The organism is Ruegeria sp. HKCCA0370, from assembly GCF_013033705.1.
Lineage (GTDB): Bacteria > Pseudomonadota > Alphaproteobacteria > Rhodobacterales > Rhodobacteraceae > Ruegeria.
This window is the reverse complement of the sequence record NZ_WQEP01000014.1, coordinates 1-56,669: the sequence shown is the minus strand read 5'-3', so window position 1 is coordinate 56,669 and position 56,669 is coordinate 1. Positions and strand designations below refer to the sequence as shown.

Below are 56,669 nucleotides of genomic sequence, written 5' to 3'. Positions count from 1 at the left end.
GCTTCTCCGCTTTCGACGTAAACGCGTTTTTCGATACAGGCCGTCGTGCCCACTGTCTGCGAAATCTGCGCATCTGTGGACGTAATCGATGTGGCGGACCCATCAGGCAAGCGGACCGATGCCACGACGCCGTTTTTCAGATCTCCGTTCACCGGAGTTGCAGACAGAACCGGGACGGTCAGAAATGCCTCATGCTCGTGTTCGCCTTCATCCCCCAGCAGAAACAATGTCGTGACGATGGCAATCATGACAACGCCGCCGGCCAGACCAAGCCCCCACGTTTTCAGAAAGGCATAAATCGTGACGGCGCGATGCGGGCCAAATACCGCAGATAGAACGTTCAGCATGGCAAGTCCGTGAAAAAAGCTCCAGCCGTCATGGCCGAGGCTGTTTGCGCGTTACGGGCGAAGATCGTCTTCGTCTTCGTCATCCGCCCCACCCTTGGGCAGGTTGAAAAAGCTGTCTGCGTCGATGATCGGCTCGTCTTCTTTCTCTTCCGACGGCTCATCGGACAGCGAGAAGGTTTCCAGACCTTCAATTGCGGTCGGGATTTTCGGCGCTGCGTCCATTTCCAGCGACTGCTCGGTCGAGACCAGCTTGCGACGTTCGTCATCGCTCATCACGCCGCCTTCAGCTGCTTTCTTGGCCGCCGCTTTCTGCACGGCGGTGTCCAGTTCGGACTGTTTGCACAGACCCAGAGCAACAGGATCAATCGGCTGCATGTTGGCGATGTTCCAGTGCGTGCGTTCGCGGATCGACTGGATGGTGGGTTTGGTGGTGCCGACCAGCTTGGCAATCTGGCCGTCGCTGAGTTCCGGGTGGAACTTGACCAGCCACAGGATCGAGTTCGGACGGTCCTGACGTTTCGAAAGCGGCGTGTAACGCGGGCCACGGCGCTTTTCCTCGCCGGCGGCCGATGGGTTGAACTTGAGCTTCAGCTTGTGAAGCGGGTTGTTCTGTGCCGCGTCGATTTCTTCCTGGGTCAACTGGTTGTTGGCGATCGGGTCAAAGCCCTTGACGCCGGCGGCGACGTCACCATCAGCGATACCCTGCACTTCCAACTCGTGCATTCCTACGAAATCCGCGATCTGCTTGAAGCTGATCGTGGTGTTGTCCACCAGCCATACGGCGGTTGCCTTGGCCATAAGCGGTTTTGCCATCAGCCCGTCTCCTATACATACATCTGTCCCGTCGCCGGAATTCGGCGGCCCCTTGGTTTTGGGGCAGGTTTCCGTTGTCGGGGAACTTGGCCCGTATATAGTCGCGCAAAGGCAAGAAGGGAAGAGGCGAATGCGCCAAGGGATTACGGGGCTGGTTTTGTGGATCTTGAGCGCGGTCGCTGCGCTGGCCGAGGGCGAAAAGGCGGGCGAGTTCGATTACTACGTGCTGTCGCTCAGTTGGTCGCCCAACTGGTGCGCCCGCGAAGGTGACGCGCGCGGCTCGGATCAATGTGACGATCGGCATGATCACGGCTGGATACTGCACGGGTTATGGCCACAGTTCCATCAAGGCTGGCCGTCCTACTGCCGTACCCCCGAAAGCCCACCTTCGCGACGCATGACGCGGGAAATGGAGGATATTCAGGGCAGCTCCGGCCTTGCGTGGCATCAATGGAAGAAACACGGCACATGCTCGGGATTGTCGGCATCCGACTACTTTGCCTTGTCCCGGCGGGCTTATGAAGCGGTCAAGCGCCCTGAGGTGCTCCGCAAGCTGGATTCATCCGTCAGACTGCCGGCTTCGGTGGTCGAGGAGGCATTCCTGAAGGCCAACCCGGAGTTGGAGCGCGACATGATCACGATCACCTGCAAACAGGGCTATATCGAAGAAGTCCGCCTGTGCCTGTCCCGCGATCTTGATCCCGTACCCTGTGGCCGCGACGTGATCCGCGACTGCACCGCTAAGGACGCGCTGTTCGATCCGATTCGTTAAAGCTCTTTGTTCTGGCAGTCCCGCGCATAGTCCAGCGCCTTGGCGGTGCCTTTCAGATCGATGGCCATCACCACTTCACCTGCCGGATTGTAGACGGTCATCGTTTTGTTCTGAGCGATGGCGTTCACAAAGCTCCGGTCGGTGAAAAACACGGTTGCGCCCGGCACGTCGCGTTCGTTGAACCCGATGGCCGTGGCATCATAGCTTTTGCCGTCCAGATCAAAGCGGATCGGATAACTCTCACCCTGTTTAATGTCGCCCCATGCCTTGTTGTACACGGCGAAATACCCACGATTGCCCAGCGCATCATAGCCCAGCCGCACCACCGAGAGATCCTGATACACCGTCTGGATCAGGCACCCGTTGCCAAGCGCTGGGTCCATCATGATGTTCCAACCTTCGACAAAGCCCTTGTCGATGAGGTCTTGGGCTAGGGCGGAGGTGGCTGTCAAAGCGGCGAAAGTGAGGGCGAGAAGGCGGGTCATAGCACATCCACAAATCAGACAATCTATTCATGTCATTGTAAAGTGTTGTAGAACTTAGACAATCCATTAATTTCCCGCGGGCCGTGTCAGGTCTCCTCGCCGTTGGAACAAATCTCAAGTCTCAGGTTAACAATTGCCTGGTTTGGAACGTCTTCTGAATTCAGCGATCCTCCGACAGCTAACCATTCGGAGTATTCAGGGTTAATGCAATCAACGTATAGAACGCCGAAAAAATCGCCATACTTACCGTCACCGCGAACATAGACGTGCCTGTGTGTTTGTTCATCATACCTTTTGTCTTCTGGAATTGCGCTCCACCATTGTTTGTATGGCGGCGGTAAATCGTGCGTGTCTTCGTATAAGTAGAGAGTTTCAGCGGCCAAGGGCGAGGCGAAAGCACCAACAATTGCAAAAAACGCTAAGTGTTTCATCGTGTTTGATAATCCGTGGAATTAACAGAAAGAAACTCATCCAATAACAGTACAGCTGTCAAGCTAGTTACCGCGATATTTGAGCGTGCATCGTGCGCTGCGCTGGCGCCGCCTAGCGCAAAGGCCTCGCGAAAATGAACCGGGAATTAGAGCTACAGTTCCTTCCGCGCCCGCAGCGCGGCCGTGATCGTCCCGTCGTCCAGATAATCCAGTTCTCCGCCAATAGGCACACCCTGCGCCAGCGAAGTCAGGCGGACCTGCCCCTCAAGCTGATCGGCGATGTAGTGGGCGGTGGTCTGGCCATCGACGGTGGCGTTCAGCGCCAGGATGACTTCGGAAATCCCTTCGGCCACAATCCGGTCCTTGAGGCGGGGAATGCGCAACTCGTCGGGGCCGATCCCGTCCAGCGCCGACAGCGTGCCGCCCAGAACGTGATAACGCCCTTTGAACACTCCGGCACGCTCCATCGCCCAGAGGTCGGCGACGTCTTCGACCACGCAGAGCTCTCCGGTTGCGCGGGCCTCATCGTTGCAGATGTCACAGATATCGGTGGTGCCCACGTTGCCGCAATTCAGGCATTCCCGGGCCGTGATCGCGACCTGCTGCATGGCATCAGACAGGGGCGTCAGCAGCAAGGCACGTTTGCGGATCAGGTGCAGCACAGCGCGGCGGGCCGAGCGCGGGCCCAGGCCCGGCAGTTTGGCCATCAGGTCGATCAGGTTGTCGATGTCGCTGTTCGAACTCATGGCCAATCCTGCTTTGCGCCGGAGGGATCCTCCGGCGGGAGTATTTCAGAAAAGATGAAGCTCAGAACGGCAGCTTGATGTCTGCGGGCAAGCCCATGCTTTCGGTCAGCTTGGCCATTTCTTCCTGCGAACGTTCAGCGGCTTTGGTCTGCGCATCCTTGATGGCGGCTAGGATCAGGTCTTCGACCACTTCCTTGTCATCACCGTTGAAGATGGAGGGGTCGATATCCAGACCTTTGAGTTCACCCTTGGCTGTCGCCGTTGCCTTGACCAGCCCTGCACCGGATTCGCCGACAACCATCATGTTGTTCAGCTCTTCCTGCATTTCGGTCATCTTGGTTTGCAGGTCCTGCGCGGATTTCATCATCTTGGCCATGTCGCCCAGACCGCCAAGCCCGCCGAGTCCTTTCAGCATAGTATTCTCCTGTGTCTCCGTTTGCGCTCTAGATACGGGCAGCAGCGACATGGCACAAGGGTTCTCCCGCCGGTCGGAGGCTCTACCGTTCCGGCCGGCATGTTGATCGGCGCAGGCGTCAGCAGGATCGTGCCGCCCGTCTGCGACGCCATATTCGCCTGCAGGTCCGAAAAGCGCAGATCGTCCTTGGCGCGCATATGGCCTGCTGCCGAGACTGATCACACAGGGCAAAGAAAATCTGGGCGTGGTTCGAATGGCTACGCGGCATCCGGATCAGAATTGTCACGGGCCGCCTACCGCTGGCCGGTGTCGCAACAAACGATCTGAGACATGCGGGCGGATGTATTCGATCGAAACCTCGATCTGTTTCGTTTGAAACAGGGGGTGACGGGCGGTGAGGTCAGTCTTCCTCGAACGGGTCCCACTCGTCTTCAACCTCGGGAAGCGCTTCGGTCTCGACCTTGGCGGCGCGTTGCTCCGGCGTTTCGATCCTGGTGATTTTCGCCTTTGGGAATTGCGCCAGTACCGCCTGCACCAACGGGTGTTTTTCGGCCTCGGATTTCAGAGCCAGCTCGGCCTCGTCCCGTATTTCTGCAATTGTGGGGGCTTCACCGTCCGAGACGATCGAGACAGCCCACCGATTTCCTGTCCAGCGTTGCAGGGCAGAGCCCAGCCGTGGCGCCAGATCGGCCGGTGCCTGGGCGGCGGGCGTAAATTCGATTCGCCCGGGTTGATAGGAGACGAGGCGCACGCCGTTTTCCACCTCGACCAGCAACTTCACGTCGCGATTTGTCCGGATCAATTCCACCACGTGATCGAAGGTCGGGTACCGGGCAAGAGCCGTCTGGGAATCCTGCGCCAGGGCTGCAACCGGTGCGCCACCGGCACCGCGAGGGGACGGCGCATAGGTAGGTGGATGGGCCGCGCCAGCCGGCGCCGGACCGGCGCCCTGTCGGGGTATCGAAACGCCGCCATTGGGCCCGCCCGGCGGCGGTGGCGGGGCATCTTGCAACCGTTTGATCAGCTCTTCGGGGCTGGGCAAATCCGCCACATGGGTCAGGCGAATAACGGCCATTTCAGCGGCCATCATGGCGTTGGGGGCAGCCGAGACTTCCTCGAGCGCCTTCAGCAGCATTTGCCACATCCGGGTCAGAACCCGCATCGGCAGAGCCTCGGCCATCTGTTGGCCCCGGGTCCGTTCGTCCGGAGAAACCGTCGGGTCCTGGGCCGCGTCAGGTGTGATCTTTACGACGGACACCCAGTGCGTGATCTCGGCCAGATCGCGCAGCACCGCCAGCGGGTCCGCGCCTTCGGCGTATTGGCCGCTCAACTCGGTAAGTGCGCCCGCGGCGTCGCCGCGCAGGATCATATCCATAAGGTCCAGAACGCGGCCACGGTCCGCCAGTCCAAGCATTGCTCGGACCTGATCGGCGGTCGTCTCGCCAGCCCCGTGCGATATCGCCTGATCCAGCAACGAGGTCGCATCCCGGGCCGATCCTTCCGCTGCTCGGGTGATCAATGCCAGCGCGTCTTCTGCAATCTGGGCGCTTTCCGCTTCGGCGATCTTGCGCAGCAGGCCAATCATGTCTTCGGGTTCGATCCGGCGCAGGTCGAAACGCTGGCAGCGGGACAGCACGGTGACAGGGACTTTGCGGATTTCAGTGGTTGCGAAGATGAACTTCACATGCGCGGGCGGTTCTTCCAACGTCTTGAGCAGCGCGTTGAACGCGCTGGTCGAGAGCATATGAACCTCGTCGATGATATAAATCTTGTAACGCGCGCTGGCGGCGCGATAGCGGACACTGTCAATGATCTCGCGGATGTCGTTGACGCCCGTACGGCTGGCGGCGTCCATCTCCATCACGTCGACATGGCGGCCTTCCATGATGGCGACACAATGTTCGCACTGACCGCAGGGTTCGGTCGTGGGGCCACCGGTTCCGTCGGGTCCGATGCAGTTCATCCCCTTGGCGATGATCCTTGCGGTCGTGGTTTTGCCGGTGCCGCGAATACCGGTCATGATGAAGGCCTGCGCGATCCGGTCGGCCGCGAACGCGTTTTTCAGGGTGCGCACCATGGCATCCTGACCCACCAGATCGGCAAAGGTTTCCGGGCGATATTTGCGGGCGAGAACCTGATAGGCGGGGTTGGAGCTGTCTGTCATGTCTTCTCGTTGGGATTCGGTGCTTGGGCACAGCGTAGTGGCCACCGTTGCCCGCGTCCACAGCGGGGCGCGATGATTTTTGATTTAGAAACGAGTCGCTTTCGCACTAAACTGCATCAGCGGATTTAATGGCTCATTTTGTAAAGAGTTCTTTGGGGAGGACAGGATTCATGTCGCAGTTGGTGATCTACGCCCTGCAAGTCGGTGGCGGAACGCTGGCGCTGACCTCGATGCCCGGACGCGGCGGAGATTACTCCAGCGATCTGGATATGATCGCAGCCTGGCAGCCGGGGCTTGTTGTTTCGATGACGACGGATGTCGAAATGCTTCAGGACGGGGCGCAGGAATTTGGCAGCGATATTCAAAGCCGCGCCAGCCGATGGGTTCACCTGCCGATCGAAGATTTCGGAGCGCCGACAAAAGCGATTGATGACGCGTGGCCGTCCGTCAGCGCCGCGGCCCGGCACGCGCTTTCCGGCGGAGGTCGCGTATTGGTACACTGCCGCGGGGGATGTGGCAGGTCAGGTATGGTTGTCCTTCGGCTTATGGTCGAATGCGGCGAACGCGCGGACACGGCGCTGCAACGATTGCGGGCGGTGCGCCCTTGCGCCGTCGAAACGGATGCGCAACTGGCCTGGGCCTCTCGGCGCGCCCAGGCACAGGTCAGTCTGGATTCAGATTGAAATCTGCATGGGCGCGCAAGCAGGTTTTCGAGGCCGGATCGTGGAAACTTCGATCATCGCGCAGGGTGGGGTCTTCACGACGCCGGATGGCATCGCACTGAACGTGTTTCCGAAGATCAGGTCGGCATAGCCGTTCAGCGGCTCAATTGCGGTTTCGGGCTGCGTTCCGCAAAAGACACGAATGCTGTCTGATCGCGCGCGGAAAATTGCATGACATCCTTCGGCGCAATGTGACAGCTCGCTGCTGCCCTCAATCTCGAAATCGTCACTTGTGGCCGAGGTCGCCTGGGCCATGGCTTCGGATATCGAGCGCGCCAGCCGCGCCAAAGCGGGACAGGTTTTGCCCGTCCGCTGACATACTGTTGCACTGAATTCATGTGTTTTTGTCTTCCAGATCATCCTGCGCCCTCCGCGCTTGGTGGACAGGATATTGGGGACAGGTGGAACAGCGTGATGCCGTCAGGACCTGCCCGGACACCCCGCCCGAGTTTCGGTTTCGTTTCCGATGGCAGGTCTCCTGACTTGCGGGTCATCGCTTTGCCGACCTTCCCAGCCTTCGGGGCCAGTGGTGTTTCGGCATCGCTTACCGCTTACAGTTGCGGGGGCAGTCGCGGATTTGGTTGTTGCCTGCATGACCAGACATTACCGCACCGTGTTCCCTTTTCATCCCGACCCCTTGTGGAGGCCGGAAACCATCACACAACCGCTAGCGTTTGAGCACGCATCGAGTCAAGCCGATCTTTTGGCCGGACGCTTGGTCATGCTGGATACGATGTTGGTTCATGCATAGTGTCGAGGGCGTTGAGGTTCGGAAACCGGATTTACCAAGCGCAAAGCCAGAGATCATGTTGGACACAGAGCAAACGGTATTGACCGAAGAGTTTCGCTTTCCGTCCGGGCAGAAAACACTGTCTGCTCGGTTGTACAGCCCGCTGACCTCGCCCGAAATCGTCGTCGTGCTGAACAGTGCAACGGGTGTGCCGCGCGATTATTACCGTCATTTCGCACGATGGCTTGCTGCCGAGCAGGGTATGGCCTGCCTGACCTATGACTATCGCGATTACGGGCATTCCTTGACTGGCCGCCTGAAAGACTCGCGTGCGACCATGGCGGATTGGGCCTTGATCGACATGCCCGCGGCACGGGCGGAAATGCGCAGACGGTTTCCCGATTCGCAGCATTGGACCATCGGCCATTCGATCGGCGCAATGTTGGGGCCTGTGCAGCCGGATATCGATCTGATTGACCGGATGATCTGTGTGTGTTCGGGGCTGGTAACTGTAAGCGACCACCCGTGGCCCTATCGTGGTTTGGCAGGATTGTTCTGGTATGGTCATGCCCCGCTTTTGGCCCGAGCCCTTGGCTACCTTCCCGGAAAGGCGATCGGGTTCGGCTCGGATCTGCCGGCATCGGTCTATTGGCAGTGGCGCAAATGGTGTACGGCGCCTTTGAACTATGTGCCTGAAATCGGGCATGAGTTACCTGCGGCGCAGTGGAAGGATTCTGGAACGCCCGTGGATTTGTTCACCTTCGAGGACGACCAGATGGTGCCGCCGGACGCGGTTTGGCGGCTTGCGGATCTTTACGGCCCCGATGCCAACCGCCACCTGCTGAGCCCTGCCGATTTCGGGTTGTCCGAGGTTGGTCATATCGGAGCATTTGCCCGGCGCAATGCAGCGGTTTGGCCGCGACTGATCGCTTGATCAGACGCGGCGCAGAACGGGCCAGGCCCCGACCCGCCATCACCGGTTGCGAAGTTTCTTTTCCTTCATGACGCCACGGACCATCTTGCCGAACGCTTTGTCCCGCGCCCGGGACTGCGCGACGGTTTCAGAATTGCGCTGATCTTCGCGCCGAAGCTTGCGCCATCGGTCCAATCGAGCCGGATCAAGCGTGCCGTGGCTTATTGCCTTTTGCACGGCACATCCGGGCTCGGAGCTGTGCTGGCAATCCGAAAAACGGCAGTCCCGGCTCAACTCGACAAGGTCCGAGAAAACGTCGTCGATCCCGTCCTGAGCGTCCAGCAGGCGCAACGCGCGCATTCCGGGTGTATCGATCAACCAGCCGCCGTTGCGCATCCGGTGCAATGCGCGTGCGGTTGTCGTGTGTCGGCCCCGCGCGTCATCCTCGCGAATGTCCGAGGTGGCAAGATTCTGATCGGTCATGGTATTGGCAAGTGTCGTCTTGCCAACGCCCGACGAACCAACCAGCGCTCCGGTCTGGCTTTTTGGGCACCAGGACAGAACCTTTTCAACCTCTGCCGGGTCCAGCGCGTTGATCGCCAGAACCGTCAGGAACGGGTCCAGTGATTGCACCTGCCCCGCGAAACTGTCAGGGTCTGCCGATTTGTCGGCCTTTGTCAGAACAACGACCGGGTAACACCCCGCCTGATGCGCAAGCGCCAGATATCGTTCCAGCCGGGGCAGGTTGAAATCGGCATTGCACGAGCTGACGATGAACAGCACATCGACATTGGCTGCGATCAGTTGCGTCGCGGCACCTGTACCGGCGGCGCGTCGGTGCAGCAGGCTGCGCCGGTCGAGAAAATGGCGCACGCGTTTGTCGTCGTCGGTGAGAACCCAGTCGCCAACGGCATAGGTGCCGGTTGATTGATCGAGGGTCAGCAACGGGACTTCACCATCCGGGTTCAGCCCGATCAGGCGGTCCCGATGAACGGAAGTGATGCGAAAAGGTGTGCAGGAAGGATAAGCCGCGTGTTGCGCAGCAAAGTGAGAGGACCATCCCAGGTCCGAAAGTGTAAGAAACATTGGTCTGCCTGTCGTCAGAAACAGCACTCCCGACGGATGGCAAGCGCTCATCCCCGGGTCATGTGTTCAGGCAGTCAGTTGATACCGTGAGGTCAGAACCGTGCTGCCCGAAGGATCTTTGCTACAATCATAAAGCCCTCCTGCGGCCAAGGTTCATTAAGGTTCATAAAGTGAGAGGTTGGACATCGACCCAAGCGGGGCTCGTTGTGGCTGCTTCCTTCCGGACCTGACCAGGTTGGCGAGGCGCTCGCCCGCGCCAACCTCTCGATTCTGGATATAGGGAAGGCTTCGGCAAAAGACAACCCGTCAGAGCGTCAGGCGAATGCGCGCAAAACCCTGTTCGTCAGGTTCCAGAATCTTGGGGGCGAACCTGTTCAATTCGTCGACATATTTCAAAGCACCGGGCCCTGTCCGAAGAATGGTCTTCATCCCCGATTTCGGCATCAGCGAGAACGGATAAGGTTGCCGGGCCAATGGGTCGGGTGGCAGGCGGTGCGTCATGTAATCCCGCAAAATGTCCCGGATATCCAGCGGGGGCAGATCTATGGCAGGGGTCGATGACACATGCGGGAAATGTCCGCCTCCGCTTGCGCGATAATTATCGAGCGCAACGACAAATGTCTGATCCGGCCGCACGGCTTGGCCCGCGCAAGTCAGATGATGCACTCGCCTGTGGCCGGGATGGATCATTTGCCCCCCGACATCGTAACGCGCCGGTTGCGACGGGTCGATCTGATAGGACAGGCCAAAGATGACATCGAAATTGTATCCTGCCCGATCCCGGTCGAACAGTTCTGCCTCGGCATCGGGGAATTGTTGGTTGAATGCACTGGCTGACATCTCCAACCACTCCAGCAGCTGCGCGCCCGTGATCTGAACCGCGCGCAACTCGTTGGGAAAGACATGCAGGTCCGCCACGTGACGCAGACAGATTTCACCGGGCGGCACGTCCGTATAGTGCCTGGGGCCAGAGCGTCCGCCGCATTTGGCCGGTGACGCGGCTGACAACAGTGGCAGCTCTGCAAGCGTGGTGCCGTGTAAAAAAGGGCGCAACGCGGCTGCTTGTGCGGCGGCAACAAGCGTCAATCCACGATCCGGCGCACAGAAGCTGAAATAGCTGTGCAATGTCTCCGAGACGTGCGCAACGGGCGCGGCCATGTCCTGACGGGTCTGCTGATGTGCGTGTTCAACCAGATTCGCGATTGCCAAATCTTCGCCAATCGCGGTGCCGCCCATCGAAATCGGGCGCAATTCGGCGTGGCTGTCAACAACACGCAGCCCCGACTGGGGCTGTAGGGTAACGGCCAGATCGATTACTCCAAGATATGCGCCTGCCGAGCCGGGCATGACAACCGGCGTTCCATGCACCAGCCCTTTCACGTAATCCACATTCGGGGTTTGCGCGCCGGTGCGTGCGGGAAGGGTCAGGTGAGTGTGCCCGGCGACCACAGCGTCGATGCCCTCGATCGCGGCCAGGGGAATAACGGCATTTTCAGTGTCGGTCGCTGTGTCCGGGTGTCCAAGCCCGGAATGGGCGAGCGCCACGATCAGATCGCACCCCTTTACGCGCAAAAGACGCGTCAGGGACCGGGCCGCGACAACGATGTCGTCCGCCGCTACGGTTTCGTTCAGATTGTGTTCTTCCCAACGTGTTGTTTGCGGTGGCAGAACCGAAAACACGCCGACGCGAATGGGTACATCCTTGTTTCCCACCGACACGATACGGTCGAGGATCGCAAAACGCTGCCATGATTGTCGTTCTCCGGACCGATGAAGATTGCCGCACAGAACCGGGCACGGGGCTTGCGCAAGGGTCTTGTCCAATGTCGGCAGCCCGAACCCGAAATCATGATTGCCCAGACCAATCGCATCATAGTCCAGCGCCTTGAATGCCTGCATCATCGGGTGGGGCGTGTCGTTCCGAACGGCCCATTCGCCCATCGGCGTTCCCTGGAGCGAATCCCCGTTGTCGAACATCAGTACCAGCGCGTCTGTGGCCTCGTGTCGGGCCTTGCGGATCAGGCTGGCGGTGCGTGTCAGCCCAAGCGTCGGGTCCGGTGTGTCCGCGTAATAGTCAAAACCGGTCAGATGCATGTGCAGGTCGGAGGTGGCAAGAATACGAATACGCCCACGGTCTTTTGTGGGTTGAACCTGCGTCGATGGGTTTTGCTTCACTTTTTTTGTTCTGCTTTTGAATGTGGTAATGGGCTAAAATCATCAAAGCGCAGTCTAGATGATTTTTCCGAGGCCGCCATGCGGCTTTTCGGCGGCGCGTCTCTGCGTTTTGCGTCTTGAATTGCCATTGCAACAGGGCCTGAGACATGGCAGCCCTGTGCGCAAGACCAGAAGGAATTCCAATGAAAAACGCAGAGCAGGTGACTTTCGGTGGCTCGGGCCTGAATCGGGCAGCGCATCTTCGTGGGGATTCAGAGAAGCTGTCCGAGATGGCGCGCGACCCTGCTGCGCGATGCATATTGCTGTGGCGAGGCAAGCTTTTGGTCGTGGGCGCGGCGCTGGATCAGCTTGCCCTGACGCAGATGACCCACCCGCTGGTATGCGATGGCCCCGGCGGCGTGATCGAAGCACCGGTTTTTCTGGGCCTGAGCGCAGAGGGCGCACCCCTGTTTGCCGCGGATATCTCGGCCTGGGGGGCAGAGGGATTGGATCTGACCGGCCTGGGAGAGTTCGTGGACAGATCCGAACAGCAGCACCCGGATTTGCCTGAAGGGCATGTTTTCGCCGAGCTTCGCCGGATCATGGCGCGATTGTCGCCTCGTGATGCCGAACTGGCCGCATCCGCCAAGGCGGTTGTCGGTTGGCACGAAACACATCGCTTCTGCGCTCGCTGCGGCGCAGCCAGCAATATGTCGCAAGCGGGATGGCAGCGCAGTTGCCCGTCATGCGGCGGGCAACATTTTCCGCGCACGGATCCGGTTGTGATCATGCTGATTACGCATGGGGACAATGTGCTTATGGGGCGGTCTCCGGGTTGGCCCGAGGGAATGTTTTCCTTGCTGGCGGGATTTGTCGAACCCGGCGAAACGCTCGAAGCGGCGGTGCGCCGCGAGGTGATGGAAGAGGCAGGCGTACCTGTTGGCGCGGTGTCTTACCTGTCCAGCCAGCCCTGGCCGTTCCCGGCATCCCTGATGTTCGGATGCGCCGGCGAGGCCCTGTCGCGCGACATCGTTATCGATCCGGTCGAGATCGAAGAGGCGATGTGGGTCAGCAAATCCGAAATGATGCAGGCATTTGCCGGCGAACATCCCCGGTTGCTGCCGGCTCGCAAGGGAGCTATCGCTCATTTTCTGCTTCAGAACTGGCTTGCGGATACGCTGGACTGAGGAAAAACTGGTGAAGCCATAAACAGCAAAGGTCATTATGCAGTTTTCAGCGCGCGAAGATATCGAAGCCCCGATCAATTCGGTGTTCGACATGGTGTCGGATTTCGAAAGGTTCGAACGTATGGCGATGCGTCGTGGTATCGACGTGCGGCGTCTGGAGGCTGATGCAATGGTGGTTGCCGGCACTGAATGGAAAACCGAATTCAAGTTGCGTGGAAAGCCGCGCCAGATGTCGGTGGTGATGACGGATTACGACAAGCCGTCGCAAATGCGGTTCGAGGCGGCCAGCAAAGGGATGACCGGCCTGACGACAGTTGATTTTCTGGCCCTGTCTCCGCGCCGGACACGCCTGAGCATCGAAATGTCCTTGGCCGCAAAGTCCTTGCCCGCGCGGTTGCTGTTGCAGTCCATGAAGCTTGGACAGTCAAAGTTCCGCAAGCAATTCCAGGTGCGGTTCAGCGAGTTTGCGCGTGAACTGGAGCAGCGTCACCTGCACGGGGCGTGAACGGCGTCTGCTGTACTGATCGGGGCAAGGATTGGAAAAGAAACCGCAGATGTCGCACATCATTTTTCTGCATGGCGCATCAAGCAGTGGTAAATCGACGATCGCGCAGGCTTTGCAACAGAAGATAGCGAAGCCGTTCTGGCATATCTCGATCGACCACTTGCGAGATTGTGGTGTTCTGCCGCTGGATCGCTATCGCCGTGGCGAGTTCGATTGGTCCGACGACCGATCGGCAGTCTTTGATGGGTTTCATCAGTCGCTGGCTGCCTACGCGGCCTCGGGCAACAATCTGATTTTGGAACATATTCTGGATACGCCGGGGTGGGACAAAGATTTGCGCGACCTTTTCCGCCCGTTTGATGTTCTGTTCGTGGCTGTCCATTGCCCGGTTCCCGAGTTGAACGCGCGCGAACGATTACGCGGCGACCGTCCGGTGGGAAGCGCCCAACGGGACCAAACCATGATCCACGCAGGTAGAGTTTACGATATCGAGATTGATTCCATGGACGGCATTGAAGCCAACGTGCAGACAATTCTTCAGGCATGGCGCAGTGACCTGCGCCAATCGGAATTCAGCCAGTCTTTCACGTGACCTGTCAGCCGCGAGGATGGGCCGCAGGGTAGACGCCAAGAACCTCGACATTGGTCGTGAAGTGTTCCAGTTCGTCCATTGCCAGCTGCACATTGCGGTCTTCGGGATGTCCAACGATATCCGCATAAAACTGCGTTGCAGTGAAGGACCCGTCGACCATATAGCTTTCCAGCTTGGTCATGTTGATCCCGTTGGTGGCAAAGCCACCCATGGCCTTGTACAGCGCGGCCGGGATGTTGCGGACCTGAAACACGAAGCTGGTGATCATTTCATACTCACCCCGACGTGACAGATCCGCCTCTCGTGACATGACAAGAAAACGGGTCGTGTTGTCGTCATTGTCCTCGATATGGCGGGCCAGCACGTTCAGGTCGTAGATTTCAGCCGCAAGCTCGCTGGCCAGAGCGGCGGAATGCAAATCCCCGATTTCGGCCACTTCGCGCGCGGCGCGGGCATTGTCGGGACTGACACGGCCGCGAATACCGTGTTCCTTCAGAAATCCTGAACATTGCGGCAGCAGCACCAGATGCGAATGCGCTTCGGTGATGTCTTCCAGTTTTGCGCCGGGTACACCAAGTAGGTTGATGTGAACACGCACGAACGCTTCATCGATGATGTGAAGCCCGCTATGGGGCAACAGCCGGTGAATATCGGCAACCCGACCATAGGTCGTATTTTCGACCGGCAGCATCGCCAGATCGGCCGCGCCCGAGCGAACTGATTCGATCACATCCTCGAATGTGCGGCAGGGCAGGGCCTCCATTTCGGGTCGTGCGTTGCGGCAGGCCTCGTGACTGTAGGCGCCGGGTTCGCCCTGAAAAGCAATGCGATTGGTCATTTGGTCGATTCCATGCAACAAGTTCGCGATTTGGTCGTTTCGTCGCGGTGTCTATACCTTGCCTCTCGCAAGTGGAAGCCTTAGACACCTGCGCAGACAGCTGAAATGGACACGCGATCAATGTTCGACACGATGACAGTTACGAAGGCCGCCGCAGGCCTGTTCGGCACTTTCCTGGTGCTGCTTCTGGCCAAATGGGGGGCTGACATCCTCTATTCTTCCGGTGGCCATGGCTCGGCTGAGGCCGCCTACATTATCGAAACCGAAAGCTCGGGCGAAAGCGCCGACGGCGAAGAAGTGGTCTTTGAAGATCTGCTGGCCGCCGCTGACGTTGAGAAGGGCGCGAAAGTATTCCGCAAGTGCACCGCGTGCCACAAGCTGGAAGACGGGGCGAATGGAACCGGCCCTTACCTGTATGGCGTAGTTGATCGCCCGGTTGCCTCGGCAAAAGGTTTCACCGGTTACTCAGCCAGCATGCAGGCCCATGGCGGCAACTGGACGCCCGAAGCGCTGGATGCCTTCCTGGAACGCCCAAGCGCCTATATCTCGGGAACATCGATGAGTTTTGCTGGCTTGAAAAAACCTCAGGACCGCGCGGACTTGATTGCTTATCTGCAGACAATTGGCAACTGATTGCCTGAGAGACCATTGAAGTTCAGAGCCGCTGCCCCGCGCAGCGGCTTTTTTTGTCTGAAGGGAACTTCACAAAGCGCTCACGCATTCTAAACTTGAAACTGTCAGCGTTGGCACTTTAGCTAGCGTATGCGACATAAAAGATTACAATAACCCAGAGGATGAGCCCCATGATATCCCTAATGCCTGCTGCACGTGATCTTAAGGTCAGGCCATTGGCTGGCATATTCGGGCTTTGTGCTGTTCTGCTCTCACCGCAAGCCGCTTTGGCATTGGATGAGGGGGTTACCCGCAGTCATGGATACTCGTATTTCGGCAATCTGGATTACCCTGCTGACTATCCGCATCTGAATTACGTGAACCCTGATGCGCCCAAAGGTGGTGAGTTGTCCGTGGCGGCCTCGGGGACGTTCGATTCCCTGAATCCCTATTCCCGCAAGGGGCGCGCAGGCGCCTTGACGACGCTGCAATATGACCGCCTGTTCGAAAGCTCTGATGACGGTGTCGGGCAGTATTACGGCGTGCTGGCGGAAAGTCTGGAATATGATGAAGGGCGCAACTACGTCATTTTCCATTTGCGACCCGAAGCAACCTTTTGGGATGGCACGCCGGTGACGGCCGAGGATGTTGTTTACAGCCACCGCCTGTTCATCGAACAGGGCCTGCCTTCGTACGCCCAAGCCGTGGGCCGCATGGTGACGGGGGCTGAAGCGCTGGATGATCACACGGTCAAGTTCTCATTCAATCCGGAAGTCACCCGCCGAAGTTTGATCGAGACCGTTGGGTCGACCCCCGTCTTTTCGAAAGCATGGTTCGAGGCGGATGAATCCAGACGTCTGGATGAGCCGCGTCTGGAAGTTGCGGTCGGCTCGGGCCCCTACAAACTCGACAGCTATGACATCAATCGCCGTATCGTTTACAAGCGACGCGACGACTATTGGGGTAAAGATCTGCCATTCAATGTTGGTCGCAACAATTTCGATACCATTCGCGTCGAGTATTTCGCCGATCAGACAGCGGCGTTCGAGGGGTTCAAGGCCGGTGAATACACGCTGCGAATTGAAAGCGATCCCAAGCTTTGGGCGACAGCGTATGATTTTCCGAAGCTGAACGAAGGTGTGATCGTACGGGACGAGATACCGGATGGCAGCCCGCCAACACCGTCAGGCTTCGTCTTCAACCTCGGAAAACCGCAGTTTTCCGACAAGAACGTACGCAAGGCCCTTGCACTGGCCTTCAATTTCGAATGGGCAAATGAATCCCTACTGTTTGGTCTGAATTCACCGCGCAATTCCTTTACACAAGGCACCCCGCTGGAAGCGCAAGGCCTGCCCGAGGGCGATGAACTGGCGTTTCTTCAAGCGCTGGGTGAGGTTATGCCCGAGGACCTTCTTTCAGAACCTGCCGTGACGGTTCACGAGTCAAACCCCGCGCGCCTGAACGATCGCAGAAATCTGCGAAAAGCCGCGAAGCTGCTGGACGAGGCCGGGTGGCCTGTCGGCGATGGCAACGTGCGGCGCAACGCGGAAGGACAGACGCTCAAGGTGGATATCCCCTATCCTTCAAACCTGCCGACCTCGACGGCCACGATGATTGAAACCTATGTCCAGAACCTGCAAGCCATTGGCGTGGATGCGTCGGCGGAAAAGGTTGACCCGGCGCAATACACGCTGCGCAGCCGCGAGCGGGACTATGACATGGTCTATTCCACACGTTACGGGTCTTTTTTGTCGACCGGTGGCGGGTTGAGCCAGATGTACGGGTCGGAAGAGGCCGCATTCAGTCTTTTCAACCCGGCCGGATTGGCCAGCCCATTGGTTGACGCAATCATCGAAGCATCCTTTGATACCGACAATCAGGCGGATCAGGACACGGCGTTGAAGGCGTTGGATCGCGCTTTGCGGTACGAGTTCTTCGTGATCCCCGTAGGATACATCGCTGACCACTGGGTGGCATATTACGATATGTATGAATACCCGGAAAACCTGCCGCCTTATTCGCTGGGCTATCTGGATCTGTGGTGGATCAATCCGGAAAAAGAGGCCGCACTGAAAGCGAAAGGCGCGCTGCGATAACATGGGCGCCTATATTCTAAGACGTTTGTTGCTGATCATTCCGACCCTTCTGGGCATCATGATCGTCAACTTCACGCTAGTACAATTCGTGCCTGGCGGACCGGTCGAGCAGATCATTGCCCAGATCGAAGGTCAGGGGGATGTTTTCGCCGGTTTTGCGGGTGCGGGCGATGCCGGCGCGGGGTCAGAGCCGGCGGGCGGTGTTTTCGACGACAAATATGTCGGTGCGCGGGGCCTGCCGCCCGAGTTCATTGCTGAACTTGAAAAGGAATTCGGCTTCGACAAACCGCCCCTGGAACGTTTTCTGATCATGATGGGCAATTATCTGACGCTGGACTTCGGCGAGAGCTATTTCCGCTCGATCAGCGTGATTGATCTGGTGCTCGAGAAAATGCCGGTCTCGATCTCGCTGGGCCTGTGGTCAACGCTTATCGCCTATCTGGTTTCGATCCCTCTAGGCATTCGCAAGGCGATCAGGGACGGTTCGCAGTTCGACACGTGGACCAGCGCAGCGATCATCGTGGCCTATGCGATCCCTGGCTTCCTGTTTGCCATTCTGCTGCTGGTGCTTTTCGCCGGTGGATCTTATTGGCAGATCTTCCCGTTGCGGGGGTTGACATCCGACAACTGGGACAGCCTGAGTCTCTTTGGCAAGATCGCAGATTATTTCTGGCATATCGCGTTGCCGACCATTGCGCTGACGATCTCGGCCTTCGCGACACTGACGCTGCTGACCAAGAACTCTTTTCTTGATGAAATCAAAAAGCAATATGTCATGACCGCCCGCGCCAAAGGCCTGAGCGAACGCAAGGTGCTGTATGGCCATGTGTTCCGCAACGCGATGCTGATCGTCATAGCCGGATTTCCGGCTGTGTTCATCGGCGTGTTCTTCGGAGGTTCGATCATCATCGAAACGATCTTCTCACTTGATGGTTTGGGACGTCTGGGTTTTGAAGCCGCCGTGGCGCGGGATTACCCGGTGATTTTCGGCACGCTGTTCATCTTTGGCCTGATGGGGCTGGTGGTCGGCATCATCAGCGATCTGATGTATGTGCTGGTCGACCCGCGCATCGATTTTGAAAAGCGGGAGGGGTAAATGGCATTGTCCCCCCTGAACCAGCGCCGCTGGAGCAACTTTCGCCGAAACAAGCGCGCCTTCTGGTCGTTGATCATCTTCGCCGTGTTGTTCGGCCTGTCGCTGTTTGCCGAGTTCATCGCCAACGACAAACCGATTCTGGTGAAATACCGGGGCGAGTTTTACATGCCGGTCTTCAACTTCTACGCGGAAACCGAATTTGGCGGAGACTTCCAGACAGAGGCGATCTATCGCGACCCCGAGGTTCAGTGCCTGATAGACAGTGGCGGGCTTGAGCAGTGTTTTGACGATCCCGAAGGCATTATCGAACAGATCGACGCCGGCACGTTCCAGGCGGAGGGGTTCGAGCGTGGCTGGTCGCTTTGGCCGCTGATCCCTTATTCCTACAACACGTCTGTGGACCGCCCCGGGGCCGCACCTTTGCCGCCCAACGGCCAGAACCTGCTGGGCACCGATGACACCAAGCGCGATGTGCTGGCACGGGTGATTTACGGCTTCCGCTTGTCGATCCTGTTCACGCTGTTGGTGACGGGCGCTGCCAGCCTGATCGGTGTTTTTGCCGGTGCCATACAGGGTTTCTTCGGCGGTTGGCTGGATCTGATCTTTCAGCGGATCATCGAGATCTGGTCAGCGACACCATCGCTTTACGTCATCATCATCATGTTCGCGGTATTGGGGCGAAGTTTCTGGCTGCTGGTCGCGTTGATGATCCTGTTCAGCTGGACCGGGCTGGTTGGCGTGGTGCGCGCAGAATTCCTGCGGGCGCGAAACCTTGAATATGTGCGCGCTGCACGGGCACTGGGTGTGGGCAACATGACCATTATGTTCCGCCACATGCTGCCCAACGCAATGGTTGCCACGCTGACCTTCATGCCCTTCATCGTTACGGGCACCATTGGGGGGCTGGCTTCGCTGGATTATCTGGGTTTTGGTCTTCCGTCTTCGGCCCCTTCGCTGGGGGAGCTCACCTTGCAGGCAAAACAGAACCTTCAGGCCCCATGGCTGGCCTTTACGGCCTTTTTCACCTTTGCCATCATGCTGTCCCTGCTGGTCTTCATCTTTGAAGGCGTGCGGGATGCGTTCGATCCCAGAAAGACCTTCTCATGAGCCTGCTGGATGTAAACAACCTGAAGGTCTCGTTCCGGCAGGACGGTCAGATCAGTGCTGCGGTTCGGGGCGTGTCATTCCATGTCGATCGCGGGGAAACCGTGGCGCTGGTGGGTGAATCCGGATCGGGCAAATCTGTGACCGCGCTCAGCACCGTATCTTTGCTGGGCGACAGCGCGATCGTCGAAGGGTCCGTCACCTATGACGGACAGGAGATGATCGGCGCCTCGGAGCAACGCCTGATGGATGTGCGCGGCAATGACATCAGCTTTATTTTCCAAGAGCCGATGACATCGCTGAACCCGCTGCACACGATCCAGAAGCAGATGGCGGAATCGCTGGCCCTGCATCAGGGGGTCACGGGTGATGTCGCGCGCGAACGAATTCTTGAATTGTTGAACAAGGTCGGTATCCGCGACCCCGAAGACCGGCTGGACAGCTATCCGCACCAGTTGTCTGGCGGACAGCGGCAACGCGTGATGATCGCCATGGCGCTGGCGAACAAGCCGGACATCCTGATCGCCGATGAACCGACAACGGCGTTGGATGTTACCATTCAGGCACAGATCCTCGAGTTGCTGGCCAGTTTGCAGAAATCCGAAAATATGGGGATGCTGTTCATCACCCACGATCTGGGCATCGTGCGGCGCATCGCCGACCGGGTTTGCGTGATGAAGGATGGTGAGATCGTCGAGACCGGCGCGACCGCCGAGATCTTCGACAACCCGCAGCACCCCTATACCCGCAAGCTCCTGGCCGCGGAACCTTCGGGTCAGCCAGACGCCGTTGCAACAGATGCCGAGGAAGTCGCGCGCACCGATCACCTGAAGGTCTGGTTCCCGATCCAGCGCGGGTTTCTGAAACGCACGGTCGGCTATGTGAAGGCGGTGAATGACGCCACGCTGAGCGTGCGCGCGGGTGAGACCTTGGGGATCGTGGGCGAAAGCGGGTCGGGCAAGACCACGCTGGCGCTGGCGATCATGCGTCTGATCGCGTCCGAAGGCGGCATCACCTTCCGCGATCAGGATGTTCGAAAATGGTCCACGCGAGAGCTGCGCCGGCTGCGCAAGGATATGCAGATCGTGTTTCAGGACCCGTTCGGCAGCCTCAGCCCACGCATGACCTGTCAGCAGATCATCGCGGAAGGTCTGGCCATTCACAACATTGATCCTCATCGCGCGCCGCGCGAGCTGGTCGCTGAGGTGATGACCGAAGTGGGCCTGGATCCTGCGGCGATGGACCGGTATCCGCACGAGTTTTCGGGCGGTCAGCGTCAGCGCATCGCGATTGCGCGCGCGATGGTCTTGCGCCCCAAGCTGCTGGTTCTGGACGAACCGACCAGCGCGCTGGACATGACGGTTCAGGTTCAGATCGTCGATCTGCTGCGCGATCTGCAAAAGAAATACGGGCTGGCTTATCTGTTCATCAGCCATGACCTGAAAGTTGTGCGGGCGATGTCGCACAAGGTGATCGTCATGCGAAACGGAGATGTGGTTGAAATGGGCACGGCCGAGGATTTGTTCGAAAATGCCCAGATCGACTATACCCGCGAATTGATTGCTGCGGCGGGCTGAAATCAGCCCGCCACCGTCAGTCCATCAGGCGCTGGCTTTCTCTTTGGCCGCCGTTTTCGGCACCGGCCCGCGCAGTTCTTCATAGTGATCAAAGCTCAGCTTGACCCACCCGGTTCCGCGCGTGGCACTGGCAAGAGTGCGATGCAACTCATCCTCGGCCACGGCGGGAATCAGGGCGTTGAAAATCTCCCAGCCTGATGCGTTTGGGTTGCCCTCAAATCCCAGAACCTGCCCTTGCAGAGAGCTGATCGTCGGCACGAGGTCGCCGACAAAATCAGAAGGCAGGTGGATTTCGGCGTTCAGGATTGGCTGCAAAACAACGGGCTTGGCCTGTGGCAGCGCTTCGCGCACGGCGTTCTTGCCCGCGGTGCGGAAGGCATAATCCGAACTGTCCACGTTGTGATGTTTGCCGTCATGCAGCGTGACCTTCACATCCACCACCGGAAAGCCCTCGGGGCCTTGCTCCAGCGCGTCTCTGGCGCCCTGTTCCACGGATGGGATGTAATTCTTGGGCACCGCGCCGCCCTTGACCACCTCTTCGAACTGGAACCCAGATCCGCGCGGCAGCGGCGCGACCGAGATCACGACATCCGCGAACTGCCCGGCCCCGCCGGATTGTTTGCGGTGTCTGTGGCGGTGTTCGACAGGTGTTCGGATGGTTTCGCGATAGGCGGTTTCGACCGGGTCGGCTTCAATCTCGATACCGAAATCCTCGGCCAGCTTGGCGGTCACGCGCCGCATGTGCTGCGGACCTTGAGACCCAAGAACGGCGTGGCCGGTCAGCTCATCCTGTTGCAGGTGAAGGCCGGGGTCGATTTCGGCCAGACGGCTCAGGGCGTTTGACAGGCGCACATCGTCCCGCTCATGCGCGGGCGAGACGATCTGACGATGCGCCACCGGATGCGAGGCCGCCCATTCCGGCAGTTCCGTCGCCGAATTGCTGTCGTAGATGTAGCCGGGGTTGAGGTGATCGGATTTCACCGCCAGACCAATCTGCCCGGCCTCCAGCGTGGCGATCTGGGTTTTGGCATCCAGCGTTGTCAGATTGCCGACGGTCTCACCCCCCAAGGCTTCATGGGCTTGCACGCCGTCCCCCAGGCCGCGCAGAACGACGATTTTTCCGATGTGCTTTTTGACATCCGCAAAACCGGCAATGGCGCGGGCGCTGTCTGCGGCCTCGTCGCGCCCGGCGGCGATGTCAAATTCGGGGGCTTCGTGCCGCAGCGCCTTCATCAGACGCGTCAGCCCGTTGCCATGGCTCGCGGCACCCAGGCAGGCGGGAATCAACTGATGGTTCTGCAAAACCTGTGCTGCCAGATCATAGACCTCGTCACTTGGCGGCTGTTTGTCTTCGATCAGCTGTTCCAGCAGGTTGTCATCGAAATCGGACAGGGTTTCGAGCAGCTCGGTTCGCGCTTCCTGCTCGCGGTCTTCGACGGATTGAGGCAGTTCGATCAGGGCCGAGGGCTGGCCCTCCTGATATTTCCAGGCCCGTTCCGAGATCAGATCAACCGCCCCGATGATCGTATCCCCTTCGCGGATCGGCACCTGACGCAGGGCAATGTGGTGGGTGCAGTATGTTTGCAGAGCGGCGATGATATCGCGGACGCGGCCATTGGGGTTGTCCATCCGGTTGATGAACAGAAAACAGGGGATGCCGGCCTCTTCGACCAATCGCAGGTAGGGCGCGCACAGAACGGCGGCATTCGGGTCGGGGGGCACCACGACCACGGCGGCGTCCGAAATCGCCATTGCAGGGCCGACATAGGCCAGTGCATCGCCGCCCCCATCGACGTCGATCGCGCACCAGGGCTCGTCCAGGTAAGAAAAACCGTGCAAATGCACGGTTCCGGAAACATCGAATGTGGTGGGGCGCCCGTCGAGGCGGCTGATGGCCTCGACAAGCGTAGATTTGCCCGATTGGCTGGGCCCGAGGACGGTGAAAACGCGCATGAGTGTTGTCCCTCTTTCAGGTTGCAGATTGGCTACACGAAAGGGACCGACCGACGCGTTGGCGCCGACAAGGATTGTCTGTATTTTGCCCGCCTCAGACCGCAGAGCGAGATGCCGCCCTACAACATGAGTGTGGGAAAAACCGCAGGCGTGCGTCAAGCCCCTGATGTGTTTTGCGCGTCACGGGCCGAATGTTGCCCGCCGAAAAAGGGTCAGATGGCCGAGCTGTGCCCGGCTTTGCTGAGGTCATAGGCGTCAAAGCTGCGGGCGATCATCCGGGTCAGCGCCCGCGCTTCGGGCGGTATGAAAAGCCCGGCTTCAGTGATTTGCAGCATCCCGTCGAAAGATGCGTTGGCTGCGCGGTACATCTCGTCCAAGTCAGAGGCCGAAATATCGTGATCCCGCAGGATTTCCGCCGTGTCGATCTTGAAATCGCACATCAATGCCTCGATCAGGCGGGCACGCAGAATGTCCTGACCTTTGAAGAGGTGCCCTCGGGATGTCGAAAACTGCCCATCGCGAATGGCTTTGGTATGGGCAGAGGTGGCCGGAGCGTTCTGCGCATAGCCTTGCGGGAAACGAGAGATCGAGCTGGCCCCGACACCAATCAGAACATCGGCCTGATCGTCGGTGTAACCCTGGAAGTTCCGCTTGAGGCGGCCCGCGCGCAAAGCGTGTGTCAGACCGTCATCCACAGTGGCGAAATGGTCGATACCGATCTCGGCATAATTGTCCCAAAGGAACAAACGTCGGGCCGTGTCGAACAGTTCAAGGCGCTGTTCCGGTGTGGGCAGGGCGTCCGACGGAATCAGCTGCTGCCGCTTGGCCATCCAAGGCACGTGGGCATATCCGTAGAGTGCCACGCGATCCGGGTTGAGCGACAGGAGTTTCTGCACGCTTTCCGTCATGCGCGCCTTGGTCTGATGTGGCAGACCGTAAAGGATATCCGCATTCAGGCTGGTGATGCCACGTTCACGGATCATGTCGATTGCGTCGCGTGTTGTGTCATAGCTTTGAATACGGCCTATGGTTTTCTGGATTTCGTCATCGAAATCCTGCACCCCAATCGAGGCGCGGTTCATGCCCGCGTCTGCCAGCGCGTCCAAACGCGCCTCGTCAATCTCGTTCGGATCGATCTCGACCGAGAATTCGGCATTCGGCCCCATGGGCACGATACCCAGGATGTGTTGTGCCAATTCGCGCATCAATTGGGCGTTCAGCAATGTTGGTGTGCCGCCGCCCCAGTGCAGGCGCGACAGAACCACACCTTCAGGCAGACGGGCCGCCAGAAGGTCCAGTTCGGCCTTCAGAACATCGACATAGGCGATTACCGGATTGTCGGTTTGTGTCCCTTGTGTTCGGCAGGCACAGAACCAGCATAGCCTGCGGCAGAATGGGACATGAATGTACAGCGAAATTGCACTGCCGGGTTTGATCCCGGAAATCCAGTCGCCGAACATATCTGCTCCCACGTCGTTGCTGAAGTGGGGGGCGGTGGGGTAGCTTGTGTAACGCGGTACTTTCGCGTCAAAAAGTCCAAGCTTTGCCAATTGTGGTTTCACTATCATGGCGATACCCTTATGCGACAGGCGACACAGGTGCTTTGATGGAGATCAAGTGGGAACGCGCATGACAGTAAAAGCACAATTTGACCATTCAAATTGCGGAGATTGCCCGATTCGTCATCGCGCCGTCTGTGCCCGTTGTGATGCCAATGAGCTGGAAGAGCTTGAAAGCATTAAATATTACCGAAGTTTCGAGGCTGGTCAGACGATCATCTGGTCTGGGGATCAGATGAGTTTTGTCGGCTCGGTTGTGGCTGGTATCGCGTCGTTGACTCAGACAATGGAAGATGGCCGCACCCAAATGGTTGGTCTGCTGCTGCCAAGCGACTTCGTTGGCCGCCCGGGTCGCGATACTGCGCCCTATGATGTTCAGGCCACGACGGATGTCGTGATGTGCTGTTTCCGCAAGAAACCGTTCGAAGAGTTGATGGACCACACCCCGCATATCGCCCATCGTCTTTTGCAGATGACGTTGGACGAGCTTGACGCTGCCCGCGAGTGGATGCTGGTTCTGGGTCGAAAGACGGCGCGTGAGAAGATTGCCAGCCTGCTGTCGATCATTGCGCGCCGGGACGCTTCGGTCAGCCAAAAGGGTCTGACTGGATCTATAGTGTTCGACCTGCCCCTGACCCGAGAAGCAATGGCGGATTACCTTGGTTTGACACTGGAAACGGTCAGTCGCCAGATATCAGCTTTGAAAAAAGACGGGGTGATCACACTTGAAGGAAAGCGACACGTGACCATCCCCGATCTGGGCCGCCTGATGGAAGAGGCAGGTGACGATTCGGATGGCGGCTTTCCGGTCTGACGCGAACGGTTTTTGACCGCTAACAGCCGTCGCGGTCTTGTTCGCAGGAATGTCTGATTCAGGAGATCGACATGGAATTTACCAGTTTGTTGGCAATGCTTTTGGTCGGCGCAATCGCCGGTTGGCTGTCTGGCAAGATCATGGAAGGCCGGGGGTTCGGTCTTTTCGGCAACATCATTGTCGGAATCGTCGGCGCGTTTCTTGCGGGGTTGATTTTTCCGGCACTTGGATTTGCCGTTGGCGGCGGCCTGCTGTCGTCTATCTTCTTCGCAACAGTAGGCGCCGTGATCCTGTTGTTCCTGATAGGCCTCATCCGCAGAGGATGACAAAAGCCGCCGAGTCAGGCGGCTTTTGAAGGGCGGATCAATGGGCAAGGAATACGGGTACGCTAGACTGCTCCAGCATGTTGCGTGTTGCGCCGCCCAGAATGGCCTCGCGAAAACGGGAATGACCGTAAGCGCCCATGACGATCAGATCCGATTCTGTATCGGATGCGTGGCGGTTGAGAATATCCGACACGCGCGTCATGCTTTTGCTCAGCACATCAATCTCACATTTGACCCCGTGTCGGGCCAGCATCTGTGACAGCAATCCGCCGGGGTCAGACCGGTCGGGTCCATGACGGGGTGGATCGATGACCACGATTCGGACCAGCTCGGCCTGTTTCAGGAAGGGCAGGGCGTGACGAATGGCGCACATGGCCTCGACGCTTTCGTTCCAGCCTATCATGATATTGCGCGGCACCGTCAGGGGTTCGACGTCGTCCGGTACGACCAGAACCGGGCAATGCCCTTCGAACATGGCTGCTTCGATGATGGGCTCGGCCTCGGCCCCACGGTCTTTGCCGTAGGGGTGCGGCAGGATCACCAGATCGGAAAACCGTGCCCTATGCGCAACATGGCGTCCGATATCAGCGATTTGCGCGACGCCATGCTCGGCGGACCAGCGAACGCCGGACTTGCCAAGGTAATCATTGGCAAAATTCAACAGCTCCTTGGCCTCGGCGTTGGCCCGGCTCAGTGTTTCCTGAACGATAAGCGCATTGGCACCCGCATAGTAATAACCTGTCTGACTGCGATCGACCCCAAGGCACAGGGCTTCCGCGTGTGCATCCTGAGATTCTGCCAGGGCCACCATCTGCGCCAGAGCGGCGGGTGCTGTCTGCGTTTCGGTCATGACAGTGAGTAGTGATTTGTAAGTCATTGCGACCTCATGATTCGGGCATTTGGTCTCATGTGACCAGTCGGCCTATTTCCTCTACAATGCGTGTCACAGAAAACGCAGAACTGTCTTGATACAGATCAAAGCAGTAACAGCCGCCGTGCTTCAGAACGGCAGCCAGTCAAATGGGTTTCGCGCGTACAAGAATCAAAAACGCGCGGGGCATGGCAAAGGGACGCAATATGTCGAATTACATCAAGCTGATCGTGCTTGGTCTGATCGCGCTGTTTGCAGCGATCGGAACCAATTATGCACGCGATTTGGCGTATCAGGTACATGCACTGCTGGTGATGCTTATCGCCGGTGGCTTGTTCATCTGGACGCTTCGAAACACTGACGAGCCAGATATTCTAGTCGATCGCTCGGGCGAATACATGGATGACGTGATCCGCTATGGCGTGATCGCAACCGCCTTCTGGGGCGTGGTCGGGTTTCTGGCCGGGACCTTCATCGCGTTTCAGCTCGCCTTTCCGGTGCTGAACTTTGAATGGGCACAGGGGTATCTGAATTTCGGTCGTTTGCGTCCGCTGCATACGTCGGCAGTGATTTTTGCCTTTGGTGGCAACGCGCTGATCGCAACGTCGTTCTACGTCGTTCAACGTACCAGCGCCGCGCGTCTTTGGGGCGGCAATCTGGCCTGGTTCGTTTTCTGGGGCTATCAGCTGTTCATCGTGCTGGCGGCGACGGGCTATGTTCTGGGCGGAACGCAGTCCAAGGAATATGCCGAACCTGAATGGTATGTCGATCTGTGGCTGACCATTGTCTGGGTCGCCTACCTGGCGGTGTTCCTGGGCACGATCGTCAGGCGGAAAGAGCCGCATATCTATGTGGCCAACTGGTTCTACCTGGCCTTTATCGTCACCGTCGCGATGCTGCACCTGGTCAACAACATGACCGTTCCCGTCAGCATCTGGGGTTCGAAATCGGTCATCGTCTGGTCGGGCGTACAAGACGCCATGATCCAGTGGTGGTACGGCCACAACGCGGTGGGATTCTTCCTGACTGCCGGCTTCCTGGGTATGATGTACTATTTCATCCCGAAACAGGCCGAACGCCCTGTATTCTCGTACAAGCTGTCGATCATCCACTTCTGGGCACTGATCTTCCTGTATATCTGGGCCGGTCCGCACCACCTGCACTATACCGCGCTGCCTGACTGGGCTTCGACGCTGGGCATGGTGTTCTCGGTGGTCCTGTGGATGCCGTCCTGGGGTGGTATGATCAACGGTCTGATGACTCTGTCGGGCGCATGGGACAAGCTGCGCACTGACCCGGTGATCCGGATGATGGTGATCTCGGTCGGCTTCTACGGCATGTCCACCTTCGAAGGCCCGATGATGTCGATCCGCGCGGTGAACTCGCTGTCGCACTACACAGACTGGACCATTGGTCACGTGCACTCGGGCGCGCTGGGCTGGAACGGCATGATCACCTTCGGTGCGCTGTACTTCCTGGTGCCCGTCCTGTGGAAGCGTGAGCGTCTGTACTCGCTGCAGATGGTCAGCTGGCACTTCTGGCTCGCCACCATCGGCATCGTGCTTTACGCCGCGTCGATGTGGGTCACCGGTATCATGGAAGGCCTGATGTGGCGCGAAGTGGATGCCAACGGCTTCCTGGTGAACTCGTTCGCCGACACCGTGGCTGCCAAGTTCCCGATGTATGTGGTGCGTGCTCTGGGTGGCGTGATGTTCGTCGCCGGTTCGCTGATCATGTGCTACAACCTGTGGATGACTGTGCGGAAAGCGCCGGCCAAAGAGGCCAGCCTGACCGTCGCGGTCCCGGCTGAATAAGGAGGGCCGGAGCAATGGCAATTCTCGACAAACACAAGATCCTCGAGACCAACGCGACCCTCCTGCTGATCTTCAGCTTTCTGGTCGTGACCATCGGCGGCATCGTACAGATCACCCCGCTGTTCTATCTTGAGAACACAATCGAAAAGGTGGAGGGCATGCGGCCCTACACCCCCTTGGAAATGGCGGGGCGCGAGATCTACATCCGCGAAGGCTGCTATGTCTGCCACAGCCAGATGATCCGCCCGATGCGGGATGAGGTCGAACGCTATGGCCACTACTCGCTGGCGGCGGAATCGATGTACGATCACCCGTTCCAGTGGGGGTCCAAACGTACCGGACCCGATCTGGCGCGTGTCGGTGGCCGCTATTCTGACCAATGGCATGTCGACCACCTGCGGGATCCGCAATCCGTTGTGCCGGAATCGGTGATGCCGAAATACGGCTTCCTCGAACATCGCAAAATTGACGGAAAGTACATCGGTGATGTGATGGCCGCCAATGCTCTGGTCGGGACGCCTTATTCCGAAGAGATGCTGGAAAACGCACAAGCCGACTTCCTCGCTCAGGCTGACCCGGACAGCGACTATGACGGGCTGCTGGAGCGCTATGGCGACAAGGTCAACGTGCGCAACTTCGACGGCCAGCCCGAGTTGACCGAAGCTGATGCGTTGGTTGCCTATCTTCAGATGCTGGGCACGTTGGTCGATTTCTCGACCTTCACCCCGGACGCAAGCCGCTAAAGGAGGATCGTGATGGAAGAATACACAATTCTCAGGCAGTTCGCGGATAGCTGGATGCTGCTGCTGTTGTTCGCCTTCTTCGTTGGTATCGTCATCTGGGTTTTCCGCCCCGGTGCCAGCAAGGAATACAAGGACACCGCCAACATCCCCTTCCGGCATCAAGACAAACCCGCCACATCCAAGGAGGCGCGGCAATGAGCAAGACACCTGAAAAACAGCCGGGTGATCCGAATACAACCGGGCACAGCTGGGACGGGATCGAAGAGTTCGACAACCCGATGCCGCGCTGGTGGCTGTGGACCTTCTACGCCACTATCTTCTGGGGCGTGATCTACACGATCATGTATCCAGCATGGCCCCTGGTGCAGTCGGCAACCGCCGGCGTCATGGGATGGTCTTCACGGGCTTTGGTCCAGCAGGAGATGGTCGCATTCGAAGAGGCAAATGCACCCTGGAACGCCAAACTGGTAGAAACACCATTGGAAGACATCGCGAAGGACGCTGAGCTTCAGCAATATGCCGTGAACTCTGGCGGTGCCGTGTTCCGTACCTGGTGTGCACAGTGCCACGGTTCCGGTGCGCAGGGCGCGCCGGGTTTCCCGAACCTGCTGGATGACGCCTGGCTGTGGGGTGGTACGATGGAAGATATCGTCTACACCGTCAGCTATGGTATCCGGAACGAAGAAAGTGACGATGCGCGCTATTCCGAGATGCCTGCCTTCGGTGAAATCCTGGAGCATGACGAAATCACGCAGGTGGTTCAGTATGTCATGTCGCTGAGCAACGCTCAGACCGATGACGCGGCGGCACAGGCGGGCAAGGTAGTCTTCGAAGACAACTGCGCGGCCTGCCATGGTGAAGATGGCAAAGGTGACATCTTCCAGGGGGCGCCGAACCTGACCGACGCGATCTGGCTTTACGGCGGTAGCGAAGAAGCTCTGACCGAAACAGTGACTTACAGCCGCTTTGGTGTCATGCCGCCCTGGGATACCCGACTGACCGAGGCGCAGATCCGTGCGGTATCCGCCTATGTCCACCAGTTGGGTGGTGGCCAGTAAGACCTAGAGGGCACCTTCGGGCGGCTGGCCGCCCGAAGGCTGTAGCACCGGCTGTTCCATCTGTTCGCGCGTTTCCTGAACAGCCGGTGCTTTTTTACACTGAATTCCTGTTGTTTTGCCATTCCGTTCTTTGCAACGACGGCTGATCACCCGCGTTCGGGCAGGGCTGACCCGGGGCTGCGACAATTGGTCGGCACTTGGAAAACTGCATGTACCACGTGTAGCTGGTATCGCGCCACAAGTAGATTTTCCGCCAAAATAGGCTGAAAATCGGCTAAAATACCTGATCTCCGGTGCCGGCAAGATGGGCTGATCTTCAAAAGATGTTTGCTCGATGCGCTTTTTGACCCATGTCAAAGTTCGCCTAGGCATGATCTGGAACAAGACGTCTTCAGAAGACCCATTTGTGGAGCCAGCCAGTGAGCGATTCCGATCCCGCCCCCAGCCTTTACGCCGCGCGTGAGCCGATTTTTCCAAGACGTGTTTCGGGGCCGTTTCGAAACCTGAAATGGATCATCCTCATCGTGACACTGGGCATCTACTATGTGACACCTTGGATCAGATGGGATCGCGGCCCCAGCCTGCCTGATCAGGCTGTCCTGCTGGATCTTGCAAATCGACGTTTTTATTTCTTCTGGATCGAGATCTGGCCGCACGAATTCTACTTTGTCGCTGGTCTGCTGATCATGGCAGGTTTGGGTCTGTTCCTGTTTACGTCCGCTCTGGGTCGCGTTTGGTGCGGATACGCATGCCCGCAAACCGTCTGGACGGACCTGTTCATTCTGGTCGAGCGGTGGATTGAAGGTGACAGAAACGCCCGCCTGCGCCTGCACCGTCAGGAAAAGCTTGATTTCCGAAAGGCTCGCTTGCGGGCCACCAAATGGGCGGTCTGGTTTCTGATCGGTTTGGCGACAGGTGGTGCCTGGGTGTTCTATTTCGCGGATGCACCTACGCTGGCCCGTGATCTTGTGACGGGCAACGCGCATCCCGTTGCCTACACGACGATGTTGATCCTGACGGGTACAACCTTCTTCTTCGGCGGGTTCGCCCGCGAGCAGATCTGTATCTATGCCTGCCCATGGCCGCGCATTCAGGCGGCGATGATGGATGAGGACACGCTGGTTGTCGGCTATCGCGAATGGCGGGGTGAACCGCGCGGCAAAGGCAAGCGGACGGCCGATTCTGAATTGGGGGATTGCATCGACTGTATGGCCTGCGTGAATGTCTGCCCTGTCGGGATCGATATTCGGGATGGCCAGCAGCTGGAATGTATCACCTGTGCCCTTTGTATCGACGCTTGTGATGACATGATGGCCAAGATCGGAAAGCCACGAGGGCTGATCGACTACATGGCGCTGAGCGATGAAGAGCATGAGCGATCCGGCGAGCCCGCCAAGAATGTCTGGAAGCACATTCTGAGGCCGCGTACGATCATGTACACCGCATTGTGGGCGCTGGTCGGGTTCGGGCTGTTGTTTGCACTCTTCATCCGTTCTGACATCGATCTGACTGTTGCACCGGTCCGCAACCCCACTTTCGTCACCCTGTCGGACGGTACAATCCGCAACACCTATGACGTTCGTCTGCGCAATAAGCACGGTGAGGACCGTCTGTTCAAACTGTCTTTGGCGGGCGATCCGGCGATGCGACTGGAAATCGAGGGAACCAATATCGATACTGTGAATGTCACGGCGGATACGGCACAATTGACCCGTGTATATATCGTGGCCTCCCGCGATAGCGATCCGGCCGCAGCAGAGGCGACGCCAGTACGGATCTGGGTCGAAGACCTCAGCAGCGGCGAACGCGCCTACAAGGACACCACGTTTAACGGACGAGGGAACTGATCATGGCCGAACGTAAATTCACCGGAAAGCACGCTTTGGCCGTGTTTGTCGGCGCTTTTGGCGTGATCATCGCGGTGAACCTCGTGCTGGCGTATAATGCGGTGAAAACCTTTCCCGGGTTGGAGGTCAAGAACTCCTACGTCGCCAGCCAGGAGTTCAACGAGCGCCTGAAAGAGCAGCAGGCGCTGGGCTGGACAGTTCGGGCGGAAACCAAAGGCGGCCTTCTGATCCTGCACATCACCGACGAAAGCGGTGCGCCAGTTGAGGTGAGCGAATTGCAGGCCGTGGTCGGCCGGGCAACCCATTTGCGCGACGACTTCGTGCCGGATTTTACGTTCGACGGTACAGCCTATGCCACGCCTGCTACACTGGGTAAGGGCAACTGGAACATCCGATTGGTGGCGCGTGACGGAAAAGGCGCCGAATTCTCGCAGCGCGTCCCGCTTTACGTGAAGGGGTAAGCATGACGGCTCAGCTTTCATCCGGCACAGCAGCCTGCCCGGGCTGCCTTGCGGCCCCGGCAGAACCGGCCCGGCCCATACCGGAAGATGTGCAGATCGCCTTGTCGCTGCCGGGCATTCATTGCTCGGCCTGTATCGCGACGGTCGAGCGTGAACTGAACGCGCATCCCGGCGTCGAAGACGCCCGGGTGAACCTGACGCTCAAACGCGCGATGATCAAAGCCACGCCGGAAACGCGTGCAAGCGATCTGATCCCGGTGCTTGAACAGGCAGGATTCGAAGCACATGAGCTTGATCCGGGGGCTTTGTCCGCAACGCAGACAGACAAGGCCGGGCGTGATCTTCTGATGCGGCTGGCCGTGGCCGGGTTTGCATCCATGAACGTGATGTTGCTGTCGGTGTCGGTATGGTCCGGTGCGACGGATGCAACGCGGGACATGTTCCACTGGATTTCAGCGGCCATTGCGCTGCCGGCCATTGCGTTCTCGGCCCAGCCGTTCTTTGCCAATGCCTGGAGCGCCCTGCGCGTGCGACGGCTGAATATGGATGTGCCGATTGTGCTGGCGATCCTGTTGGCGCTGGTCACGTCGCTGTGGGAAACCGCGTTGAGCGGCGAGCATGCCTATTTCGACGCAGCCCTGACATTGACCTTCTTTCTGCTGGCCGGACGGTATCTTGATTACCGCACCCGTGCCGCGGCGCGATCTGCGGCCGAGGAATTGACCGCGTTGGAAGTTCCCCGCGCCATTCGTGTCGCCGATGGGGTTGAAGATGAAGTTCCCGTTGCCGAGTTGCGCGTCGGAGACCTGATCCTTGTGCGACCGGGTGGGCGCATGCCCGTGGACGGCCAGATCGTGTCGGGTCAGTCAGAACTGGATCGATCCCTTCTGACGGGTGAGACGGTGCCAGTCTTTGCCGAAGCCGGACAGACTGTGAGCGCGGGCGAAGTCAACCTGACGGGTCCGTTGACAATCCGGGCAACGGCGGTCGGGGAAGACACGTCGCTCCATCGTATGGCTGATCTGGTCGCCATCGCCGAGTCTGGCCGGTCCCGTTATACCTCGTTGGCCGACAAGGCCGCCAAGCTGTATGCGCCGGGTGTTCACATTCTGTCGGCGCTCAGCTTTGTTGGGTGGTACATCTATTCCGGTGACTTGCGCACGGCGCTGAATATCGCGGCGGCTGTTCTGATTATTACCTGCCCCTGTGCGTTGGGTCTGGCCGTGCCAGCAGTAACCACGGCCGCGTCGGGCCGGTTGTTCCGCAAGGGAATGCTGATCAAGCACGCCACGGCACTGGAGCGGCTGTCCGAAGCCGACACGGTTGTATTCGACAAGACAGGCACGCTGACATCCGGCGCACCCGAACTGGTCAATCTGGCAGACCATGCACGCGCCAAGGTCGAGGTCGCTCTGGCGCTGGCCGAGGCTTCTGCACATCCCTTGTCCGTATCACTGGCAAAAGCGGCGCGCGCGGCAGGGATCAAACCAGCAAATGTGCGGGGAATAGCCGAGGTTCCCGGCTATGGCACTGAGGGCGAATTCCGTGGTCAACGTGTTCGTCTGGGGCGGGCGGCCTGGGTCGGCGCGGATCAGGGCGCCGATACTTCAGCCTGGCTTGCAATCGGCGAGGACGCACCCGTGGCCTTCCGATTCTCGGACGCGTTGCGCCCCGGCGCTGCTGAGGCGGTGGATGCCCTGCGTGCTTCGGGCAAACGTGTACTTTTGATTTCAGGGGATTCGCAGGGGGCGGTGCGCGCCTTGGCCGAAAAACTGGGAATCACGGATTGGATCGCCGAGGCTTTGCCGCAGGACAAGGCAAGACGCATTCAGGATCTCAGCGATGAAGGCCACAAAGTTCTGATGGTTGGCGACGGGCTGAACGATACCGCCGCTTTGGCCGCGGCGCATGTGTCGATCTCTCCGGCCTCTGCGCTGGATGCGGCGCGGGTCGCGTCGGATATCGTGCTGTTGGGCAATGATCTTTCGCCCATTGCGGATGCGTGTGACACGGCCGTCAAAGCCACCAGACGCATTCGCGAAAACTTCCAGATCGCAACCGTTTACAACGTGATCGCCGTTCCTCTGGCCGTGATCGGATTGGCGACACCGCTGATCGCGGCCTTGGCGATGTCGACCTCGTCCATTACCGTGTCCCTGAACGCCCTGCGGCTGAGGTAACCTGAATGGAAGTGCTTGCTTATCTGATCCCGATTTCCCTGTTCCTGGGGGGCGTTGGTCTGGCTGCCTTTGTATATACCGTTCGTACGAACCAGTACGAAGACCCCGAAGGTGATGCGCGCCGGATCCTGAGTGACGAATGGGATGACAAACCCAAACCCTGAACGAATGCCCCATAGAGGCAGAGTTGAACCAACTGCCCTTGAAATTGCCGCAATGCCCGGCTATGTCCGGCCCATCCGCTAGCAGAGAGAACACGCCAAATGGCCACCACCAATCCGATCCAGTTCATTCAGCAAGTCCGTGCCGAAGTCTCCAAGGTCGTCTGGCCGACCCGGCGCGAGGTGCTGTTGACCACGGTAATGGTCTTCATCATGGCGGCGCTGACGGCTGTATTTTTCGCTTTGGTCGATTTGGGTATTCGGGGTGGTCTTCAACTGATCCTGGGTGCTTTCAGCTAGACGGGATCAGCGCGCTGAAACGTCTCTGCCCCCTTGCGCTGCGGGCAATGTCAGAGTAGGTGACGCGGTACTATTCGGAATGGGCGTGTGGCGATTCGGGCTGCGCGCCGCTTTTTATTCCGGATGGCGTGACAAGATTTTAATGACGGGTGTGTCCGGTACGCTTGATGCCCCGAAGACAAACAAGGACGACAGGTTCATGGCGAAACGGTGGTACTCGGTCAGCGTTCTTTCGAATTTCGAAAAGAAGATCGCAGAACAGATCCGCACGTCGGTGGCTGAACAGGGCCTTGAGGACGATATCGATGAAGTTCTGGTGCCCACCGAAGAGGTGATCGAAGTGCGCCGGGGCAAGAAGGTCACGACCGAACGCCGCTTTATGCCTGGTTACGTTCTGGTGCATATGGAAATGTCGGATCAGGGGTATCACCTGATCAACTCGATCAACCGCGTCACTGGTTTCCTGGGCCCGCAAGGCCGCCCGATGCCGATGCGCGACGCCGAAGTGAATCAGATCCTGAACCGTGTTCAGGAAGGTGAAGAAGCACCCAAGCTGATGATCAGCTTCGAGGTCGGTGAGAAGGTCAAAGTCAACGACGGCCCGTTCGAGGATTTCGACGGCATGGTCGAAGGTGTGGACGACGAAAACCAGAAGCTGAAGGTTTCGGTTTCGATCTTTGGCCGGGAAACTCCGGTCGAGCTGGACTTCACGCAGGTTACCAAGCAGAGCTGAGGAAACGTTCCTCGAGAATTGAAGCGCCGCGATGCCAAGGGCAACGCGGCGTTTTTTTGTTTGGGTATTCGCTGAAAACGGATCGACCTATTGCGCCTGAACCATGGCCGCGCGCAAGAGTTGCGGGCGGTCGGTCTGCGAGGGCAGGAACACAGCCTGCGATCCGGCATCCAGTGCCGACAGGCTCGCGTCATACCACTGCATCGCAAGATCGCGACGTTTCTGCACACCGAAGCCTTCGCGCAGATGGTGGCCAATCAGCTCGCCATAGGCGGGCTCACCCATTGCGACCAGCATCAGGGCAGACCCAAGAGCAGCATCCATGTTGTCCTGACGATAGCCAATCGCCAGGCAGACCTTACTTGTGGCGGCAAGATCTTGGGGGCTGAGGCCCGAGTCCAGCGCCAGCTTGCGCATCTGGGTTTCAGCCTCAGTTTTCGAGTTGATAGACAGAGCATCAACCTGAGGCGCCACCATTTCACCATACGAGTCGCATTGAGCACTCACCTGATCCGGCGTCAGCCCCTGGATATCCTGAATCAGATCTTCACCGCGCGCCATCGCGTAGCTGCGGGCAAGACAGAACTGTTCGCTGAGCGCAAAGTCGGGATCCGACATGTTCGCCAGGGTTGTATAGCCGCCATTGGTAGATGTTTGCAGCATGACCCCGCTACAGCGATTGGCCAGCGACGGGCCTCCGGTGCCGCCGGAAAACAGGCTCGGCAGGCTGGCAGACGTTGTTTCGGTTGTCTCCGGCTCAGGTTCTTGCGGTGTCGCAACCGGAACAGGTTGTGCCGGGGCGGCTTGTGCCGGAGCTTGCGGGGCAGTAGCCAAAGCAGATCCCGTCTGCACCTGACGGCGATACGCCATCAGAAGCGGTTGGCCCGCAAGTTGAGTCGTCGCCTGTCCACCGCTTGTGGCCCAATAGTAGGCTTGCATCAGAAAATCATACTGATACGGCTGAAAATCATAGCCGTTTACAGGATAACCCATCGAGGCCTGATAGCGTTCGATTGCGGACCGGGTGCCACGACCGACCTGACCATCGACCCTTCCTGCATTATACCCGAAGTAATTGAGCGCGGTCTGGGTTTGCGCGCCTTGTGTGGTAGACGGAATACCTGACCGATAGGTGCGGTTCGATGTAGTTGTTCTCTGAGATTTTTTCTTTTGTTGGTCCTTGCCGATTGCGTAACCAACGATCCCGCCGACGACCGCACCACCAAGAAACTCTCCAGCGTCGGCCCGCGCCGTTTGAGGGATGGCAGCAGCAAGAGAAAAGGCGATGCCAAGAGTTAAAGCTAAACGAAGTATCATAATTAACCTCCACCAATAATCACAATTTTTAAGGAGTATAGCACGGTCATCTGCGTTGTGGCGAAGCAAGCGCCAATGTCGCGTTCAGTTGGCGGCAAACTGGCGGTTTTACATGTCTTTGCAGATTGTTAGAGGAATTTGAAGCCGCGCGGACACTCGCGTGTAATCACGCAGGCAGCAAGAATCCTCTCAGGGTTTGATTCGGTACAACCCAAATGGTGCTCCAACCACTTGTCATCTCTCCTGATCCCATGTAAACGCCGCCTCTATCGTCTTTGGGCGAGATTCTCTCGTGGGAGGTTGCCGGGGTCGCGATCCCGGACCGGACCACGCAACATAATCTGGGTGGGACGCGTTTCACCCAAGTTGAAAGGAAAACCAAATGGCCAAGAAGCTTGCTGGTACAATGAAACTGCAGGTTCCTGCAGGTCAGGCGAACCCGTCGCCGCCAGTTGGTCCGGCGCTGGGTCAGCGCGGCATCAACATCATGGAATTCTGCAAGGCGTTCAACGCCAAGACCGCAGACATGGAGCAAGGCGCACCTTGCCCGACCGTGATCACCTATTATCAGGACAAGTCCTTCACCATGGACATCAAGACGCCGCCCGCGTCTTATTACCTGAAAAAAGCAGCTGGTCTGAAGCCGGTTGGTAAGCGTAACCGCCCCCGTGGCGCGGAAAACCCAGGTCGTGAGACCGTGGCAACCGTGACCTCGAAGCAGGTTCGCGAAATCGCCGAAGCCAAAATGAAAGATCTGAACGCCAACGACGTCGAAGGCGCAATGCAGATCATCCTGGGCTCGGCCCGCTCTATGGGCATCGAGGTGAAGTAAGATGGCAAAACTCGGTAAACGTACGCGCGCCGCGCGCGAAGCTGTCGCTGGCAAGGAAAACCTGTCGGTAGACGAAGCAGTTGCCCTGGTCAAAGCCAATGCAACGTCGAAATTCGACGAAACCATCGAGATCGCTCTGAACCTGGGCGTTGACACCCGTCACGCGGACCAGATGGTTCGAGGTGTTGTCGGCCTGCCGAACGGCACCGGTAAAGCGATGCGCGTTGCTGTTTTCGCTCGTGGCCCCAAGGCAGACGAAGCGAAAGAAGCAGGCGCGGATATCGTTGGTGCAGAAGACCTGATGGAAACCATCCAGGGCGGCACCATCGAATTCGATCGCTGCATTGCCACCCCGGACATGATGCCGATCGTCGGTCGTCTGGGTAAAGTTCTGGGCCCCCGCAACCTGATGCCGAACCCCAAGGTTGGCACCGTGACCATGGACGTGAAAGCGGCCGTGGAAGCAGCCAAGGGCGGTGAAGTTCAGTTCAAGGCGGAAAAAGGCGGCGTTGTGCATGCCGGTGTTGGCAAAGCGTCGTTCGACGAAGCCAAACTGGCTGAAAACGTCCGCGCGTTTGTCTCGGCTGTAGCCAAGGCGAAACCGTCGGGCGCCAAAGGCACCTATATGAAGAAAATCGCGCTGAGCTCGACCATGGGCCCCGGTGTGACCGTTGATGTAGCAGAGGCCTCGGGCGAGTAAGCCAGACAAATCTGATGCAAAGAATTGATCCCGGGTGGTGCAAACTGCCCGGGATTTTCATTTTGCCGGGTTCGGTGCGAAGATAAATCGCATGCATTTCAGTTCTGGCAATCGAACGGACCATGGCTATGGAAACTAAGCGCGAACTGCTCCAAAGATTTCTTAAGGGTTTGGAAACCGGTGACGCCATGGCGGCAGCGGTTGTGAATGAAGAGAAGTACATCCAGCACAACCCTCAAACTCACGAAGGCAGCGAAGGTATTGCCGACCTGTTCGCAAGGCTGTCCAAAACCTCACCCAAGGTTACATTCAAAAGGGTTTTCGAGGATGGCGACTTTGCCTTTGCGCATATCGAGTACGATTTCAGTAGCCTGCGCGCCGCGTTTGAGGTGTTTCGGTTCGAAGATGGCAAAGCCGTAGAGCATTGGGACAACATTCAGCCTTTGCGCGGTCCAAACCTTTCTGGGCGTGGAATGCTGGATGGTCACACCGAAGTAACGGACCTGGAGAAGACGGAAGAAAACCGGGCCGCTAGCAGCATGTTTGTAACAGACGTTCTGATAAAGCGCAGGTTTGACAGATTGGCGGACTTTGTTGCAGAGGATCTAAAACAGCACAATCCGGACATGGCCGACGGAATCGTAGCGCTCAAGAACGTGTTGGAAGGAACAAGCGAAAGCGGGGCAAAATTTGTCTACAAGCATTTGCATCGGGTTTTGGCAGAGGGAAATTTCGTCCTTTGCGTGTGTGAAGGGGAAAGAATTGGGGTGCATTCCAGCTTTTATGATTTGTATCGCTGGGACGCTGATCGGATCGTCGAACATTGGAGCACCATCGAAGCGGTTCCGCCGCGCGAGGAATGGAAAAACGACAACGGGAAGTTCTGAAAACATGCCCTTGGAATTTGGGTGCTGTATGATCTGAATTGGGTGCAATTTACCCCTTGGAAACCCCCTCCATCTGCCCTAAGAAGACCTGCGGAACAAAGCGTGCGATTCGTCGTGCGCTTTGTTTCGTTTCGTCCAAGACGGTGGGTGGGTCCGTTCGGCCCCTTAATTCCCTGCCTGAGACGGGTAAGACCAAAGAATTCTGGGGGTCCCACCCTCGGGCGCATTTTGGCCAATCCCGTAACAAGGACCTGAACGCCGGAGCGAAAGCTGCGGCAAATATGAGCCGGGGTGAGGTTTCGCCCCTAACTTGGAGAGAACTGTGGATAGAGCCCAGAAAGAGAAAGTGGTCGAGGAACTCGGCCAAATCTTCGAAAGCTCTGGCGTCGTAGTGGTTGCCCACTACGCCGGTCTGACAGTTGCCGAGATGCAGGACCTGCGCGCGCGTGCACGCGAAGCGGGCGGTTCCGTGCGTGTTGCCAAAAACAGGCTCGCCAAAATCGCCCTTGAGGGTAAGCCGTGTGCAAACATGGCCGACCTGCTGACAGGGATGACCGTTCTGACCTATTCCGAGGACCCCGTGGCAGCAGCCAAGGTGGCCGAGGACTTCGCCAAGGAGAACAAAAAGTTCGAAATCCTTGGCGGTGCAATGGGCGAGAACGCTCTGGACCGCAAAGGCGTCGAAGCTGTTTCGAAAATGCCGTCTCGCGAGGAGCTTATTGCTTCGATCGTTGGCTGCATTGGCGCACCTGCTTCGAACATCGCCGGCGCGATTGGCGCACCTGCAAGCAATATCGCAAGCATCCTTTCCACCATCGAAGAGAAGGCGGAAGCTGCGTAAGCGGTTGGCACTGAATGATCTGCGTGGGGCATGTGCCCTGACGTTGGAACACACACTGTAAACGGAAAGAGCTGATAAAATGGCTGATCTGAAAGCACTCGCAGAAAGCATCGTGGGTCTGACCCTGCTGGAAGCACAAGAACTGAAAACCATCCTCAAAGACGAATACGGCATCGAGCCCGCAGCTGGCGGCGCCGTAATGGTCGCAGGTGCAGCTGGCGACGCCGGCGGCGCAGCCGAGGAAGAAAAAACCGAATTCGACGTCGTTCTGAAGAACGCCGGCGCATCGAAAATCAACGTCATCAAAGAAGTTCGCGGCATCACCGGCCTGGGCCTGAAAGAAGCCAAGGAACTGGTCGAAGCCGGCGGCAAGATCAAAGAAGGCGTGGACAAAGCAGAAGCAGAAGACGTCAAAGCCAAGCTGGAAGCAGCTGGCGCCGAAGTCGAACTGGCCTAAGCTTATCCTCAGGTGCATCGCTGATGTGCCGAAAAATTTGGCTGGGTCCGGAGAAATCCGGGTCCAGCCGAACCTGTCTTAGAAAGGGCCTCAAGACGCGAGGCGTTTTCTAAGACACGGTTTTCGGATCGGGAGGCCGCCTTCGGGACGGTGGCCATGAATTGATCCGGACGTGTTGTCTCGATTGTGCAAGATGCCGGGGCCCGACGGTGTCTTTGCCCGCTGAGAACATCGAAAGGTGACATCTGACATGGCTCAAACGTTCCTTGGCCAGAAACGTCTTCGTAAATATTACGGCAAAATCCGCGAAGTGCTGGAGATGCCGAACCTTATTGAGGTCCAGAAATCTTCTTATGATCTTTTCCTGCGCTCCGGCGATGCAGAGCAGCCCACTGACGGCGAAGGCATCAAGGGCGTGTTCCAGTCGGTTTTCCCGATCAAGGATTTCAACGAAACCTCCGTTCTGGAATTCGTGAAATACGATCTGGAAAAACCCAAATACGACGTTGAAGAATGTATGCAACGCGACATGACCTACAGCGCGCCGCTGAAGGTAACGCTGCGTTTGATCGTTTTTGATGTCGATGAGGACACCGGCGCAAAATCGGTAAAGGACATCAAGGAACAGGATGTCTTCATGGGCGATATGCCTTTGATGACGCCGAACGGCACATTTGTCGTGAACGGGACCGAGCGTGTGATCGTATCCCAGATGCACCGCTCGCCCGGTGTGTTCTTTGACCACGACAAAGGCAAGACCCACTCTTCGGGCAAGCTGCTGTTTGCCTGCCGCATCATCCCGTATCGCGGCAGCTGGCTGGACTTTGAGTTCGATGCCAAAGACATCGTGTTCGCCCGGATCGACCGTCGCCGCAAACTGCCTGTGACAACCCTGCTTTATGCATTGGGTCTGGATCAGGAAGCGATCATGGACGCGTATTACAACACCGTGTCCTACAAGCTGGACAAGAATAAGGGTTGGGTGACACCGTTCTTCCCCGAGCGCGTACGCGGCACCCGCCCGACCTATGATCTGGTTGACGCCAAATCCGGTGAAGTGATTGCCGAAGCGGGCAAGAAAGTTACCCCGCGCGCGGTCAAGAAGCTGATCGACGAAGGCACCGTCACTGATCTGCTGGTTCCGTTTGATCACATCGTCGGCAAGTTTGTCGCCAAGGACATTATCAACGAAGAAACCGGCGCGATCTATGTCGAAGCCGGTGATGAGCTGACCCTGGAATATGACAAAGACGGCGACCTGATTGGCGGCACCGTGAAAGAACTGATCGATGCGGGTATCACCGACATCCCGGTTCTGGACATCGACAACGTCAATGTTGGTCCGTACATGCGCAATACCATGGCTCAGGACAAGAACATGAGCCGCGAAACCGCGCTGATGGATATCTACCGCGTTATGCGTCCGGGTGAGCCGCCCACCGTCGAAGCGGCGTCGGCCCTGTTCGACACGCTGTTCTTCGACAGCGAGCGGTATGACCTGTCCGCCGTTGGCCGCGTGAAGATGAACATGCGCCTGGCTCTGGATGCGCCGGACACCCTGCGCACTTTGCGCCGCGAAGACATCGTGGCCTGCATCAAGGCGCTTGTTGAACTGCGTGACGGCAAAGGCGACGTGGACGACATCGACCACCTCGGCAACCGTCGCGTGCGTTCGGTTGGCGAACTGATGGAAAACCAGTACCGCGTCGGTCTGCTGCGCATGGAGCGCGCGATCAAAGAGCGTATGTCGTCGGTTGAAATCGACACCGTCATGCCTCAGGACCTGATCAACGCGAAACCTGCTGCGGCTGCTGTCCGCGAATTCTTCGGCTCGTCGCAGCTGTCGCAGTTCATGGACCAGACCAACCCGCTGTCGGAAGTCACCCACAAACGCCGTCTCTCGGCGCTTGGCCCCGGTGGTCTGACACGTGAGCGTGCGGGCTTTGAGGTGCGCGACGTGCACCCGACCCACTATGGCCGGATGTGCCCGATCGAAACGCCCGAAGGTCCGAACATCGGTCTGATCAACTCGCTGGCCACCTTTGCCCGCGTGAACAAGTACGGCTTCATCGAAACCCCTTATCGCGTCGTAAAAGACGGGCAGGTGACCGATGAGGTTCACTACATGTCCGCGACCGAGGAGATGCGTCACACCGTGGCGCAGGCGAACGCGACCTTGGATGCCGATGGCAAGTTCATCAATGATCTGGTTTCGACACGTCAGGCCGGTGACTACACGCTTGCCCCGCGCGAGAATGTGGACCTGATCGACGTGTCGCCGAAACAGCTGGTCTCGGTCGCTGCATCGCTGATCCCGTTCCTTGAAAATGACGACGCTAACCGCGCTCTGATGGGCTCGAACATGCAACGTCAGGCGGTTCCGCTGCTGCGGGCCGAGGCGCCGCTGGTCGGTACCGGTATCGAGGAAAAGGTTGCGATTGACTCGGGTGCTGCGATTCAGGCGAAACGCGCCGGTATCATCGACCAGGTCGATGCCCAGCGTATCGTTATCCGCGCCACCGAAGATCTGGAGCTGGGCGATGCTGGCGTTGACATCTATCGTCTGCGCAAGTTCCAGCGTTCGAACCAGAACACCTGCATCAACCAGCGTCCGCTGATCAAGGTGGGTGACACCGTCCAGAAGGGCGAAGTCATTGCCGACGGTCCGTCGACCGATATGGGTGAACTGGCTTTGGGTAAGAACGTGGTCGTCGCGTTCATGCCGTGGAACGGTTACAACTACGAAGACTCGATCCTGATCTCGGAGCGTATCGCGCGCGATGACGTATTTACCTCGGTCCATATCGAGGAGTTTGAAGTCGCCGCCCGTGACACCAAGCTGGGCCCGGAAGAGATCACCCGCGACATCCCGAATGTCGGTGAAGAAGCGCTGCGCAACCTCGACGAGGCGGGCATCGTTTACATCGGTGCGGACGTCGAGCCGGGCGATATCCTGGTCGGCAAGATCACTCCGAAGGGCGAAAGCCCGATGACCCCGGAAGAAAAGCTGCTGCGCGCCATCTTTGGTGAAAAAGCATCCGACGTGCGCGACACCTCGCTGCGCGTGAAGCCGGGCGATTACGGTACGGTCGTCGAAGTCCGCGTGTTCAACCGTCACGGCGTCGAAAAAGACGAACGTGCGTTGCAGATCGAGCGTGAGGAAGTCGAACGTCTGGCCCGTGACCGGGACGACGAGCTGGCGATCCTGGACCGCAACATCTATGCGCGTCTGCAAGGTCTGATCCTGGGTAAAACTGCGGTGAAAGGCCCGAAAGGCGTCAAGGCAGGGTCGGTGATCACCGAGGAGCTGCTGGAAACCCTGACCCGTGGTCAGTGGTGGCAGCTGGCGCTGGAAGACGAGCAGGATGCACAGATCGTCGAAGCTCTGAACGAGCAGTACGAAGTGCAAAAGCGTGCTCTGGACGCCCGTTTCGAGGACAAGGTCGAGAAAGTCCGTCGTGGCGACGATCTGCCGCCGGGTGTGATGAAGATGGTCAAAGTCTTCATCGCCGTGAAGCGCAAGTTGCAGCCGGGCGACAAGATGGCTGGTCGCCACGGGAACAAAGGTGTGATCTCCAAGGTTGTTCCGATGGAAGACATGCCGTTCCTGGCCGATGGTACGCCGGTTGACTTCTGTCTGAACCCGCTGGGTGTGCCGTCGCGTATGAACGTCGGTCAGATCCTTGAAACCCACATGGGGTGGGCCGCACGCGGTCTGGGTCTGAACATCGATGAGGCGCTGCAGGAATACCGCCGTTCGGGCGACCTGACGCCGGTACGTGACGCGATGAAACACGCCTATGGCGAGGATGTCTATGAAGAGGGCATCAGCGGCATGGACGAGGACCAGCTGATCGAAGCGGCCAGCAACGTCACCCGCGGTGTTCCGATTGCTACCCCGGTCTTTGACGGCGCCAAAGAGGCTGACGTCAACGACGCGCTGGTGCGCGCGGGCTTCTCGGAAAGCGGTCAGTCGATCCTGTTCGACGGTCGTACCGGTGAGCAATTCGCGCGTCCGGTGACCGTGGGCATCAAGTACCTGCTGAAACTGCACCACCTTGTGGACGACAAAATCCACGCGCGTTCGACCGGGCCGTACAGCCTGGTTACCCAGCAGCCGCTGGGTGGTAAGGCGCAGTTCGGTGGTCAGCGCTTTGGTGAGATGGAAGTCTGGGCTCTGGAAGCTTACGGCGCCGCCTACACTCTGCAGGAGATGCTCACCGTGAAATCGGATGACGTCGCCGGCCGGACCAAGGTCTATGAGTCGATCGTCAAGGGCGAGGATAACTTTGAAGCGGGCGTACCGGAATCGTTCAACGTTCTGGTGAAAGAAGTCCGTGGCCTCGGCCTGAATATGGAACTCCTGGATGCGGAGGTTGAGGAGTAAGGGCGCTGCCCTTTCTCCCGTCCCCCCTTCCGCAAGATTTGAGGTAACAAATGAACCAGGAAATCACCAACAACCCGTTCAACCCGCTGACGCCCCCGAAGGTCTTTGACGAGATCAAGGTCTCGCTGGCGAGCCCTGAGCGGATCCTGTCTTGGTCCTATGGCGAGATCAAGAAACCTGAAACCATCAACTACCGGACGTTCAAGCCTGAACGCGACGGTCTGTTCTGCGCACGTATCTTTGGCCCGATCAAAGATTACGAATGTCTGTGCGGCAAATATAAGCGGATGAAGTATCGCGGCGTTGTCTGCGAGAAATGCGGTGTGGAAGTCACCCTGCAGAAAGTCCGCCGCGAGCGTATGGGCCATATCGAACTGGCCGCGCCCGTCGCACATATCTGGTTCCTGAAATCGCTGCCGTCCCGCATCGGTCTGATGCTGGACATGACGCTGCGCGATCTGGAACGTGTTCTGTACTTTGAAAATTATGTCGTCATCGAGCCCGGTCTGACCGACCTGACCTATGGCCAGATGCTGACCGAAGAAGAGTACATGGATGCGCAGGATGCCTATGGCATGGACGCGTTCACCGCGAATATCGGTGCTGAAGCTATCCGTGAGATGCTGGCCCAGATCGACCTGGAAGCCGAAGCCGAGCAGCTGCGCGCTGATCTGGCCGAAGCAACCGGCGAGTTGAAGCCCAAGAAGATCATCAAGCGTCTGAAGGTTGTTGAATCCTTCCTCGAGTCGGGCAACCGGCCCGAATGGATGGTCATGACCGTAATCCCGGTCATTCCGCCGGAACTGCGTCCGCTGGTTCCGCTGGACGGTGGCCGTTTCGCGACGTCTGATCTGAACGATCTGTATCGCCGCGTCATCAACCGGAACAACCGTCTGAAGCGTCTGATCGAGCTGCGCGCGCCTGACATCATCGTCCGCAACGAAAAGCGGATGCTGCAGGAATCCGTTGACGCTCTGTTTGACAACGGCCGTCGTGGCCGCGTGATTACCGGTGCCAACAAGCGTCCGCTGAAATCGCTGTCGGACATGCTGAAAGGTAAGCAGGGTCGCTTCCGTCAGAACCTTTTGGGTAAGCGCGTCGACTTCTCGGGCCGTTCGGTCATCGTGACCGGTCCGGAACTCAAGCTGCACCAGTGTGGTCTGCCCAAGAAGATGGCGCTAGAGCTGTTCAAGCCGTTCATCTACTCGCGCCTTGAAGCCAAGGGTCTGTCTTCGACCGTGAAGCAGGCGAAGAAACTGGTCGAGAAAGAGCGTCCCGAAGTGTGGGATATCCTCGACGAGGTGATCCGCGAACACCCTGTCATGCTGAACCGTGCGCCGACGCTGCACCGTTTGGGCATTCAAGCGTTCGAGCCGGTCCTGATCGAAGGTAAAGCCATCCAGCTGCACCCGCTGGTCTGTTCGGCCTTTAACGCCGACTTCGACGGTGACCAGATGGCTGTGCACGTCCCGCTGAGCCTTGAGGCCCAGCTGGAAGCCCGTGTTCTGATGATGTCGACGAACAACGTTCTGTCGCCTGCAAACGGTGCGCCGATCATCGTTCCGTCGCAGGATATGATCCTGGGTCTGTACTATGTGACCCTGGAACGCGAAGGCATGCCGGGCGAAGGCAAGGTCTTTGGATCGATCGAAGAAGTTCAGCACGCGCTGGATGCGGGCGAGGTGCATCTGCACTCGAAAATCACGGCCCGGATCACGCAGATCGACGAGGAAGGCAACGAAGTTCAGAAGCGCTATGAAACCACCCCGGGCCGTCTGCGTCTGGGTGCGTTGCTGCCGATGAACAACAAGGCGCCGTTCGATCTGGTCAACCGTCTGCTGCGGAAGAAAGAAGTGCAGCAGGTGATCGACACCGTCTACCGTTACTGCGGTCAGAAAGAGTCGGTGATCTTCTGTGACCAGATCATGTCGATGGGCTTCAAGGAAGCGTTCAAGGCGGGCATCTCGTTCGGCAAGGATGACATGGTCATTCCGAAGGACAAGTGGAGCATCGTCGATGACACCCGCAGCCAGGTGAAAGACTTTGAACAGCAGTACATGGACGGCCTGATCACTCAGGGCGAAAAGTACAACAAGGTTGTCGATGCTTGGTCGAAGTGTAACGACCGCGTGACCGAGGCAATGATGAGCACGATCTCGGACGTTGCCAAGGCCGAAGACGGGTCGGACATGGAGCCGAACTCGGTCTACATGATGGCCCACTCGGGTGCGCGTGGCTCGGTCACTCAGATGAAACAGCTGGGCGGTATGCGTGGCCTGATGGCCAAACCGAACGGTGACATCATCGAGACGCCGATCATCTCGAACTTCAAAGAAGGTCTGACCGTTCTCGAGTACTTCAACTCGACCCACGGTGCCCGTAAGGGTCTTTCGGATACCGCTCTGAAGACGGCGAACTCGGGTTACCTGACCCGTCGTCTGGTGGACGTGGCGCAAGACTGTATCGTTCGTGAGATCGACTGCGGCACCGAGCGTGCGATCACAGCCGAAGCAGCCGTGAACGACGGTGAGGTTGTCGCCTCGCTGGCCGAACGCGTGCTGGGCCGTGTGGCCGCTGACGATGTTCTGCGTCCGGGCACCGATGAGGTGATCGTCGCAGCCGGTCAGCTGATCGACGAACGTATGGCAGACACCATCGACGAAGCCGGCGTTCAGTCGATGCGCATCCGCTCGCCTCTGACCTGTGAGTCCGAGGAAGGCGTCTGTGCGACCTGCTATGGTCGTGACCTTGCACGCGGTACGATGGTGAACACAGGTGAAGCTGTCGGCATTATCGCGGCTCAGTCGATCGGTGAACCCGGTACACAGCTGACCATGCGGACCTTCCACATCGGTGGTGTTGCGCAAGGTGGTCAGCAGTCGTTCCAGGAAGCCAGCCAGGAAGGTATCGTTTCCTTCGAGAACCCGCAGATCCTGGTCAACGCAGCCGGCGAAAGCCTGGTCATGGGCCGGAACATGAAGCTGGTGATCAAGGACGAACACGGCGAAGAGCGTGCCAGCCACAAGCTGGGCTACGGCTCCAAGCTGTTCGTCAAGGACGGCACCAAGGTGGCCCGTGGCGACAAGCTGTTCGAGTGGGACCCGTACACCTTGCCGATCATCGCCGAGAAAGCCGGTACTGCGAAATATGTCGATCTGGTTTCGGGCCTCGCTGTTCGCGACGAGACCGACGAAGCAACCGGCATGACCCAGAAGATCGTGATCGACTGGCGCGCCGCCCCCAAGGGCAGCGACCTCAAGCCCGAGATCATTCTGGTTGGCGAAGATGGCGAGCCGGTCCGCAACGATGCGGGCAACCCGGTTCACTATCCGATGTCGGTGGATGCGATCCTGTCGGTCGAAGACGGTCAGAAGGTCGAAGCCGGTGACGTCGTCGCGCGTATCCCGCGCGAAGGTGCCAAGACCAAGGACATCACCGGTGGTCTGCCGCGTGTGGCCGAACTGTTCGAAGCGCGCCGTCCCAAGGATCACGCGATCATCGCCGAGGCCGATGGTTACGTGCGCTTTGGCCGCGACTACAAGAACAAGCGCCGCATCAGCATCGAGCCGGCTGACGAGTCCATGGAGACCATCGAGTACATGGTACCCAAGGGCAAGCACATCCCGGTCGCCGAAGGGGACTTCATCCAGAAGGGTGAATACCTGATGGACGGTAACCCTGCGCCGCATGACATCCTGTCCATCATGGGTGTCGAAGCGCTGGCGGATTACATGATCGACGAGGTGCAGGACGTGTATCGTCTGCAGGGCGTGAAGATCAACGACAAGCACATCGAGGTCATCGTGCGCCAGATGCTGCAGAAGTGGGAGATCCTGGATTCGGGCGACACCACCCTGCTGAAGGGCGAACATGTCGACAAGCAGGAGTTCGACGCGGCCAACGAGAAGACCATCGCCCGCGGTGGTCGCCCTGCTCAGGGTGAGCCGATCCTGTTGGGGATCACCAAGGCCTCGTTGCAGACGCGTTCGTTCATCTCGGCGGCGTCGTTCCAGGAAACTACTCGCGTGCTGACCGAAGCTTCGGTTCAGGGCAAGAAAGACAAGCTGGTTGGCCTGAAAGAGAACGTCATCGTTGGTCGTCTGATCCCCGCCGGTACCGGTGGGGCCACTCAGGCCGTTCGCCACATCGCGCAGTCGCGTGACAACGTGGTGATCGAAGCCCGCCGGGAAGAGGCCGAGGCCGCCGCCGCCCTGGCCGCGCCGATCATGGATGACGATATGGTCGGGGATGAGCTGGACGTTCTGGTCGAAACACCGGAAAGCCGCGAATAAACCGCGTCATTCAGAACCAAAAAAGGCCCTGCGATTTCGTGGGGCCTTTTTTCGTCGCCTCTCCTGCTACGCAATTGTGAACCGTCGTGACAGAGCACAGCCTTTGACGCGATTGCATCAGGCTTGTGGTTCTTCAATCGGTGGTTTAGCGATATTCTGTGTTTTCGGATTATTTTGAGCTGAACAATGGACACCAAAAGCAACTCTTTCGAGGACCGTGTGGCGCGGATCAAAAAGCGTTCGGCAGAAAACACACACAAGTCGCCTATGCCTCGAACCGAGAGTATCTGGCAACGTCTGGGGTATCCCGCTGCGTTTATGGGGGCTTTTTTACTGGGTGTTTTTGCGGTCTTCCTGTCCCGCCTGATTCAATACCAATCGGTTGGCATTCCGGTGCCCGGAAAGGTGGGAACGCAGGATTTCGTAAGCCTCGGCCTTGCAGGCGGGGCCTGCATCATGGTTATGCTGTTTCTGAAAGGTAAACTGCGAGAGTTCGCCGGGGCGCTCACGGTTGGTGCGTTGGTGACGACCTTTTCCTTTCATAATTTCGTGTGGAAATATCCTGTGTTTTTCGAACTTGTATACGGGGAAGACTGGGTGGAGTTTGTAAAAGACACGACAGAGCCTTCCAGCCTGAATCTGTTCGGGACCATCCTTCCATTCGGTTGATGATCTCTGCACCCCTTGTGCGTTGTTGACATCCAGCCCGTCTCGGCGGCCAATGCGGGGCGATCAATAGCCCCGGAGCCCGAAGCAGCATGACTCCAAACACCAAAGGCGCTTTGCTGATGATGGGCAGCATGGCTGCCTTTACCCTGAACGATACGCTGGTGAAGGTTGCCTTGCAGGATCTGCCATTGTTTCAGTTGGTGGCCATGCGCGGGTTTCTGGCGGTATTTCTGATCTATGTGCTTGCCCGGTCACTGGGCACGTTGCATCTGAATTTTTCGCGCCATGACAAGTGGCTGGTTGCACTGCGCTGCCTTGCAGAGCTTGCGGCGACATTCTTTTTCCTGACGGCGCTGAAGAACATGCCGCTTGCCAATGTTACGGCCATTCTTCAGGCATTGCCTCTTACGGTAACATTGGGTGCTGCTCTGGTTTTTTCCGAACAGGTTGGTTGGCGACGCGCTTTGGCAATCGCCGTGGGTTTCGTCGGAATGCTGCTGATCGTAAGACCCGGGCCAGAGGGGTTCAGCGTGTATTCCATCTATGCGCTGGTTGCAGTGGTTTCGATTACAGTTCGGGACCTCATCACGCGACGCATGTCAGCCGACGTGCCGTCAATGCTGGTTACCCTTGCCACCTCGGTTTCCATAGCGGGGGCTGCGGCAATAGCTTCGGTTTTCGAAGGATGGGTTGCGGTCTCGGCAACGGCGGTTTCCCAGGTCGCGGCGGCGGCCGTGTTTGTGCTGCTTGGCTATTTGTTCAGCGTCATGGTCATGCGTCAGGGAGATGTCGGATTCGTTGCACCGTTCAGATATTCCAGCCTGATCTGGGCGCTCGGGTTGGGTTGGGTCGTGTTTGACGAATGGCCTGACAGCCTGACGATGCTGGGTGCTGTCCTGATCGTGGGTGCCGGTCTGTTCACCTTGTTCCGGGCACGTGCGCGTCAGGGCTTGGCGTGACGCCGTCTGACCACGTCCGGATCAATGGCGAAACGGGTTTGAAACTCGAGCTCCTGCTGCCGGGTAAGAGGGTTGAGCGCTACATCCATGTTTCTGGTTCGCGGTGAGTCATTGAACCTGTTCAATCCCCGTACCCACATCGGACTATCGGGTCGGGTCACAACGGGCATCGCGCGGTTGATCCTGTTATGGGCAAAATTCATGATCGATTTCCGCTGCCCGCCCCGCACGTACATTCCCAGACCGGCAGTGATCAACGGGCGATGCACGCGCGTGGCCTGTATCCCCTCGGAATTGGCGCGGGCCAGATAACCGCAGTTGAAGTCAACGGCGACCATCGCGTGCCTTTCGAACAATCCGACGCATTCCCTGACACAGCCCCGAAACCGCTCGACAAAATCCACGGCCACTGCATCATCATCGTCGTGGCGAAACTGAAGGCAGGGTTGATCAGGATCGTTCCGCGCCGAATTCAGGACATCCTGCATGACTTTTCTGTGTCGCCCCGGAGGTTTCGCGACAATGCGCACCTGTTTCAGCCCACCGGTCAGATCGTTGAGGCGGTCAAATGCCGGCTTGGGCAGGCAGTCGCCGACCACGATCACCAACTGGAAATCTTCGTCGGACTGTTTTTTGAAACCGGGCAGGGCGACCGTCTCGAACAGGCGAAACCGTTCTTCCAACCTGTCGTGCTGGTACAGGAATTGCCGTCTTTCTTCGACACTCTCGTGCGTTGTCTGAAAGCCGCCAATTGCGGGATAGGAAAACCGACAAAGGCCAATCACTTGCATTTTCTCAGCGCGCCGCATATCTGGCCTCGAACGCGTCAGGGTCGATCGAGAACCGTACCCGCAAGTCTTCTGCCTGTTCAGGCGTGAAAGGCGATAGCTCGCTGGTATCTTTGCGCGCGTGGTCCGAGTCGTTGAAATCGTGCAGCATCCTTACCCACATAGGCGTGTCCGGATAGCTGACCACGGGCATGAACCGGGCGAGCCTGTTGTGCAACCGGTCAAAGATCGTCCGCGTGCTGCCGGCTTGAACATACATGCCCAGGCCAACGCCCAGCAGCGATCGATAGACCCGAGCGGCCCGAATTCCGTGGGCCTCGCGCCGGGCGATGTACCCTTGATTGAAGTCTATACCGACGGACTCGCTCTGCTGCATCAGCCCTGTGTTTTCGACAACAGCAGCGCGAAGGCGTTCCATGAAATCAACGGAAACGGCGTCATCGTCATCATGCCGAAACTGTAGGCAGGGCTGATGCGGGTCCGCGCGGGCGGTGTTCAGCACCTCTCGCACAATCTGCTTATGATCCCCTGGTTCTTTTGCAATGATACGGATCTGTTTGATCCCGGCGGTCAGGTCGCGCAGCCGGTCCGCATGGATCTGAGGCAGGCACGTCCCGGTCAAAACATACAACTCGAACGTCTCATCGGTCTGGGTGCCAAAACCGGGCAGGGTGATTGCCTCGAAAAGACGAAGGCGTTCTTCCAGCCGGTCGGGGGCATACAGAAATTGCCGTTGTTCTTCAATCGTATCCCGGTTCAGCCGAAAACTGCCGGTTGCGGGATAGGAAAACCGGCAAAGGCCAATCACTTGCATCTGTAATCCATCAGCAGATATTCGACCCGACTATGCCCTTGCCGCGGTTCAGCCGCAACCGGGACAGCGGCGCGCAGGAATGGCAATCCTACAGGCTGCATTCAACGCGCGCGCCTGGGCGCCGGGATAGGGCTGTTGACACTTGGGACGACTCCCCCTATACGCGCGTCATCTCGGTACCGGGGGCCGCCCCGTAGCCGATTCCAGTAATGAACTGGTCAAGGCCCGGACAATTTTGCAGTTCGCGCCCTCTGAGAACCAACCGCGACGTTCACCTCGGAATGGGAACGCTCGTGGGTTTTGCGCTTGTGGACGCATAAGTGCAGCGAATTTAGCCGCACGCAACGCGCGTGCATGTCATGTGTGTTGCAAAACGGGGAAAGAACCGGAATGCCAACTATTCAACAGCTGATCCGCAAGCCGCGGCAGCCCAAAGTCAAACGCTCGAAGTCCATGCACCTGGAGCAGTGCCCGCAAAAGCGCGGTGTCTGCACACGTGTCTATACCACAACGCCTAAAAAGCCGAACTCGGCGATGCGTAAGGTTGCCAAGGTGCGCCTGACCAACGGGTTCGAGGTCATCTCGTACATCCCCGGTGAAAGCCACAACCTGCAGGAACACTCGGTTGTTCTGATCCGTGGCGGCCGTGTGAAAGACCTTCCCGGTGTGCGTTACCACATCCTGCGCGGAGTTCTGGATACTCAGGGCGTCAAAGACCGTAAGCAACGTCGTTCGAAATACGGCGCGAAGCGTCCCAAGTAAGAAGGAGAGGCTGATATGTCACGTCGTCACGCCGCCGAAAAACGCGAAGTCCTGCCTGACGCCAAATTTGGCGACAAGGTACTGACCAAATTCATGAACAACCTGATGATCGACGGCAAGAAGTCGGTCGCAGAGCGCATCGTCTACAACGCATTTGATCGCGTTGAGAACAAGGTAAAGCGCGCTCCTGTCGAAGTGTTCCACGAAGCGCTCGACAACATCAAACCGTCGGTCGAGGTTCGCTCGCGCCGGGTTGGTGGTGCAACGTACCAGGTTCCGGTCGAAGTGCGCCCCGAGCGCCGCGAAGCACTGGCCATCCGCTGGCTGATCACCGCTGCGCGCGGCCGCAACGAAAACACCATGGAAGAACGCCTCGCCGGCGAGTTGCTGGACGCCGTACAGTCCCGCGGAACTGCCGTTAAGAAGCGCGAAGACACCCACAAGATGGCCGAGGCGAACAAAGCCTTCAGCCATTACCGCTGGTAATTCTAGAGGCTTATCCAAATGGCACGCGAATATCCGCTCGAACTATACCGTAACTTCGGTATCATGGCGCACATCGATGCAGGCAAGACGACCTGCTCGGAACGCATCCTGTATTATACTGGTAAATCCCACAACATCGGTGAGGTGCACGATGGTGCCGCCACCATGGACTGGATGGAGCAGGAGCAGGAACGCGGCATCACCATCACCTCGGCTGCGACCACCACTTTCTGGGAACGCACCGAAGACGGTAAAACCGCCGATACCCCCAAGCACCGCCTGAACATCATCGACACCCCCGGCCACGTTGACTTCACCATCGAAGTTGAACGCTCGCTGGCGGTTCTCGACGGTGCCGTCTGCGTTCTGGACGCAAACGCCGGTGTTGAGCCCCAGACCGAAACCGTGTGGCGTCAGGCTGACCGCTACAAGGTTCCGCGCATGGTTTTCGTCAACAAGATGGACAAGATCGGCGCAGACTTCTTCAACTGCGTTCGCATGATCGAAGACCGCACCGGCGCACGTGCTGTTCCGGTTGGTATCCCGATCGGCGCCGAGTCCGAGTTGGAAGGTCTGATCGACCTGGTCACCATGGAAGAATGGCTGTGGCAGGGCGAAGATCTGGGCGCAAGCTGGATCAAAGCACCGATCCGCGACAGCCTGAAAGACATGGCTGAAGAATGGCGCGGCAAGATGATCGAAGCGGCCGTCGAAATGGACGACGACGCGATGATGGAATACCTGGAAGGCAATGAGCCCGACGTTCCGACCCTGCGCAAACTGCTGCGCAAGGGTACGCTGGACATCGCGTTCGTTCCGGTACTGGGTGGTTCCGCGTTCAAAAACAAAGGCGTTCAGCCGCTGCTCAACGCTGTGATCGACTACCTGCCCAGCCCGCTGGACGTTGTCGACTACATGGGCTTCAAACCCGGTGACGAAGAAGAAGTCCGTAACATCGCGCGTCGCGCTGACGATGACATGGCCTTCTCGGGCCTGGCGTTCAAAATCATGAACGACCCCTTCGTTGGCTCGCTGACCTTCACCCGGATTTACTCGGGTGTGCTGAACAAGGGTGACTCGATCCTGAACTCGACCAAAGGCAAGAAAGAGCGCATCGGCCGCATGATGATGATGCACTCGAACAACCGGGAAGAGATCGAAGAAGCGTTTGCAGGCGACATCATCGCGTTGGCGGGTCTGAAAGACACCACCACGGGTGACACCCTGTGTGACGCCAAGGATCCGGTGGTTCTGGAAACCATGACCTTCCCCGATCCGGTGATCGAGATCGCGGTCGAGCCCAAAACCAAGGGCGACCAGGAAAAGATGTCTCAGGGTCTGGCCCGTCTGGCCGCCGAAGACCCGTCCTTCCGCGTGGAAACCGATCTGGAATCGGGTCAGACCATCATGAAGGGCATGGGCGAACTTCACCTGGACATCCTGGTTGACCGCCTGAAGCGCGAGTTCAAGGTCGAGGCCAACATCGGTGCGCCGCAGGTGGCCTATCGTGAAACCATCTCGATGCCGGTCGAACATACCTACACCCACAAGAAACAGTCGGGTGGTTCGGGTCAGTTCGCCGAGGTCAAGCTTGAGATCACTCCGACCGAGCCCGGCGAAGGTTATTCGTTCGAAAGCCGCATCGTTGGTGGTGCTGTTCCGAAGGAATACATCCCGGGCGTCGAAAAAGGCATCCAGTCTGTCATGGACAGCGGCCCTTTGGCTGGCTTCCCCGTGATCGACTTCAAGGTTGCCCTGCTGGACGGTAAGTTCCACGACGTCGACTCGAGCGTTCTGGCGTTCGAAATCGCTGCCCGTATGTGCATGCGTGAAGGCATGCGCAAAGCCGGCGCGAAACTGCTGGAACCGATCATGAAGGTCGAAGTGATCACCCCGGAAGAATACACCGGCGGTATCATCGGCGACCTGACCTCGCGTCGTGGCCAAGTGTCTGGTCAGGAGCCGCGCGGCAACGCAATCGCGATCGACGCATTCGTTCCGCTGGCGAACATGTTCGGTTACATCAACACCCTGCGTTCGATGTCGTCGGGCCGTGCCCAGTTCACCATGCAGTTCGACCACTACGATCCGGTTCCGCAGAACATCTCGGACGAGATCCAGGCGAAATACGCATAAGCGAAGATTTGGGGGAGCGTGGGTATCACGCTCCCTTCATTACCGAAAAAGGAGGCCATCATGGCAAAGGAAAAGTTTGAGCGTACAAAACCGCACGTCAACATCGGCACGATTGGCCACGTTGACCACGGCAAGAC

Annotated in this window: 53 protein-coding genes, 1 other RNA gene and 1 riboswitch (1 of these 55 running past the window's edge); of the genes, 35 read left to right on the top strand and 19 right to left on the bottom strand. The window is 58.3% G+C overall.

Annotation, left to right across the window (positions count from 1 at the left end; all coding sequences use genetic code 11):
- A protein-coding gene (locus tag GOW31_RS20320; protein ID WP_170347299.1) for a hypothetical protein crosses the window boundary here: on the bottom strand, window positions 1-347 show its 5' portion. The gene continues 43 nt to the left of window position 1, outside the view; 347 of the gene's 390 nt are visible here — the first part of the coding sequence; it begins with the start codon at window positions 345-347; its stop codon lies beyond the left edge, outside the window.
- 51 nt (window positions 348-398) lie between these two features.
- The gene (locus tag GOW31_RS20315) at window positions 399-1,160 is read right to left on the bottom strand and encodes a DUF1013 domain-containing protein (RefSeq protein WP_152459211.1); all 762 of its coding nucleotides are present in this window, start codon (window positions 1,158-1,160) and stop codon (window positions 399-401) included.
- 130 nt (window positions 1,161-1,290) lie between these two features.
- Between GOW31_RS20315 and GOW31_RS20310 the strand changes: the two genes are divergently transcribed.
- Entirely contained in the window at window positions 1,291-1,932 is a 642-nt protein-coding gene (locus GOW31_RS20310) for a ribonuclease T2 (protein WP_152459210.1), read from the top strand.
- Here GOW31_RS20310 and GOW31_RS20305 read toward each other — a convergent pair.
- The 5 genes from GOW31_RS20305 to GOW31_RS20285 all read right to left on the bottom strand — a co-directional run bounded on the left by GOW31_RS20305 (window position 1,929) and on the right by GOW31_RS20285 (window position 6,173).
- A complete protein-coding gene (locus GOW31_RS20305; protein WP_171172578.1) occupies window positions 1,929-2,417 on the bottom strand; it encodes a hypothetical protein in 489 nt (162 codons plus the stop codon). The genes GOW31_RS20310 and GOW31_RS20305 overlap by 4 nt on opposite strands.
- An 86-nt stretch (window positions 2,418-2,503) precedes the next feature.
- Window positions 2,504-2,848 (bottom strand): hypothetical protein, encoded by a 345-nt coding sequence (locus tag GOW31_RS20300; protein WP_171172577.1) that lies wholly within the window; start codon window positions 2,846-2,848, stop codon window positions 2,504-2,506.
- 152 nt (window positions 2,849-3,000) lie between these two features.
- On the bottom strand, window positions 3,001-3,594 hold the full coding sequence (gene recR / locus GOW31_RS20295; protein ID WP_171172576.1) for a recombination mediator RecR: 594 nt from the start codon (window positions 3,592-3,594) through the stop codon (window positions 3,001-3,003).
- 61 nt (window positions 3,595-3,655) lie between these two features.
- Window positions 3,656-4,009 (bottom strand): YbaB/EbfC family nucleoid-associated protein, encoded by a 354-nt coding sequence (locus GOW31_RS20290; protein WP_170347293.1) that lies wholly within the window; start codon window positions 4,007-4,009, stop codon window positions 3,656-3,658.
- Window positions 4,010-4,409: 400 nt separating this feature from the next.
- A complete protein-coding gene (locus GOW31_RS20285; RefSeq protein WP_171172575.1) occupies window positions 4,410-6,173 on the bottom strand; it encodes a DNA polymerase III subunit gamma/tau in 1,764 nt (587 codons plus the stop codon).
- Between the two features lie 170 nt (window positions 6,174-6,343).
- Here GOW31_RS20285 and GOW31_RS20280 point away from each other — a divergent pair, with 170 nt between their 5' ends.
- Window positions 6,344-6,856, top strand: coding sequence for a dual specificity protein phosphatase family protein (locus GOW31_RS20280; RefSeq protein WP_152459204.1), 513 nt, complete (start codon window positions 6,344-6,346; stop codon window positions 6,854-6,856).
- On the opposite strand, the gene GOW31_RS20275 is transcribed toward GOW31_RS20280, so the two are convergent.
- Window positions 6,848-7,255, bottom strand: coding sequence for a hypothetical protein (locus GOW31_RS20275; protein WP_171172574.1), 408 nt, complete (start codon window positions 7,253-7,255; stop codon window positions 6,848-6,850). The two genes, GOW31_RS20280 and GOW31_RS20275, sit on opposite strands and share 9 nt — an antisense overlap.
- Before the next feature lie 90 nt (window positions 7,256-7,345).
- Window positions 7,346-7,568, bottom strand: a riboswitch (cobalamin riboswitch).
- Window positions 7,569-7,701: 133 nt separating this feature from the next.
- On the opposite strand from GOW31_RS20275, the gene GOW31_RS20270 reads away from it, so the two are divergent.
- The gene (locus GOW31_RS20270) at window positions 7,702-8,559 is read left to right on the top strand and encodes a hypothetical protein (RefSeq protein WP_171172573.1); all 858 of its coding nucleotides are present in this window, start codon (window positions 7,702-7,704) and stop codon (window positions 8,557-8,559) included.
- A 39-nt stretch (window positions 8,560-8,598) separates the two neighbouring features.
- On the opposite strand, the gene rsgA is transcribed toward GOW31_RS20270, so the two are convergent.
- The 4 genes from rsgA to GOW31_RS22215 form a co-directional block, all read right to left on the bottom strand.
- Window positions 8,599-9,624 carry a ribosome small subunit-dependent GTPase A gene (gene rsgA / locus GOW31_RS20265; RefSeq protein ID WP_171172572.1) on the bottom strand — a complete coding sequence of 342 codons (1,026 nt, stop codon included), beginning with the start codon at window positions 9,622-9,624 and terminating at the stop codon, window positions 8,599-8,601.
- 168 nt (window positions 9,625-9,792) lie between these two features.
- Window positions 9,793-9,891: signal recognition particle sRNA small type (gene ffs, locus GOW31_RS20260), an RNA gene on the bottom strand.
- 39 nt (window positions 9,892-9,930) lie between these two features.
- Window positions 9,931-11,799 carry a bifunctional 2',3'-cyclic-nucleotide 2'-phosphodiesterase/3'-nucleotidase gene (locus GOW31_RS20255; protein WP_371813792.1) on the bottom strand — a complete coding sequence of 623 codons (1,869 nt, stop codon included), beginning with the start codon at window positions 11,797-11,799 and terminating at the stop codon, window positions 9,931-9,933.
- On the bottom strand, window positions 11,796-11,927 hold the full coding sequence (locus tag GOW31_RS22215) for a hypothetical protein (protein WP_256368820.1): 132 nt from the start codon (window positions 11,925-11,927) through the stop codon (window positions 11,796-11,798). The genes GOW31_RS20255 and GOW31_RS22215 overlap by 4 nt, the downstream gene beginning before the upstream one ends.
- A gap of 54 nt (window positions 11,928-11,981) precedes the next feature.
- On the opposite strand from GOW31_RS22215, the gene nudC reads away from it, so the two are divergent.
- Genes nudC through GOW31_RS20240 form a run of 3 tightly spaced genes read left to right on the top strand, consistent with a single transcriptional unit; the run spans window position 11,982 to window position 14,062 of the window.
- Window positions 11,982-12,965, top strand: a complete 984-nt coding sequence (gene nudC, locus GOW31_RS20250) for an NAD(+) diphosphatase (protein WP_171172571.1) — start codon at window positions 11,982-11,984, stop codon at window positions 12,963-12,965.
- 37 nt (window positions 12,966-13,002) lie between these two features.
- On the top strand, window positions 13,003-13,470 hold the full coding sequence (locus tag GOW31_RS20245; protein WP_171119860.1) for an SRPBCC family protein: 468 nt from the start codon (window positions 13,003-13,005) through the stop codon (window positions 13,468-13,470).
- 49 nt (window positions 13,471-13,519) lie between these two features.
- The gene (locus tag GOW31_RS20240) at window positions 13,520-14,062 is read left to right on the top strand and encodes a chloramphenicol phosphotransferase CPT family protein (protein WP_171172569.1); all 543 of its coding nucleotides are present in this window, start codon (window positions 13,520-13,522) and stop codon (window positions 14,060-14,062) included.
- Between the two features lie 4 nt (window positions 14,063-14,066).
- Here GOW31_RS20240 and GOW31_RS20235 read toward each other — a convergent pair whose 3' ends face one another.
- Window positions 14,067-14,900: a prephenate dehydratase gene (locus GOW31_RS20235; protein WP_152459200.1), complete on the bottom strand. Its 834-nt coding sequence runs from the start codon at window positions 14,898-14,900 to the stop codon at window positions 14,067-14,069.
- A gap of 120 nt (window positions 14,901-15,020) precedes the next feature.
- Here GOW31_RS20235 and GOW31_RS20230 point away from each other — a divergent pair, with 120 nt between their 5' ends.
- The 5 genes from GOW31_RS20230 to GOW31_RS20210 all read left to right on the top strand — a co-directional run bounded on the left by GOW31_RS20230 (window position 15,021) and on the right by GOW31_RS20210 (window position 21,385).
- Window positions 15,021-15,533 carry a cytochrome c family protein gene (locus GOW31_RS20230; RefSeq protein ID WP_152459925.1) on the top strand — a complete coding sequence of 171 codons (513 nt, stop codon included), beginning with the start codon at window positions 15,021-15,023 and terminating at the stop codon, window positions 15,531-15,533.
- Window positions 15,534-15,703: 170 nt separating this feature from the next.
- The gene (locus GOW31_RS20225; protein ID WP_171172567.1) at window positions 15,704-17,608 is read left to right on the top strand and encodes an extracellular solute-binding protein; all 1,905 of its coding nucleotides are present in this window, start codon (window positions 15,704-15,706) and stop codon (window positions 17,606-17,608) included.
- A 1-nt stretch (window position 17,609) separates the two neighbouring features.
- A complete protein-coding gene (locus GOW31_RS20220; RefSeq protein ID WP_152459198.1) occupies window positions 17,610-18,704 on the top strand; it encodes a microcin C ABC transporter permease YejB in 1,095 nt (364 codons plus the stop codon).
- A complete protein-coding gene (locus tag GOW31_RS20215; protein ID WP_171172565.1) occupies window positions 18,705-19,811 on the top strand; it encodes an ABC transporter permease in 1,107 nt (368 codons plus the stop codon).
- Entirely contained in the window at window positions 19,808-21,385 is a 1,578-nt protein-coding gene (locus GOW31_RS20210) for an ABC transporter ATP-binding protein (RefSeq protein ID WP_171172563.1), read from the top strand. Before GOW31_RS20215 ends, GOW31_RS20210 begins: the two co-directional genes overlap by 4 nt.
- Window positions 21,386-21,409: 24 nt before the next feature.
- On the opposite strand, the gene GOW31_RS20205 is transcribed toward GOW31_RS20210, so the two are convergent.
- Both GOW31_RS20205 and hemN read right to left on the bottom strand, forming a co-directional pair.
- Window positions 21,410-23,338 carry an elongation factor G gene (locus GOW31_RS20205; RefSeq protein WP_171172561.1) on the bottom strand — a complete coding sequence of 643 codons (1,929 nt, stop codon included), beginning with the start codon at window positions 23,336-23,338 and terminating at the stop codon, window positions 21,410-21,412.
- A 212-nt stretch (window positions 23,339-23,550) separates the two neighbouring features.
- Window positions 23,551-24,906, bottom strand: a complete 1,356-nt coding sequence (gene hemN, locus GOW31_RS20200; protein WP_171172559.1) for an oxygen-independent coproporphyrinogen III oxidase — start codon at window positions 24,904-24,906, stop codon at window positions 23,551-23,553.
- 61 nt (window positions 24,907-24,967) lie between these two features.
- Here hemN and fnrL point away from each other — a divergent pair, with 61 nt between their 5' ends.
- Entirely contained in the window at window positions 24,968-25,711 is a 744-nt protein-coding gene (gene fnrL / locus GOW31_RS20195; protein ID WP_171119852.1) for a transcriptional regulator FnrL, read from the top strand.
- A gap of 71 nt (window positions 25,712-25,782) precedes the next feature.
- Entirely contained in the window at window positions 25,783-26,037 is a 255-nt protein-coding gene (locus GOW31_RS20190) for a GlsB/YeaQ/YmgE family stress response membrane protein (RefSeq protein WP_170347277.1), read from the top strand.
- Between the two features lie 37 nt (window positions 26,038-26,074).
- Here GOW31_RS20190 and GOW31_RS20185 read toward each other — a convergent pair whose 3' ends face one another.
- Window positions 26,075-26,914: a universal stress protein gene (locus GOW31_RS20185; protein ID WP_171172557.1), complete on the bottom strand. Its 840-nt coding sequence runs from the start codon at window positions 26,912-26,914 to the stop codon at window positions 26,075-26,077.
- Between the two features lie 200 nt (window positions 26,915-27,114).
- Between GOW31_RS20185 and ccoN the strand changes: the two genes are divergently transcribed.
- The 10 genes from ccoN (at window position 27,115) to nusG (ending at window position 36,205) form a co-directional block, all read left to right on the top strand.
- Entirely contained in the window at window positions 27,115-28,722 is a 1,608-nt protein-coding gene (gene ccoN / locus GOW31_RS20180; protein ID WP_171172554.1) for a cytochrome-c oxidase, cbb3-type subunit I, read from the top strand.
- A gap of 14 nt (window positions 28,723-28,736) precedes the next feature.
- Complete coding sequence (gene ccoO, locus GOW31_RS20175) at window positions 28,737-29,465, top strand: cytochrome-c oxidase, cbb3-type subunit II (RefSeq protein ID WP_152459189.1); 729 nt, start codon at window positions 28,737-28,739, stop codon at window positions 29,463-29,465.
- 12 nt (window positions 29,466-29,477) lie between these two features.
- Window positions 29,478-29,663, top strand: coding sequence for a CcoQ/FixQ family Cbb3-type cytochrome c oxidase assembly chaperone (locus GOW31_RS20170; protein WP_050605006.1), 186 nt, complete (start codon window positions 29,478-29,480; stop codon window positions 29,661-29,663).
- Window positions 29,660-30,523 carry a cytochrome-c oxidase, cbb3-type subunit III gene (gene ccoP, locus GOW31_RS20165; protein WP_171119849.1) on the top strand — a complete coding sequence of 288 codons (864 nt, stop codon included), beginning with the start codon at window positions 29,660-29,662 and terminating at the stop codon, window positions 30,521-30,523. Before GOW31_RS20170 ends, ccoP begins: the two co-directional genes overlap by 4 nt.
- Window positions 30,524-30,942: 419 nt before the next feature.
- Complete coding sequence (ccoG, locus tag GOW31_RS20155) at window positions 30,943-32,370, top strand: cytochrome c oxidase accessory protein CcoG (protein ID WP_171172551.1); 1,428 nt, start codon at window positions 30,943-30,945, stop codon at window positions 32,368-32,370.
- Window positions 32,371-32,372: 2 nt separating this feature from the next.
- Entirely contained in the window at window positions 32,373-32,831 is a 459-nt protein-coding gene (locus GOW31_RS20150; protein WP_171172548.1) for a FixH family protein, read from the top strand.
- A gap of 2 nt (window positions 32,832-32,833) precedes the next feature.
- Window positions 32,834-35,011 (top strand): heavy metal translocating P-type ATPase, encoded by a 2,178-nt coding sequence (locus tag GOW31_RS20145; RefSeq protein WP_171172546.1) that lies wholly within the window; start codon window positions 32,834-32,836, stop codon window positions 35,009-35,011.
- A gap of 5 nt (window positions 35,012-35,016) precedes the next feature.
- Window positions 35,017-35,175 carry a cbb3-type cytochrome oxidase assembly protein CcoS gene (gene ccoS / locus GOW31_RS20140; RefSeq protein WP_152459183.1) on the top strand — a complete coding sequence of 53 codons (159 nt, stop codon included), beginning with the start codon at window positions 35,017-35,019 and terminating at the stop codon, window positions 35,173-35,175.
- A gap of 99 nt (window positions 35,176-35,274) precedes the next feature.
- Window positions 35,275-35,472, top strand: coding sequence for a preprotein translocase subunit SecE (secE, locus tag GOW31_RS20135; protein ID WP_050605011.1), 198 nt, complete (start codon window positions 35,275-35,277; stop codon window positions 35,470-35,472).
- A gap of 199 nt (window positions 35,473-35,671) precedes the next feature.
- Window positions 35,672-36,205, top strand: a complete 534-nt coding sequence (gene nusG, locus GOW31_RS20130; RefSeq protein ID WP_152459924.1) for a transcription termination/antitermination protein NusG — start codon at window positions 35,672-35,674, stop codon at window positions 36,203-36,205.
- An 87-nt stretch (window positions 36,206-36,292) separates the two neighbouring features.
- On the opposite strand, the gene GOW31_RS20125 is transcribed toward nusG, so the two are convergent.
- Window positions 36,293-37,522, bottom strand: coding sequence for a peptidoglycan-binding domain-containing protein (locus GOW31_RS20125; protein ID WP_171172544.1), 1,230 nt, complete (start codon window positions 37,520-37,522; stop codon window positions 36,293-36,295).
- Window positions 37,523-37,904: 382 nt separating this feature from the next.
- Here GOW31_RS20125 and rplK point away from each other — a divergent pair, with 382 nt between their 5' ends.
- The 9 genes from rplK to GOW31_RS20080 all read left to right on the top strand — a co-directional run bounded on the left by rplK (window position 37,905) and on the right by GOW31_RS20080 (window position 51,546).
- Window positions 37,905-38,354 carry a 50S ribosomal protein L11 gene (gene rplK / locus GOW31_RS20120; protein ID WP_037314971.1) on the top strand — a complete coding sequence of 150 codons (450 nt, stop codon included), beginning with the start codon at window positions 37,905-37,907 and terminating at the stop codon, window positions 38,352-38,354.
- A 1-nt stretch (window position 38,355) separates the two neighbouring features.
- On the top strand, window positions 38,356-39,054 hold the full coding sequence (gene rplA, locus GOW31_RS20115; RefSeq protein WP_171119843.1) for a 50S ribosomal protein L1: 699 nt from the start codon (window positions 38,356-38,358) through the stop codon (window positions 39,052-39,054).
- Between the two features lie 122 nt (window positions 39,055-39,176).
- Entirely contained in the window at window positions 39,177-39,941 is a 765-nt protein-coding gene (locus tag GOW31_RS20110; RefSeq protein ID WP_254441780.1) for a nuclear transport factor 2 family protein, read from the top strand.
- Window positions 39,942-40,263: 322 nt separating this feature from the next.
- Complete coding sequence (rplJ, locus tag GOW31_RS20105) at window positions 40,264-40,782, top strand: 50S ribosomal protein L10 (protein WP_152459179.1); 519 nt, start codon at window positions 40,264-40,266, stop codon at window positions 40,780-40,782.
- A 79-nt stretch (window positions 40,783-40,861) separates the two neighbouring features.
- Window positions 40,862-41,239 carry a 50S ribosomal protein L7/L12 gene (rplL, locus tag GOW31_RS20100; protein WP_152459178.1) on the top strand — a complete coding sequence of 126 codons (378 nt, stop codon included), beginning with the start codon at window positions 40,862-40,864 and terminating at the stop codon, window positions 41,237-41,239.
- Window positions 41,240-41,489: 250 nt separating this feature from the next.
- The gene (gene rpoB, locus GOW31_RS20095; RefSeq protein ID WP_171172541.1) at window positions 41,490-45,626 is read left to right on the top strand and encodes a DNA-directed RNA polymerase subunit beta; all 4,137 of its coding nucleotides are present in this window, start codon (window positions 41,490-41,492) and stop codon (window positions 45,624-45,626) included.
- A 50-nt stretch (window positions 45,627-45,676) separates the two neighbouring features.
- Entirely contained in the window at window positions 45,677-49,918 is a 4,242-nt protein-coding gene (gene rpoC / locus GOW31_RS20090) for a DNA-directed RNA polymerase subunit beta' (RefSeq protein WP_152459176.1), read from the top strand.
- 186 nt (window positions 49,919-50,104) lie between these two features.
- On the top strand, window positions 50,105-50,587 hold the full coding sequence (locus tag GOW31_RS20085; RefSeq protein ID WP_171172539.1) for a hypothetical protein: 483 nt from the start codon (window positions 50,105-50,107) through the stop codon (window positions 50,585-50,587).
- Between the two features lie 89 nt (window positions 50,588-50,676).
- Window positions 50,677-51,546: a DMT family transporter gene (locus GOW31_RS20080; RefSeq protein WP_171172537.1), complete on the top strand. Its 870-nt coding sequence runs from the start codon at window positions 50,677-50,679 to the stop codon at window positions 51,544-51,546.
- Here the strand turns inward: GOW31_RS20080 and GOW31_RS20075 are convergent.
- Both GOW31_RS20075 and GOW31_RS20070 read right to left on the bottom strand, forming a co-directional pair.
- The gene (locus GOW31_RS20075) at window positions 51,531-52,337 is read right to left on the bottom strand and encodes a putative rhamnosyl transferase (protein WP_171172581.1); all 807 of its coding nucleotides are present in this window, start codon (window positions 52,335-52,337) and stop codon (window positions 51,531-51,533) included. The genes GOW31_RS20080 and GOW31_RS20075 overlap by 16 nt on opposite strands.
- A 4-nt stretch (window positions 52,338-52,341) precedes the next feature.
- Window positions 52,342-53,148, bottom strand: coding sequence for a putative rhamnosyl transferase (locus GOW31_RS20070; protein ID WP_171172535.1), 807 nt, complete (start codon window positions 53,146-53,148; stop codon window positions 52,342-52,344).
- A gap of 390 nt (window positions 53,149-53,538) precedes the next feature.
- On the opposite strand from GOW31_RS20070, the gene rpsL reads away from it, so the two are divergent.
- From rpsL to fusA, 3 genes are read left to right on the top strand one after another with little or no spacing between them, the layout of a single operon-like run.
- Complete coding sequence (rpsL, locus tag GOW31_RS20065; protein ID WP_005621086.1) at window positions 53,539-53,910, top strand: 30S ribosomal protein S12; 372 nt, start codon at window positions 53,539-53,541, stop codon at window positions 53,908-53,910.
- 15 nt (window positions 53,911-53,925) lie between these two features.
- Window positions 53,926-54,396 (top strand): 30S ribosomal protein S7, encoded by a 471-nt coding sequence (gene rpsG, locus GOW31_RS20060; RefSeq protein ID WP_010441203.1) that lies wholly within the window; start codon window positions 53,926-53,928, stop codon window positions 54,394-54,396.
- Window positions 54,397-54,414: 18 nt separating this feature from the next.
- The gene (gene fusA, locus GOW31_RS20055; RefSeq protein ID WP_171172533.1) at window positions 54,415-56,532 is read left to right on the top strand and encodes an elongation factor G; all 2,118 of its coding nucleotides are present in this window, start codon (window positions 54,415-54,417) and stop codon (window positions 56,530-56,532) included.
- Window positions 56,533-56,669 lie beyond the last annotated feature (137 nt).

Excerpts from the sequence above, each read along its gene's own strand:
- GOW31_RS20085 (WP_171172539.1), top strand. The coding sequence starts at position 50,105 with ATGGACACCAAAAGCAACTCTTTCGAGGACCGTGTGGCGCGGATCAAA.
- GOW31_RS20075 (WP_171172581.1), bottom strand. The coding sequence starts at position 52,337 with ATGCAAGTGATTGGCCTTTGTCGGTTTTCCTATCCCGCAATTGGCGGC.
- GOW31_RS20225 (WP_171172567.1), top strand. The coding sequence starts at position 15,704 with ATGATATCCCTAATGCCTGCTGCACGTGATCTTAAGGTCAGGCCATTG.
- rplK (WP_037314971.1), top strand. The coding sequence starts at position 37,905 with ATGGCCAAGAAGCTTGCTGGTACAATGAAACTGCAGGTTCCTGCAGGT.
- fnrL (WP_171119852.1), top strand. The coding sequence starts at position 24,968 with ATGACAGTAAAAGCACAATTTGACCATTCAAATTGCGGAGATTGCCCG.
- GOW31_RS20080 (WP_171172537.1), top strand. The coding sequence starts at position 50,677 with ATGACTCCAAACACCAAAGGCGCTTTGCTGATGATGGGCAGCATGGCT.
- GOW31_RS20305 (WP_171172578.1), bottom strand. The coding sequence starts at position 2,417 with ATGACCCGCCTTCTCGCCCTCACTTTCGCCGCTTTGACAGCCACCTCC.
- ccoP (WP_171119849.1), top strand. The coding sequence starts at position 29,660 with ATGAGCAAGACACCTGAAAAACAGCCGGGTGATCCGAATACAACCGGG.
- GOW31_RS20275 (WP_171172574.1), bottom strand. The coding sequence starts at position 7,255 with ATGATCTGGAAGACAAAAACACATGAATTCAGTGCAACAGTATGTCAG.
- ccoS (WP_152459183.1), top strand. The coding sequence starts at position 35,017 with ATGGAAGTGCTTGCTTATCTGATCCCGATTTCCCTGTTCCTGGGGGGC.
- hemN (WP_171172559.1), bottom strand. The coding sequence starts at position 24,906 with ATGATAGTGAAACCACAATTGGCAAAGCTTGGACTTTTTGACGCGAAA.
- GOW31_RS20185 (WP_171172557.1), bottom strand. The coding sequence starts at position 26,914 with ATGACTTACAAATCACTACTCACTGTCATGACCGAAACGCAGACAGCA.
- GOW31_RS20285 (WP_171172575.1), bottom strand. The coding sequence starts at position 6,173 with ATGACAGACAGCTCCAACCCCGCCTATCAGGTTCTCGCCCGCAAATAT.
- GOW31_RS20215 (WP_171172565.1), top strand. The coding sequence starts at position 18,705 with ATGGCATTGTCCCCCCTGAACCAGCGCCGCTGGAGCAACTTTCGCCGA.
- GOW31_RS20145 (WP_171172546.1), top strand. The coding sequence starts at position 32,834 with ATGACGGCTCAGCTTTCATCCGGCACAGCAGCCTGCCCGGGCTGCCTT.
- GOW31_RS20220 (WP_152459198.1), top strand. The coding sequence starts at position 17,610 with ATGGGCGCCTATATTCTAAGACGTTTGTTGCTGATCATTCCGACCCTT.
- GOW31_RS22215 (WP_256368820.1), bottom strand. The coding sequence starts at position 11,927 with ATGGCAATTCAAGACGCAAAACGCAGAGACGCGCCGCCGAAAAGCCGC.
- rpsL (WP_005621086.1), top strand. The coding sequence starts at position 53,539 with ATGCCAACTATTCAACAGCTGATCCGCAAGCCGCGGCAGCCCAAAGTC.
- nudC (WP_171172571.1), top strand. The coding sequence starts at position 11,982 with ATGAAAAACGCAGAGCAGGTGACTTTCGGTGGCTCGGGCCTGAATCGG.
- rpoB (WP_171172541.1), top strand. The coding sequence starts at position 41,490 with ATGGCTCAAACGTTCCTTGGCCAGAAACGTCTTCGTAAATATTACGGC.
- rpsG (WP_010441203.1), top strand. The coding sequence starts at position 53,926 with ATGTCACGTCGTCACGCCGCCGAAAAACGCGAAGTCCTGCCTGACGCC.
- recR (WP_171172576.1), bottom strand. The coding sequence starts at position 3,594 with ATGAGTTCGAACAGCGACATCGACAACCTGATCGACCTGATGGCCAAA.
- rplA (WP_171119843.1), top strand. The coding sequence starts at position 38,356 with ATGGCAAAACTCGGTAAACGTACGCGCGCCGCGCGCGAAGCTGTCGCT.
- GOW31_RS20125 (WP_171172544.1), bottom strand. The coding sequence starts at position 37,522 with ATGATACTTCGTTTAGCTTTAACTCTTGGCATCGCCTTTTCTCTTGCT.
- GOW31_RS20190 (WP_170347277.1), top strand. The coding sequence starts at position 25,783 with ATGGAATTTACCAGTTTGTTGGCAATGCTTTTGGTCGGCGCAATCGCC.
- GOW31_RS20280 (WP_152459204.1), top strand. The coding sequence starts at position 6,344 with ATGTCGCAGTTGGTGATCTACGCCCTGCAAGTCGGTGGCGGAACGCTG.
- GOW31_RS20315 (WP_152459211.1), bottom strand. The coding sequence starts at position 1,160 with ATGGCAAAACCGCTTATGGCCAAGGCAACCGCCGTATGGCTGGTGGAC.
- secE (WP_050605011.1), top strand. The coding sequence starts at position 35,275 with ATGGCCACCACCAATCCGATCCAGTTCATTCAGCAAGTCCGTGCCGAA.
- ccoN (WP_171172554.1), top strand. The coding sequence starts at position 27,115 with ATGTCGAATTACATCAAGCTGATCGTGCTTGGTCTGATCGCGCTGTTT.
- rplL (WP_152459178.1), top strand. The coding sequence starts at position 40,862 with ATGGCTGATCTGAAAGCACTCGCAGAAAGCATCGTGGGTCTGACCCTG.
- nusG (WP_152459924.1), top strand. The coding sequence starts at position 35,672 with ATGGCGAAACGGTGGTACTCGGTCAGCGTTCTTTCGAATTTCGAAAAG.
- GOW31_RS20110 (WP_254441780.1), top strand. The coding sequence starts at position 39,177 with ATGGCTATGGAAACTAAGCGCGAACTGCTCCAAAGATTTCTTAAGGGT.
- GOW31_RS20070 (WP_171172535.1), bottom strand. The coding sequence starts at position 53,148 with ATGCAAGTGATTGGCCTTTGCCGGTTTTCCTATCCCGCAACCGGCAGT.
- GOW31_RS20245 (WP_171119860.1), top strand. The coding sequence starts at position 13,003 with ATGCAGTTTTCAGCGCGCGAAGATATCGAAGCCCCGATCAATTCGGTG.
- GOW31_RS20300 (WP_171172577.1), bottom strand. The coding sequence starts at position 2,848 with ATGAAACACTTAGCGTTTTTTGCAATTGTTGGTGCTTTCGCCTCGCCC.
- GOW31_RS20230 (WP_152459925.1), top strand. The coding sequence starts at position 15,021 with ATGTTCGACACGATGACAGTTACGAAGGCCGCCGCAGGCCTGTTCGGC.
- fusA (WP_171172533.1), top strand. The coding sequence starts at position 54,415 with ATGGCACGCGAATATCCGCTCGAACTATACCGTAACTTCGGTATCATG.
- ccoO (WP_152459189.1), top strand. The coding sequence starts at position 28,737 with ATGGCAATTCTCGACAAACACAAGATCCTCGAGACCAACGCGACCCTC.
- GOW31_RS20240 (WP_171172569.1), top strand. The coding sequence starts at position 13,520 with ATGTCGCACATCATTTTTCTGCATGGCGCATCAAGCAGTGGTAAATCG.
- GOW31_RS20290 (WP_170347293.1), bottom strand. The coding sequence starts at position 4,009 with ATGCTGAAAGGACTCGGCGGGCTTGGCGGTCTGGGCGACATGGCCAAG.
- GOW31_RS20235 (WP_152459200.1), bottom strand. The coding sequence starts at position 14,900 with ATGACCAATCGCATTGCTTTTCAGGGCGAACCCGGCGCCTACAGTCAC.
- rsgA (WP_171172572.1), bottom strand. The coding sequence starts at position 9,624 with ATGTTTCTTACACTTTCGGACCTGGGATGGTCCTCTCACTTTGCTGCG.
- GOW31_RS20310 (WP_152459210.1), top strand. The coding sequence starts at position 1,291 with ATGCGCCAAGGGATTACGGGGCTGGTTTTGTGGATCTTGAGCGCGGTC.
- GOW31_RS20210 (WP_171172563.1), top strand. The coding sequence starts at position 19,808 with ATGAGCCTGCTGGATGTAAACAACCTGAAGGTCTCGTTCCGGCAGGAC.
- GOW31_RS20270 (WP_171172573.1), top strand. The coding sequence starts at position 7,702 with ATGTTGGACACAGAGCAAACGGTATTGACCGAAGAGTTTCGCTTTCCG.
- GOW31_RS20150 (WP_171172548.1), top strand. The coding sequence starts at position 32,373 with ATGGCCGAACGTAAATTCACCGGAAAGCACGCTTTGGCCGTGTTTGTC.
- rpoC (WP_152459176.1), top strand. The coding sequence starts at position 45,677 with ATGAACCAGGAAATCACCAACAACCCGTTCAACCCGCTGACGCCCCCG.
- GOW31_RS20170 (WP_050605006.1), top strand. The coding sequence starts at position 29,478 with ATGGAAGAATACACAATTCTCAGGCAGTTCGCGGATAGCTGGATGCTG.
- GOW31_RS20205 (WP_171172561.1), bottom strand. The coding sequence starts at position 23,338 with ATGCGCGTTTTCACCGTCCTCGGGCCCAGCCAATCGGGCAAATCTACG.